The sequence below is a fragment of the Mesorhizobium sp. B2-1-3 genome (assembly GCF_006442495.1).
In the GTDB taxonomy this organism is placed as follows: Bacteria; Pseudomonadota; Alphaproteobacteria; order Rhizobiales; family Rhizobiaceae; genus Mesorhizobium.
In genome coordinates, this window is the sequence record NZ_VFWL01000023.1 from 1 (window position 1) to 56799 (window position 56799).

Below are 56799 nucleotides of genomic sequence, written 5' to 3' on the forward strand. Positions count from 1 at the left end.
ACTCCCCTACTCCCCTACTCCGTGAGCATCATGCCCTACCAATCCCCGATCTCCCCCGGCCGTTCCTGGTACGAGGACACGGCCGGCCCGCGACCCGAGTATCCGGCGCTGGACGGTGACCGGAGCTGCGACGTCGTTATCGTTGGGGGCGGTTTCACCGGCTTGTCGGCGGCGGTGCATCTGGCCAAGGCGGGCACCAATGTGGTTTTGATCGAGGCGTATCGCTTCGGAGACGGCGCTTCCGGGCGCAATGGCGGCCAGCTCGGCACCGGGCAGCGCGCCTGGGCCGAGGAATTGGAGGCCGAGTACGGGTTTTCCCGCGCCAAGGCACTGTTCGACCTCGCCGAGGAGGCGAAGGCACATCTGCTCGAATTCGCCGCCGCCAACCAGATCGATATCGACTACATGCCGGGCCAGCTCTCGGTTGCGCACAAGCCGCGCTATGTCGACGACTACAAGGCGCATGCCGAGATCATGGCCAGCCGCTTCTCCTATCCGCACATTTCGTTCATGGACGCGACGGAAACTGCGCAGCGGCTGGGCTCGACGGCCTATTTCGGCGGGACGCGCGACACCGGCACCGGCCATATCCATCCGATGAAACTGGTGATCGGCACGGCGCGGGCGGCGGCACAGGCCGGCGCACGATTGTTCGAAGCGACGCCGTCGACCGGCATTGTTTCGAGCGGCGGCACGGTGAAGGTTTCGACAGCTAGGGGGACGATCACAGCGCAGAAATGCCTGATCGCGGTCAATGCCTATGGCGGCACGCTCGAACCGGTGAGTGCCGCGCACATCATGCCGATCGGCTCGTTCATCGGCGCGACCGTGCCGCTTGGAGCGGATTCGAACGTGCTGCCGGGCGGCGAGGCCGTCGATGATTCCCGCTTCGTCGTGCGCTACTTCCGCAAGTCGAGGGATGGCCGGCTGCTGTTCGGCGGACGCGAGGTCTACGGCGTCAACGACCCCAAGGACATCCATATCCATATCCGCCGCCAGATCGCGGAACTCTATCCCGCACTGAGGGACGTCGAAATCACGCATGGCTGGGGCGGCTATGTCGGCATCACGGTGCCGAGAAAGCCGTTCGTGCGGGAAGTGATGCCGAATGTGATCTCGGCCGGCGGCTATTCCGGCCACGGCGTCATGCTGTCGAACTTCTTCGGCAAGCTCTATGCCGAAACGGTAGCCGGCAACCGCGACCGGCTAAAGCTGATCGAGGATTTGAAGATTCCGCCGTTCCCCGGTGGCCGGCGCTTGCGCGCGCCGCTGCTTTTCCTGGCGCTCAACTGGTTCGCGTTGCGCGACAGGATTTAACAATTGTTGAGTAATATCATGGGGGCCGCGACATCCAAGCGTTGCAGAATCTTCAGCAATGGCGCACTGATGCCACAATCGCGGGCAAAAAGTGCAATCTCTAGCGAATATAGACGGGGATTTTCTGCGGGCCCGCCCGCTGTTTGATTTGGGACCGGTGCGACCGACGCACGCATTGCGGTGTTTGATCGAAGAACATCGGCCCCTTATGGAGGTGGCAAGAGTGAGAGAGCCCTTCAGTTTCGGTGCTCCGGAACGTCGGCGCTTTGCCATGCAGTTCGGCTACGACATGCGCCCGTCATTCTGGCAGGAAGTCCGTTCGAACTCGCATCTGGTGATTGCCGCGGTCGGCACGGCCGCGCTGCTCGGCGTGGCCGCGGTGGCACTGTGGTTGGCGTTGCCGGCGAACGAGCGGCAAGCGGTTGCCAATCCAGGGCAAGCCATTCCGGCCGTTCCGGTGAAGACGACGAAGATCGCGCCAGCGAGGATCACGGCGGCCGCGGCGGCGGTGCCGCAAGCGGCGCGAAAGTCCGACCAGGTCTCGCCGACCGTGGCTGTCTCGGAAGCCGCCATTCCGGCGCTCGCGGCGAACGACCCGCGCTGGACCGCCTCCCAATCGAAGACCGCACCGGCTGCTTCCGGCCAGTCGGCGAGCAAGGCCGGGCAGAGGCCTGACAAGCCGGCGGCGGCGGCATTCGCGCAACCCGCTGCCGACACCGACGCCGCCACCGAGCTCGCCAAGGTCGCCGCACCGGCCCCGGCGGCGGGCAGCAGTCCCGATGGCGCGCAGACCGCCGCCATTCCGGCCGCGCAACCGCAAGTAGCGTCGCAGCAATCTGCCGCGCAGGATGACGACAGCAAGGCCGAACCGCGCAAAGCGGCCGCGGCTGGCACCGGGCGCATCCTCAGGGCCGTGACTATGCGTAGCGGCCCGAAGAAGAATGCGGCCGCCATCGTCACGGTGCCCGCCAAGACCTCGGTGCAAGTGATGAGCTGCAAGCGTTGGTGCCAGATCGTCTACAACGGCAAGACAGGCTGGGTCTACAAAACCTACATCAAGACCGGCGCCTGACGCACCAGCGCCACGATTAAGGCAGGCACGGCCGAGCCGATCTTTGGCGCAGCGATGACGGTGTGCGTCAGATGCAGCGCCCGCCGTCGACCTCCAGCGCAACGCCAGTAATGAAGACGGCCTCGTCGGATGCCAGCCACAGTGCCGCATTGGCGATGTCGAGCGGGGTCGAAAGCCGACCGAGGGGGATCGAGGCGCGGAATTTCTCGCGGATTTCAGGTGTATCGGCGCCCATGAATTTTTCCAGCATGCCGGTCTCGCCGGCCACCGGACACAGGCAGTTGACGCGGATGTTCTTCGGCGCGAGTTCCACCGCCATCGACTTGGTGGCGGTGATCGCCCAGCCCTTGGAGGCGTTGTACCAGGTGAGGCCGGGCCGAGGGCGCAGGCCAGCGGTGGAGGCCGTGGTCAGGATGACGCCCCCGCCTTGCCGCTCCATGATCGGCACGACGGCAAGGGCAGCATGATAGATGGCCTTCATGTTGACCGATGTGATCAGGTCGAACGTCGCCTCGTCGACTTCGAGCATGTCGCCATTGCGATGGGTGAACCCGGCATTGTTGACCATGATGTCGATACGTCCGAAGGCGCTTTTGGCGGCATGGACCATCTCGTCGAATTCGGAGCGCTGCGAAACGTCGGTCTGGGTCCAGATCGCCGCCTCGCCGATCTCGCCGGCTACGCGTTCGGCGCCCTTGGCATTGAGGTCGGCCACGACGATCCTGGCGCCCTCCTCGGCGAAGCGACGGGCAATGCCCTCGCCGAAACCCGAAGCGGCCCCGGTGACGATGGCGACCTTGTCCTTCAGACGCATGTTTTTCCGCTCCCTGGGTTCATCGCGTGGCTTTTACCGTGGGCTGCCGGCATCATGGCCTGTGCCACGACAGGCAAAGCGCTGATTCTCCCTTAGCTTTCGTCACATTCACGTCCTATGCTGCAACTGCGAAGGCTTGGCGGAGTTGTCGTTTGCCGACAAGCCTTCGCTTGGTGCCAGTGTCAAGCGCACATCTGGACCGACGCAAATATGTAGCGATCGGTCGTCGATGTGACACCATGGCACTGGAAAATTTAAATCGATTAGAATATATCAGCCGCGTACTCGCGACCGGCGTCAAAGCGGATAGACCATGACCAGCCAGATCATCCCCGTCGACCCTTTCGACTTCATCATTTTCGGTGGCACCGGCGACCTGTCGGAACGCAAACTTCTTCCGTCGCTCTACTATCGCCAGCGCGACCATCAATTTTCCGAGCCAACCCGCATCATCGGCACGTCGCGTTCGAAGATGAGTGATGACGAATTTCGGGCTTTCGCCAAGCAGGCTATTTCCGACCACGTCAAGGCGGCCGATATCGATCCCAAGGAGCTCAAAACCTTCCTGGCGCGGCTTTCCTATGTCCCGGCCGATGCCACGAGCGGCGCGGGGTTCGACAGGCTGAAGAAGGCGATCGGCGACAGCGACTGCATCCGCGCCTTCTATCTGGCGGTGGCGCCGGCGCTGTTCGGCGACATCTCGCACAAGCTGAAAGAACACGATCTGATCACGCCGAATTCGCGCATCGTGCTGGAGAAACCGATCGGCCGCGACCTCGCTTCGGCGCAAACGCTCAACGATCTGGTCGGCGACGATTTCCACGAAAGCCAGATCTTCCGCATCGACCATTATCTCGGCAAGGAAACGGTGCAGAACCTGATGGCGCTGCGTTTTGCCAATGCGCTCTACGAGCCGCTGTGGAATTCCGCCCATATCGACCACGTGCAGATCACCGTCGCCGAGACCGTCGGCCTGGAAGATCGTGTCACCTATTACGACAAGGCCGGCGCGCTGCGCGACATGGTGCAGAACCATATGCTGCAACTGCTCTGCCTGGTGGCCATGGAAGCGCCATCGTCGATGGACGCCGACGCCGTGCGTGACGAGAAGCTGAAGGTGCTGCGCGCGCTCAAGCGCATCAACGGCAACGAGGCGCCGAAGCACACGGTGCGTGGACAATACCGCGCCGGCGCTTCCGCAGGCGGGCCGGTGAAAGGCTATGTCGAGGAGCTCGGCAAGGACAGCAACACCGAAACCTTCGTCGCGATCAAGGCCGAGATCGGCAACTGGCGCTGGGCAGGCGTTCCGTTCTACCTCAGGACCGGCAAGCGGCTGGCAACCCGGGTCTCGGAGATCGTCATCGAGTTCAAGCCGATCCCGCATTCGATCTTCGGCGGCGACAGCGCCGGGCCGATCTTCGCCAACCAGCTGGTCATCCGGCTGCAGCCCGACGAAGGCGTCAAGCAATTCATCATGATCAAGGACCCGGGTCCGGGCGGCATGCGGCTGCGGCAGATTTCGCTCGACATGAGCTTCGCGCAGTCCTTCGACGGCCGCGCGCCGGACGCTTATGAACGGCTGATCATGGATGTCGTGCGCGGCAACCAGACGCTGTTCATGCGCCGCGACGAGGTCGAGGCCGCGTGGAGGTGGATCGACCCGATCCAGAACGCCTGGGAAAGCGCCAGGCAGGAGGCGCAGGGCTATACGGCGGGCACCTGGGGACCTTCGGCCTCGATAGCGCTGATCGAACGTGACGGGCGGACATGGCACGAGAGCAATTGAACAGCGCCAGCTACAACTGGAATGGCTTTTCCGACCGCGCGGAACTGGCGGCTGCGCTGGCCGGCCGCGTCGCCGACCGGCTGGCAAAGGCAATCGCGGCGCGCGGCACGGCGTTACTGGCCGTTTCCGGCGGCACGACGCCGGCAAAATTCTTTGCTGCCCTGTCGGGAATACCGATCGCCTGGGACAAGGTAACGGTGACGCTGATCGACGAGCGCTTCGTGCCGGCCTCCTCGCCGCGTTCCAATGCCGGACTGGTGGCCGCCAATCTGTTGCAGAACGCGGCTGCGGCGGCACGGTTCGTGCCGCTCTATCACGAAGCCGTCAGCATCGAGGATGCCGCGGCATCGGACAATGCGGCGCTCCAGTCCCTGCCCTGGCCGCTCGACGTCGCCGTGCTCGGCATGGGACCTGACGGCCATACCGCCTCATTCTTTCCCGACGCCGACGATCTGGCGAAATTGCTCGACCCGTCCTCGCACAGGATCGTGCTGCCGGTTCATGCGGCAAGCGCCGGCGAGCCGCGGCTGACCCTGTCGCTGGCGCGCATTGTCGATGCCGGCTTCCTGGCGCTGCACATAGAGGGCGAGGACAAACGCACCGCCTTCGACGGCGCGGTGGCACCCGGTCCGCGAAAGCCGATCCGCGCCGTGCTCGACGCCGCCCCCAGGCCTGTAGAGGTTTTCTGGGCACCCTAACTCTAGACTTATCTGGTCCCGGCAAACGGCGGGAGGAGTTTCCGGGACCTCGCTTGAAAGGACCGAACGCCATGACCGCAAGACGCGATATCGAAGCCATCACGGAGCGCATCCGCCAACGCTCCAAGCCGGGCCGCGAGCGCTATCTCGGCCGCATCGCCAGCGCATCGAACCAGACCGCCAACCGGGCGGTGCTGTCCTGCGGCAATCTTGCCCATGGCTTTGCCGTGTGCAGCCCCTCGGAGAAAGTGGCGCTGGGTGCCGACAAGGTGCCGAACCTCGGTATCATCACCTCCTACAACGACATGCTGTCGGCGCATCAGCCCTTCGAGACATTCCCGGCGCTGATCAAGGAAGCGGCGCGGGAGGCCGGCGGCATCGCCCAGGTTGCCGGCGGCGTGCCGGCGATGTGCGACGGTGTCACCCAGGGGCAGCCGGGCATGGAGCTTTCGCTGTTCTCGCGCGATGTCATCGCCATGGCGGCCGCGATCGGCCTGTCGCACAATATGTTCGACGCCGCCGTTTATCTGGGCGTGTGCGACAAGATCGTGCCCGGGCTGGTGATCGCGGCACTGACCTTCGGCCATCTGCCGGCGGTGTTCATTCCGGCCGGGCCGATGACGACAGGCCTGCCCAACGATGAAAAGGCCAGGGTTCGCCAGCTCTATGCCGAGGGCAAGGCAGGCCGCGCCGAACTGCTGGAGGCCGAGTCCAAATCCTACCATGGACCGGGGACATGCACCTTCTATGGCACGGCCAACTCCAACCAGATGTTGATGGAGATCATGGGCCTGCACACGCCAGGCGCTTCCTTCGTCAATCCGGGCACGCCGCTGCGAGATGCCTTGACCCGCGAGGCGACCAAGCGGGCGCTGGCGATCACCGCGCTTGGCAACGCCTATACGCCGGTCGGGCGGATGATCGACGAGCGTTCCATCGTCAACGGCGTGGTTGGCCTGCACGCGACCGGCGGCTCGACCAACCATACCATTCATCTGATCGCCATGGCCGCAGCCGCTGGGATCGCGCTGACCTGGCAGGATATTTCCGACCTCTCGGAAGCGGTGCCGCTCCTGGCGCGCGTCTATCCCAACGGGCTTGCGGATGTGAACCATTTCCATGCCGCCGGCGGGCTCGGCTTCCTCATTCGCGAGCTGCTCGACGAAGGCGTGCTGCATGAAGATGTGCAGACGGTATGGGGCGAAGGCCTGCGGCCCTACGCAGTCGAGGCAAAGCTCGGTGCCGACGGCAGCGTCGTGCGCGAAGCCGCCCCGCGCGCGAGTGGCGACGCGAAGGTCCTGGCGCCGTTCAAGAAAGCCTTTCAGCCGACGGGCGGCCTCAAAGTGCTGGCCGGCAATCTCGGCCATTCCGTCATCAAGACGTCCGCGGTGAAGCCGGAACGGCGCCTCATCGAAGCGCCGGCCAAAGTGTTCGACAGCCAGCAAGGGCTGAACGAAGCCTTCAAGGCCGGCACGCTTACCGGCGACTTCATCGCCGTCATCCGCTTCCAGGGACCGAAGGCCAACGGCATGCCGGAACTGCACAAGCTGACCACCGTGCTCGGCATCCTGCAGGATCGCGGCCAGCGCGTCGCACTGGTCACGGACGGGCGCATGTCCGGCGCCTCCGGCAAGGTGCCGGCGGCGATCCATGTCACGCCGGAAGCGGTCGAGGACGGCCCGATCGCCAGGATCCACGACGGCGACATCATCCGGCTGGATGCCGATGCCGGCACGCTTGAAGTGCTGGTACCGGCAGCGGAATTCGCGCTGCGTCGGACGGCGGAAGCCGATCTCATCGGCAATGAGTTCGGCTTTGGCCGTGAGCTCTTCGCCGGATTCCGGCAGCTGGTGGGTCGAGCCGACCATGGGGCCAGCGCGTTTGGAACCGACGCAGCGGAATTCGCGCTGCAATGAAAAGGGACGGCTCCTGGCCGCCGTAGCTGAAATGTGGATTACTTGGCCGTAGCTGAAATGTGGATTACTTGCTTGTCGCAGGGATCGTCGTCAAAGTCGGTTATTTTGTTGCGAAGATTAGGATTTCTGACAATCGGACGTGGCCGAAAGGGCAAAGCGCAAGGCTTTCCGTAGATAACTCGTCCCACTGTGCTTCTGGAATGCAACTGCTCTCCGCTGGCGGCGTACGCTCGCTGTTCATGATTCCTCCGAATCACCACAAAATCGCGATTTTTTGCCAGCTCGCCATATGGGCAAATTCGCGAAGCTGCCGAAACCTACGACATGCAAGCCGAAGCTCCTCGGCAACGCCAGCTATGCGACGACCTTCGCCACCATGTCCGGATGCTGACCGATCACGCGCACATAGGCGATAGCGAAATCCGGCGCGGTTGCCCGCGCCTGCTCCCAATCGCGTAGCGTGCCGACCGGAACCCGGAAGCGGCTGGCGAACTCGGACTGCGACAGGCCAAGCCCGGTCCTCGTCTTGCGGATCAGGCGGGCGCGCTGGCCCCGGTCCATCGCCCCAGCCGTCACGTCGAAGTCATCGGCGTCAGCCGGGTCAGCAGGTAGCGAGATATGCTCGTTCTTCACCCTTGTTGCTCCTTCTCACTGAGATGAAGCGGGGCTGTTCACCCCGCCAGACGAAGACGCCGGTGAACAGCTTCTCCCCGACGATGCCGACCACCTTGAACCGTTCCTCGCCGTCGATCTCTCGGATGGAGGGGATAATGAGATGGTTGTCGTCCTCAAAAATCCGATCGCCAAAGGCCAGCGGTAATTTGTGCTTTTCGCGATTCGCCGCATCCTTGGCAGAGTCGAACCTGTCCTGCGTCATGGGCTACAATCATACGGGATTTCCGTATAGATCGCAAATCCCTTTTCACTCGTGAAATGTCGAGGGTTTTAGGAGCGCGACAAACCCACAGAGGAAAGGCGCTTAAACCGCTCGGTATGGTAACTGGAGCCGCTGGGTAAACCTTCGCTCGGCCGGCTAAAGCGCCGGCGATTTCGGGCAGCACATTCATCGCATCTCGGCCATGGTCGAGCTTTCAGCACGGCCGGAATGTCGTAGGTGTCGTTGATTGACTTGACGGTTCGCCAATCGAGACCGGCCTGGTAGGCCGGCTCGTGGGCCGCCCCTTCTGTTGCTGACAACCAAACCCTACTGAACCGTGATCTCGGCCCGTTCGCCAGCCTTGACTGTCACCGGCATCTCCTTGTCATGACCCTCATCCGACATATGCCGGACGACGACATAATCGCCGGCGGGGATCGTCTGCTGCCAGTTGTCGCCGTAGTTGAAGCCGAGCGATTTGCGCTTGCCATCGATGTCCTTTTTCGACGAAAACACCTCAATCGAATAAGCGCCGGGCGCCGATATTGCGAGCACGCCCGCATCGAGCACGACCTTCACGTCCTGGCTGTCGCCGGGCTTGATGCTGAAAGGCTGCTCGACGACGGCGAGATCGAGCGTTGTCACCGCCACATAGTCGTCGGGCGGCAGCCAGAACTTGCTGTCGGCCCCATAGGAGTGCTCGACGCTGTCGCGGCTGCCGTCGATCTTCTTCTTCGCCTTGACGATCTCAAAGCCGATGGCCGAATTGTCGGCCTTCTCGCCGCCAGACGTATAGTAGGCATTGAGCATGGCCTGGCCGACGCCGACCACGACGTCCTTTTCTACGGTCTGCCCGGCGGCGAGCTGGATTGTTTCCGTCACCGTGCCGGCACCGATCTGCACCGTCACCTTCTGTTCGCCCGCCGGCACGATGGCCTGGGTGTCGCCGTAATGGGTGGTGCTGCCACCGGGATAGGCGAAATCGACGCGGGCTTCGCTGCTGATCTCGGCACCCTGGCTGGCATGCGGGTGAATGATCAATGTGCCGGCGTTCAGGATAAAGAGCGGTTTTTGGACCTGGCCGGCCTCGATCTTGACCTTCTGCTCGACCTTGGCTTCGTCGTCGCGCGCGACGACGATATAGTCGCCGGGATCGAGTTTGCCGCTATAGCTGCCATATTCGGTGGTGACGGACTCGCCGCGCGAGCCGTCGGGGTTGGCTTTGTAAATCTCCCAGGCATTGCCGTCGGTGATCGGCTCGCCGCCTTCGGCCATCACCACGGTCGGCTGGAAATTGAAAGCAGGCCTTGCAGGCTCCGGCGCAGGCGCTGGCGCTGGCGCCGGTTCGGTTGCCGGCGCCGGCGCGGGGGGCGGCGACGGCGCCGGTGCGGCGACGGTTTCGACCAAAGCTTGCCGCAGCGCCTTCTCGTCGGACGCCTGGATGTACTTGCCGCCGGTGTTGTCGGCGAGGCAAGCGATCTGCTTGCCTTCGTCGGCCGTAAGGCCAAAGCCGACAACGTCGGCTGTGAAATCGACGCCGGACGATTCGAGTTCCTTGCCAAGCGCGCAAGGATCGCCGCCACAGGTCTCGAGCCCGTCGGTGATGAGAATGACGGTCGCCTTGTCCTCGGTGTATTTCAGCGCTTCGGCCGCCTGCTTGACGGCTGATGTCAGCGGCGTCTTGCCGAGGAATTTCATGCTGTCGGCCGCGGCCGAAATCGCGCTCGCCGAGCCGGCCTGCGGCGGTACGATCAGCTGGATGTCCTCGCAACTGCCTTTCTTGCGATGGCCATAGGCCATGAAACCGAGTTCATCGTCGGCGGGAACCGATTGCAGCACGCTTCTCAGCGACTCACGGGCGATTTCCAGCTTGGGCCTGCCGTCGATCTGCGCCCACATCGACCCTGAAGCGTCGAGGATGATGATGAGCTTGTTTGCGGCAAAGCCGAATGTCGTCATCGACAAAAGGAGAAACGCCGCAGCGACGCTCCGTGCAAGTCCCGCCATCAAAATCTCCTGAGTAGCCGCCCCGTCCGCCGGCTGAAGCTATTTGAGCCCACCCTGGGACACAAGCCCGGACGCGGCTTGTCCGCGGCTTAGTAGGTGGTGCGGCGCTCTTCGGAAGGCGGGCGGCCAAACTGCAGCCGGTAGCTCTGGGCAAAATAGGAATGCGAGGTGAAGCCGGTGGCGATCGCCACATCGAGGATCGGCATGTTGGTCTGGCGCAACAATTCGCGCGCCCGCTCCAACCGCAGCCGCATGTAGTAGCGGCCGGGCGTGACGTTGAGGTGGCGCAGGAACAAACGCTCCACCTGACGCACCGAAAGGCCGGCCGATTTGGCGAGCTGCACCGCCGAGAGCGGCTCGTCGAGATGGTCGGCCATCAGCTCGACGATGCGCCTGAGCTTCTCCGACTTGCCGGTGAGATCGCGCTCCGGCCCGACGCGCTGGCGGTCGCCGGCCGAGCGGATGCGCTCGTGCTGGAACTGGTTGGCGACGCCATTGGCGAGGTTCGAGCCGAAGTCGCCGCGCACGATCTCCAGCATCAGGTCGATCGAGGTGGTGCCGCCGGCGCAGGTGTAGCGCTTGCGGTCGATCTCGAAGACGTTGCCAGTGCAGTTGATGTCGGGAAAGCGCTCGACGAAGCCGGCGCGGTTCTCCCAATGGATGGTGCAGCGATAGCCGTCGAGCTGGCCGGCCTCGGCCAGCAAATAGGATCCGACCGACAGCGCGCCGAGCGCATTGCCGCGCCGGCCCCAGCTGCGCAGCGCCGCCAGAACCTTGCTCTTGCCGGGAAACTCCGTGGTCAGCCCGACCGAGACGAAGAGGATGTCGACCGGCGGAAGGTCGGCAACCGCATAGTCGATCTTGAGCGGCAAGCCGTTGGACGCCATCACCGGATCGCCATCGGCCGATACCGTCGTCCAGCCGTAGAAATCGCGGCCGAGCAGCCGGTTCGCCGAACGGAACGTGTCGATCGCGGCGGCCAGCGAGAACATGGAGAACTTGTCGACCAGCAGGAATGCGAATTGCCGGCCGCCTTGAACGGGATCATTCATGACCGGCCGTTCCAAGGGAATAGTTGGGTTCGGCAAAGCTGCTGCTTTCTGGTGGTCAGAAGGAGGGCCGTTTCAACCCGGCCGCAAGGTAGGCGGAGGCTAACGTATTGGCCATCAGCATGGCAATGGTCATCGGCCCGACGCCGCCGGGCACGGGCGTGATGGCGCCGGCGGCCTTCGCCGCTTCGGCATAGGCGACGTCGCCGACGAGGCGGGATTTGCCCTCCCCCTTCTCCGGGGCCGGGATGCGATTGATGCCGACGTCGATGACGGTTGCGCCGGGCTTCACCCAATCGCCCCTGATCATCTCCGGCCGGCCAACGGCGGCGACGAGAATGTCGGCGGTGCGGGCCAGCCCCGGCAGATCCTTCGTGCGGCTGTGCGCGATGGTGACGGTGCAATTGGCGGCGAGCAGGAGATTGGCCATCGGCTTGCCGACGATGTTGGAACGGCCGACGACGACGGCATTGAGGCCCGACAGATCCTTGCCGCGCACGCGCTCGATCAGGAGCATCGAGCCGGCGGGCGTGCAGGGAACGAAAGCGGTGTCGAGTTCGCCGGTGCCGAGCTTGCCGACATTGATGAAATGGAAGCCGTCGACATCCTTCTGCGGCGCGATCGCCTGGATGACCTTGCCGGCGTCGATGTGGGCGGGAAGCGGAAGCTGCACCAGGATGCCGTTGATGGCGGGATCGGCGTTGAGGTCGGCGATGATCTTGAGCAGCGCCTCCTGGGAGGTGTCCGCCGGCAGCGTGTGCTGGACCGAATGAAAGCCGCATTCCTTGGCGGTGCGGGATTTGGAGGCGACGTAGACCTGGCTCGCCGGATCCTCGCCGACGATAACCACGGCGAGGCCGGGCTGGATCTTGCCCTTGGCGACAAGCTCCGCGGTCAAGGTCTTCACCGTCCGCACCACGTCTTCGGCAACGCTTTTGCCGTCAATCACTTCGGCCATATGAATCACCCCTCGATACGTTCCGCCAAACCGGCCGCGTCTGAAAATGCGGCGCTTTGGATCCTTTTCTCAATCGTGTGCCGAAGCCTGCATGACCCGGCCAGCCGGGCTGCGTCTCCGGCAAGACACCGCGCGGCATTTTGACGAAAATTCGAACACGCAATCCCGTCAAAGCGCCGTCCGATGCCGTTTACGCGAAACCGGCCCGCTTTTGTTCGACACAGGAGACTATCTTGTGGCTCAGAAATAGCGGCGGCCGGCGCGGCTCTCGGTAAGCTCGCGAACAGCCTCGCGAAATTCGCGCAGGCTGGCGCGAATTTCCTCGATCGACGCCTGCTCGGCGCCCTTCTCGGCGGCGGCGGGCTGCTCCAGCGGCGCGGCGGGATAGGCCGACGGCTGAGCCGGAGCGGGTGCGGCCGGGTAGGGCATGGGCGCGCCATAGGGCGCCGCGGCCTGGGGATGGCCTGCCGCCGACCGCGTCTGCCAAGGCTGCATGTGCGGATAGACCAAGGGCTGCGCATAGGGATGGGACGAGGCCGGATACATCGCCTGCTGCGGCACCAGGGGCGACCGCAATGGCGGTCCCATGGGCCGCGTATAGCCGGCGTCCGCGTCTGGCTGAAAAGATGGCCGCGGATAGTCTGGAGCTGGCGGGCGATGTCCAAAGGCGGAATCCGGAGCCGGATAGTCGGGAAATGCCGGAGTGCTCGCCGGCCGGCCCTCTTCGGCGACAGCGGCCGATGCAGATGCACCGGGAAACGCATCGTCCTGCGCCTCGGTGCCGGGCTTGCGGGACACGGCTTTGCGCAGCCTCGACATCAGCAAGCCGATCCGGCTTGGACCCTCGGTGGCAGCGGCTCCGGGCTGCGCGGCAAGCGGCGGCACTGATGCTGGTGGCGGCGGCGGTGATTGCGGCGGCGATGCTTGCGGTATCGGCGGCGCCGGCGGAGGCGGCGCCCGGAATGCCTGGTCATCGAGCGGCGCCCGGCGTTCGTCCATCTTGCGGTCACGGCGGGATCGTGACCCGGCGGTCTCACGCAGGCTTTCATAGGCGCCGCGCATGGCGCCGAGACCGACGCCGGAGGCAAAGCCCAGCAGCAGGCCGGCAAGCGCCACCACGGCGCGCGACGGCCCGTTCGGCTCCAGCGGAATGGAGGCGGGCGAGATGACGCTCATATTGGCGGTGTTGATATTCTTCTGCTCGCCGGTCTCCTTGGCGCGCAGGAGATATTGCTCATAGACCGAGCGCTTGGCCGAGGCCTCGCGTTCCAGTTCGCGCATCGAGACAAGGTCGCTGTTGACGTCGCCGCTGCGCACCTTCATCTGCGCCAGGCGGGAAGCAAGGTCCTGTTCGAGCTGGACCGAGCGTTTCAGGTCAACCTGCAGCGACGACGCGATGCGGCTGAGTTCGGCGACGATGCGTTCGCGCGCGCCGGTGAGCTGGGCCTCGAGCGCCTGGCGCTCGGGATGGCGCGGTCCGAGCCGGACCGCTGCCCGATCAGCCTCCTGTTTGAGCGTTGCGTATTGCGAGCGCAGATCGCTCATGGAGTTGGAGTTGATCTCTTCAGGCAAGGTGCCGCTGAGCACCGAATTCACGTTGACCTGACGTGCCGAGGCCGCGCGGGCGTTCAGCTCCAGCGTGCGGGCGCGGGCGACGGAAAGCTGCTCGTTGAGCTTGAGCATCTGGTCGTCGCTGATCAGATGGCCCTGCGCGTCGACAAGATCATGGGTGGCCCTGAAATCCTCGACCTTGCGCTCGGCGGCTTCGACGCCCTTGCGCATCTCGTCGAGTTTCGCCGTCAGTTCGTTGTTGGCCCGGCCGGCAGTGTCGGACTGGATTTCACCCGAAGTCTGCAGGAAAACCTTCGTCATCGTTTCCGCGATGAGCGCCGATTTCTGGGCGTCCTGCGTGGTGACGCCGATGGTGATCACGGAGGTCTTGCCGCCGCGCTCGACCGAAACGCTCTCGGCCAGGTTGACGATGGCAAGGGAAAGGCGGCGGGATTGGTCGACACCGCCCGGTCCGTCCTGGCGCAACAGGATCGAGCGGATCAGCGACATGACGCCCAGGCCGCCATTGCCTTGGCCGTTGAACTCGGGGTCGTCGACCAGGTCGAGCTCCTGGACAACCTTGTTCAACACGGTGCCGGAGGTCAGCAACTTGATCTGGTTCTCGACGTTGACGAGCGCAGCGTCGGGCATGACCACCGCCTGGGTGAGATCGCGATCCGTAAGCTTCAGGTCGCGCGGGTCGACGATCAGTTCGGTGGTGGACTCGTATTTCTTCGGCGTCGACAGGGCAATCGCAACGCCGAGCGCCGCGCCCAGTACCGTCGTGGTGATGATCAGCGCTTTGGACCTGGCGACGCCGCGAACCACCTGCATCGGATCGATCAGGGGCTTCCATTGCTGGCTGTCGGCATCCTCGCCAGGAGATGTTCCCGCTTCGCTCGCGCTCAGCGGTTCGGATGTGCTGCGCGGGGAATCAACGCTCGAGGCGATCTCAGGAACCGTCTCTTCATACGGCATCGCCGAGTCCGAACCGCCGATACCGGCCCCATCGTGCGAACGCGAAATGCCGGCGGACGCCGGAGCCGGCTCGCCGCCCGGCTGCAAGCGTTGCGTTGCGGTGGATGCGGAAGGCGCCGGATTCATCTTCGCCTCGCGCTGCGAACGCGCCAGGCGATGACGTGTGGCGGCATCCTCGCGCCATGACGGATTTGCCCGATCCCCTAGCGAGACCAGCGATGCCTCGTCCTCACCGCGCACGGCTTGGCCAAGCGCCAGCAAGGATCGCTCGCGCCTCCAGTCCTCACGATTTTCCCTGTCGCCCATTGTCGCGGAGCTTACTTTCAGCCGCCAGACAGCGGCAGTCGGCCATTTGTTAAGCCACGCTAAACAAGCATAGAAAACAAAAGGTTAATTTTAGGCGGCCGAAAGCATTGCTTGATGCCGGCTGCTTGGAATTTCAGCAGATGCAGGAAGATTTCAGAAGGGCACGTTAAACTTTGCCGCCTATGCCTTTCCCTGACCTATGACTGAGGCCAGCGACATACCGCAGAGGCGGCCCCTCGCCCGGATCGGCACCTTCGTGGCCGAAAGACGGGGGATGGTTCGCGACTATTTTTCAGCGATCAGCGGCGCCGGCGGGCGGCTGGTGTTTTCACTCGCCTACTTCATCGCCTTGGCCAATACGCTTTCCATCGCCGAGTTCGGCATGTTCGCCACCGCCTCGGCCGCCGGAGTGATGCTGTCGCGGCTTCTGGCCTTCGGCTTCATCTCGGCACTCTACCGCACCGCCACCATCCGCCCCAACCTGATTGGCACCTTCACCGCAGGCTTCCTGCTGCTGGGCATCGTCTCGTTGCCGCTGCTCGCCGCGGCCTCCTACATCGTCTACCTGATCTTCTTTGCCAGCACCGTGCCGCTGCCGGTGTTCGCGGCAATCGTCTTTGCCGAGGCGCTTCTGTGGCGGCCGGTGGAGGTGGCGCTGATCGTCAACAACGGTCTCGGCAAATTCGGCCGTGCCGCCGTGCTGGCGATCCTGGCGACGGCGTTGCGGGCAGCCGGCGCGGTGCTCTTCATGTTCTGGGCGCAACACAGCGTCTGGGTGTGGTCCTGGTTCTATATCGGCGCGAACGCGGCCTCGCTGCTGGTCGCGTTCGGCCTCTTCTATCCGCGCCAGCGGCTGCGGCTGCGCGGCGAGCTCTATCTCAGGCGGCTCGCCGATTCGATCTACGTCGCCGGCGCCGAGGTGTTGTTCTACCTGCAGATGGAGTTCGACAAGCTTCTGGTGCTGGCGATCGGCGGGCCGCACCTGGCCGGCATCTATGCCATCATCATGCGGCTGGTCGACCTGACGGCGATCCCGATCCGCACCTTCTCCATGATGCTGGTGCAGCGCATGATGCGCGCCCCGGAGCTCTTGTCACGGCTGGCGGTCAAGAGCGGCATCGAAGGCGGCGTATTCGCGGTCTCGACGCTGGCGCTGCTGGCGCTTGCCGTGGTGCTGCATTTCTTCCCCGGGGCGCTCGGCAAGAACGTCTCGGAGGCCGCTCCCCTGGTGGCGCTTGCGATCGGCGTTCCGGGACTGCGCAATCTGGTCGAATACCAGGCGGAACTTCTGTTCGCGCGCGGCCAGACGCTGGTGCGGGCGCTCAATCTCGGCCTGCTCGCCGCTCTCAAGGCGCTGCTGCTGACCTATGTGCTGACAACCATTGCCGACACATCGAAGCTGGTGCTGTCGCTCAACGTCGTCTTCCTGCTGCTCTATCTCGCGTCGATGCTGCTGACCTATTCGGCGCTGCGCAAGCCGGCGAAGGCGATCTGATCCTTCATCCGGGCAGTCTTTCCGAGAACCGGTTCGCTTTTCAGGATCAGGATCGGTCGAGTCCGATCAGCCGGCGGATGCGGCCGGTATCGGTGCCGATGAAGGACTGCATGCCGATCGCCACCTGTTCGGGCGCCATGGCGGCAACGAAGCGACGGAATTCATCATCCGACAGCGCCTCACCGGTCCAGTGGACGCGGCAGAATTCTTCCGAGCCATGGAAGTGGCCGGCGCCGTCCAGCAGATCGTCGACATAGCGGCCATAGATCATGCATTCGGAGAATTTGCGCGCCGAGCCGACGACCTCGACCCAGTTTCGGCCATGCACCTCCTCGATCCGACTGCACATGGCCAGCACGGTGTCGCGGCGCCACGCGATCAGCGTCGAAATGTAATCGTGAACCGAATTCCTCGACGGATCGATGCCGAGCGCGGAGCCGGCATTGCGCGACCATATGCGATGCTCGTCATGACCGTCCTGCGCAAGCACGCCGTCACGGCGGAACAGCCGCGCCTTGCCGTCGCGCCAGAACGCGCCGCAATCGAAAGGCTTCAGGAAGGCGACGTCGGAATCGCAGAAGACCAGGACGTCCTGGCATGCGTGCGCCGCAACGGCGATGCGGCGCAGTTGCTGCACGTGCCAGCCGCGGAGCGGCTGCGTCTTCAAGCTGAGCCAGACGCGCCGCCGGAACAGGCTGAGCGGATCGTCGAAGACATGCAGCCAGCGCGGCAGCAGCTCACGTTCGTCGACGACGGAACGGTTGGCGCTCTCCAACCGTCGAAACAATTTGACGTCGCGGCCTTCGACCAGAATGTAGTGATGCGCGACGCCCGTGACGTGCCGGTCGAGGGTTTCGCAGAGCAAGCGGCAACGCTCGAAATCCGGCGCATAGCTTGCCGTCACCATGGCTGCCGTCGGCGTTGCCCGAAGCAGTCCGGGTTCGGCGATCGCGCCCGGAACGAACCTCTCGTTCAACGGACGTCTCCGGCTTGGGGCCGGAACAATTTCTGTTTGAGGACCCGCCACAGGAACAAGGGGTTGCCGACCACATAGCGGCGCCAGAGACGTCCCGGCTCGACCGCCAGGCGAAACAGCCACTCCAGCCTGAGGCGCCGTATCCACAAGGGCGCGCGCGGCACGGCGCCGCTGAGAAAATCCAGCAGCGCGCCGACCGCGACCGGCAGCGTGCAGTGGCGCTCGTCGATGTGCCGTTCGATCCACAATTCCTGGCGCGGCACGCCCATGGCGACCAGCAGCATATCAGGCCGCAGCGCCGCGATGCGTTCGATGATTTCCGGCTCCTGCGCAGCGGAGAAGTAGCCGTCATGGATGACCACGAATCTGTGCTGGACGGCAATCGCCGCGAGCTTCTTCGACGCGGCCTCGGCATTGACGCGCGTCGCGCCGAGCAGCCCCACGGTCAGCGGCCGGGTCACCGACCGCAGAAAGGCCGGCACGAAGTCGGTGCCGTTGAGATTGTCCGGGAACGGCGCGCCATAGAGAAGCTGCGCTGCGAGATCGACGCCGATGCCGTCCGGCAGGATGAGAAAATCGTCGAGCGCCTGGGCGAACACCGGATCGGTGTAGGCGAGATTGGCGTTATGGGCGTTGAGGAAGCTGACCTTGGTGAAGCGTCGTTCCACGATCAGCCGCGTCAGCAGGGCGATCGCGTCGTCCCAGCGAATGGCGAGCACGGAGATGCCGAAGATCGTCTTCAATGTGTCGGGCCCGAACGAGGCGCGGGCGGCGTGCATGTTCATGCAAACGCCTCCTGCATGACCGGACCGAGCTTCTCCAGGCCAAACCGAATGGCGGCGTCCAGCGCCTTGAGCTGCCGGCGGTGGAACGCGCTGCCGTCAACGTCGCTTATGTCGGCCGCCGCGGTCTCCAGCGCCTTGGCAAAGGCGACCGGATCGTCGGTGACCGCGCAATTGACCGGGCGATGGTCGATGCCGCGCAGCGCGTGGCTGGTGGCAACGGCGGGCAGGCCGAGCTCGAACGTTTCGATCGTCTTCAATTGCACGCCGCTGCCGGCGGTGCTGATGAGCGGGATGACGGCGCCGCCGCGTATGAAAGCCTGGGCGTCCGGCACGCGTCCGACGAAAGCGACGCCGGGATGCGTCGAGGCGATGTCAGACGGCATGCTGCCGGCGATCCTGATGCGGAAGTCCGGGCGCAGATGCGGTACCACCTTGTCCAGGAACCAGCCGAGCCCGATGCGGTTCGGCTGCCAGGTCCAGGTGCCGATCAGCGCGGCGTCGCATTCAATCTTGCGCCGGCCGTTACGCGCCGGTGGCGTGGCGCCCGTCACCAGCGGCAGCACCGCCGAGCGGTCGTCGGAGGCCACGCCAAGTGCCGAACGGTCTTCCTCGGCCAGCGTGAAGACGAAACGCGCGCGGCGGCACAGACGCTCTTCCACGCTCTCGAGCAGCCTTGCCTCGCGGCGGAACAACAGGCGCTGGAAGATGCCCGGGGCGGCAGCGGCATTTTCCCGCGCCGAAAGATGCTCGACATTGTGGGCGACGAAGATCGAAGGCCGCTCGTCGAAGAGTTTTTCGAAGGCGCCGGCGAACTGCACGGAATTGAGCACATAGCCGTCGAAGGGGCCGGCGCGCTCGATGGCGGCGAGGGCTTCGGCATCGGAGACCGCACGCAACTTGGCCGACGCGAAGGTGAGGCCCGAAAGCATCGCCTTGCCGACCCAGGCAAGCTTTTGCAGCGCTGAAGCATCTTCGGTGCGCACGTCGACGGCACCCAGAACGATGGTGCTTTCAGGATCGGCGGCGGCTTTCCCCGGCCAGATGAAGCCGATGACGGTGACGCGCGCGCCGGCGCGCCGCAAGGCAGCGATGATTGCAGCATTGGCGATCTCGTAGCCCGATGCGAGAGCGCCATCGGGCACGATCGATGTGGCGAACAGCAGATGCATCTCACCTATCCTGTGGTGCAGCCGGTAGCAAAGCGCGGTGAACCCTTGATTAAACGCGCGCGCATCGACGGCCCAAAACCTCGGCTTGAAGAGCCACTCCGTGAAAGGTGATTAACGAAACGTTATCGTCATGGTGCTAACAGAACTCGACCCACCATGCGGCTGACACGGATGATCCCTTTGCCATCGGACGGTTCGGTATCGATCGCGGGACGATCCCCCCGGCTTGACACGGAGGGCGTCGAAGCCGTCGTCACCTTGCCGACCTTCAAGCGGCCGGACCAGGTCCTGCAAACGCTGGCGTCGCTGCGGGCACAGCAGACCGGCAGGCGCTTTGCCGTCATCGTCATGGAGAACGAGGCCGAGGCACGTGCCGGCGCCCAGGCGTCGCTGCCGCTGTTCAAGCGCGGCGAGATACCGGGCATGGTGATCATCGCGCATCAGCGCGGCAATTGCAGCGCCTACAATGCCGGCTGGCAGGCGGCGATCCTGCACTTTCCGAATTTCAGGCACCTGCTGGTCATCGACGATGACGAGATAGCCGACCCGCACTGGCTGGAACGGATGTGCGGGGCGGCCGAGAGCCTTGGCGCCGATATTGTCGGTGGCCCGCAAGTGCCCGACTTCGCCGATCCCGCCCATGCGCGCTGGGCCAAGCATCCGGTCTTCGCGCCGCCCTACCGCAAGACGGGCCTCGTGCCGGCGCTCTATTCGTCCGGCAATCTCCTGGTGGGGCGCAACGTGCTTACCGCCATGGGGCCGCCGTTCCTCGACCTGAGATTCAATTTCATGGGCGGCGGCGATTCCGACTTCCTGAGCCGGGCGGCGCAGCGCGGCTTCGCGCTTGGCTGGTGCGCCGAGGCCAGCGTGACCGAGACCGTCCCGGCCCGGCGGGTCGAGGCCGACTGGATCCGCGCCCGCAGCCTGCGCAACGGCGTGATCTCGACGCTGGTCGAAAAGAAGAAACGCGCCGGCACCCCGCTGGCCGGCGTCAAGGTGTTGCTGAAGAGCCTGGCCCTGCTTGCCGCCTCGCCATTTCGCGGGGCCGCCAGGCTGGCACGGACAGGATCGCCCGCGGCCGCAATCTACCCTGTCCATGTGGCGCTGGGCCGCGTGCTGGCCGAATTCGGATATGCCAATGAGCAATACCGCCAGCCTGAAAAGAACTGAGCGCGCGCCGCTCGGCGCCGCGTTCACGCGCGACGGCGTGGCAACCGCGATCGCGGCGTTGCTGTTCACCGTCGTCATGGTGTCCTTCCGCCCGTTCCAGCCCGCGGGCGCGGAACTCACCGGCGAAGGCGGCGACATCGTCAACCAGCTCGGCTTCGGCTCGCTCGGCGCCGTTTCCGTCTTTTCGCTGATGGCTTTCGCCGATCCGCGCATCGTGCGCTCGCTGCTCAGCCCTTCCTGGGTGCTGATGCTGGGCTTCTTCTTTCTGTCGGTGGTGCTGGCGACAGACCCGCCCTCGGCGATGCGCGCCGCCTCCTTCACCATGATCGGCATCCTGACGATGGCGACGATCCTCGTGCTGCCGCGCGACGCGGACGCCTTCTCGAAGGTCATCATCTTCACCGCGGTGGCGGTCATGGGCCTTTCCTATCTCGGCCTCATCGCCTTTCCGCACGAGGCGATGCACACGGCCGATTCGCAAGAACCGGAACATGCCGGCCTGTGGCGCGGCGTCTTCACCCACAAGAACATCGCCGGCCCGGTCATGGCCTGCTTCAGTTTCGCCGGCCTCTATCTCTTCCGGCGCGGGCAGCGGTTCTGGGGCGCCGGAATTTTCTTCGCGGCGATGGTGTTCATGCTGCACACCGGATCCAAGACCACGGCCGGCCTGGTGCCGTTCTCGATCCTGATCGTCATGTTTCCAAGCATCGTCGGCATGCGGCTCGGCACGCCGATCCTGTTCGCGCTGGCGATCGTCGCTACCGCGGTCGGCACGCTGGGCATCGTTTTCCTGCCGCCGGTGAAACAGCTGGCGGCGATCTATTTCCCCGGCCTGACCTATACCGGGCGCACCACGCTCTGGGAGTTCGCCGGCGAGATGCTGGCGAAGAAACCGTGGACCGGCTACGGCTATGAGAGCTTCTGGGGAACGCCGCTGCTGCTCAACCAGGATCAGCCCTTCGACCGGCCGTGGGATATCAGGACTATCGTGCATGGCCATGACGGTTATCTCGATATCGCGGTGCTGATGGGCATTCCGGCCCTTTGCGTGGCGGTCTACACTTTCCTGATCGCCCCTTTGCGCGACTACGTGCGCATTCCCTTGCGCAAGGAAAACATCTATCTCGGCGACTTCTTCATGATGGTGGTGCTGTTCGCCGCGCTCAACGCCTTCCTCGAAAGCTTCTTCTTTCATCGCGGCGATCCGGTGTGGCTGTTCTTCGTGCTCGGTGTGCTTGGGCTCAGACAAGTTTCGCTGCGCCCGGTCACGCTGCGCAACGCCGGTCGTGGCGCGCGATTGGGCCACTCCACCTGACAGGGCTTCCCCGTTGATCCGCGAGCGTTTATGTGAAGCCTTTCCTCGGAGGGCTTTCGATGACGATCAGGCTTGTTCTCGCCGGCTGCGGCAATATGGGTTACGCCATGCTCTCGGGCTGGCTGAAATCCGGCAAGCTTGCACCGTCGTCCGTTTTCGTGGTCGAGCCCAATGCCGACCTGCGCCAGCGCGCGGCCGCACTCGGATGCGGAACGGCTGCCGACCCCACCGATATTCCGGCCGGTGCCGTGCCTGATCTCATCGTTATCGCCGTGAAGCCGCAGGTGATCCGCGACGTCACCGCCGCCTACAAACGTTTCGGCGATGGGCGCACCATTTTCGTCAGCATTGCCGCGGGCACGCCGGTCGCCACCTTCGAGGAAATCCTGGGCGACCGCGCGCCTGTTGTGCGCTGCATGCCCAACACGCCTGCTTCCGTCGGCAAGGGCATGATGGTGGTGTTTTCCAATCCGCTGGTTTCCGACGACACCAAGCGTTTCGTCGCCGACCTCTTGGCGGCCAGCGGCGAAGTGGCCACAATCGACGACGAGGGCCTGATGGATGCCGTGACCGCCGTCTCGGGATCTGGCCCGGCCTATATCTTCCATTTCATCGAAGCGTTGACCGTCGCCGCCGAGAAGGCGGGCCTGCCGGCGGCGACCGCCAAGCTGCTCGCCATGCAGACCGTCTATGGCGCTGCCTCGCTCGCCGCCGAAAGCGGCGAGGAGCCGGGCCTGCTACGCCAGCAGGTCACCAGCCCCAACGGCACGACGGCGGCCGCGCTGGCAGTGCTGATGGGCGAGGACCGGTTGACCAATCTCCTCACGCAAGCGGTGGAAGCGGCGCGGCTGCGGTCGATCGAACTGGGGAAATAAGGCCGTCTGGTCGCTTCAGCTTTTCGCGGCGCCGATGCGCCGCAACAAGGCTGTGAGTGTCGCGCACTGCGCCGACGTCGATAAACTGGTCGTTTCAGGTGCCCCACAGCATCTCATCCTGCAGCCGGCGCAGAGCGAACAGTCTCGTCGCCCGGTCGGGTGCGGCGTTGTCGGCCGTCAACAGCTCGCCTTTCCTCACCGGTTTCAGCACCTTGCCGCCCTCGAGCAGGCCGACCGGCACGGCACGCCGGGCGCGAGCGTCTTCGACGGTCATCGTCCAGGAGCGATAGCAGGTCTCGCCGATCGCATCGAAGCTTTCGCCGGCGGCCAGATCCCGCTTGGCGACGGCGCATACCTCGGCGACCGGCCTTGGCAGCGGCACCATGTCGGGCTTGCCGAAGAGCACGATGCGGGCCGCCGTCAGCGGCACTTCCAGCGAGGTCAAATGGTAGGGTCGGAACAGGCTGTAATAGGGACCGTGGCCGATATGCAGGTCGTCCATGCGCTCGACGATGCGCGGGTGGGTCGCCTCGACGATGACGAAGACACCGGGTGCGACACCCTTGCCGATGGTGTAGTCGACAACGCCCTTTTTCGTGAGCAGCCCGCCATGCTCGCGCGGAATGAGCACCTTGACGAGGTCGTCGCGGTCGGCCTTCGGGCCGTGCATGCCGGGCACGTCGGGCACCAGCCCGGTGGCGTTGGCGATGGCGCACATCTCGACCATGGTTTTCGAACCGTCGACGAACTCGACCAGCATGCGCGGGTTCATGTTGCGGCGGATCGCTTCCTCGCGATAGTCGTCGGGCACGGCATCGTGGTTAAGCGGGTTGTTCTTGCCCTTGCCGGCCGAGACGATGGTCAAGTCCAGTGCGGAGGCGAACTCGATCAGCTCCATGCAGCTCGAGGGCTCGTCTCCGGCGCCGACCGAATAGACGACGCCGAGGCGATCTGCCTGCTGCTTGAGATAGCAGCCGATAGTGACGTCGGCCTCGACATTCATCATCACCAGATGCTTGCCATGCTGCATCGCCATCAGGTCGAAGTCGGCGGCGACGCCGGGCTTGCCGGTGGCGTCGATGACGACGTCGATCAGCGGATTGGTGACCAGCATCTCGTTGGAGGTGATGGCGATCTTTCCCGACTCGATCGCCGCGGTGACTTTCGAAGCGGTATCGGCTTCGACGGCCATCGCTTCGTCACCATAGGCGATGCGGACCGCTTCGCGCGCCGTATGCGGACGTCTTGTCGAGACCGCGCAGACCGAAATGCCGGGCATCAGCATGCCTTGCGTGACCAGATCGGTGCCCATTTCGCCCGAACCGATGACGCCGATGCGTACCGGGCGGCCCTCGGCGGCACGGCTGGCGAGATCGCGGGCGAGCCCGGTCAAGGCGACATTGGTCATGCGGGGATGTCCACAGCTTCCTGGTTCGCGTCGGATTAGCAGGGAATAGCTCCTCCTTGCCAACGAAACTGGCCTCGGCCCGTCAATTTCCCATGAAATCGCGCAGGACAGAGGCGCTCGCCACGGTTCGGTTGGCCCAAAGACTGGGCTCCGAACTCGGCGACAAAGACCTGACGACTGCCAGTCCGCTGTGCCGGCAGCTTCTCATGATAGGAATTTTTTCTTGACTGGGTGAGGGCAACTATGCTACATATTTGCCCATGGTGCTGAGTTGCGCCAAGGGCCCGCCGCACAGGCGGGTTTTTCCGTTCAATGCTCCGTCAAGAGCGCACAGGCGAAGGCTCCGTCAGCCCGGATGCCTTGGGTTCAAAGACTTGCCAATTGACATTGCCTTGAACTGCCTCAATAAAACATTCGTTCGCCAGCGAAGGCAAATGTTCATCCCGCATCACCGAGCGGGACGCATTCCGCCTCGCGGGCAGAACGGGGAGTGCCTTTGCGCCGAGGTTGGCGGCAAAGGCGTTGGAGGTCAACGGAGCATCATTTCGAACCCGGGGGTCGGGCTCGGTGCTCCAGGGGAGGACAAATGGATACTATTCTTGCGGGCCTCAAAGGGGCCATCGACACGCTCGGCGCAACAGTGCTGCTGCCGATCGTCATTTTCATCATAGCCGTCGTTCTGGGCGCAAAGGTCAGCAAGGCTTTTCGCGCCGCGGTCACCATCGGCGTCGCCTTCATCGGCATCAACCTCGTGCTTGGCCTGATGTTCACGTCGATCGGCGACGTCGCCAAGGCCATCGTCACCAACACCGGCATTCATCGCGACATCATCGATGTCGGCTGGCCGTCGGCGGCCGCCATCGCCTTCGGCTCGTCGGTCGGCCTGTGGGTCATCCCCGTCGGCATCCTAGTCAACATCGTGCTGTTGCTGACGCGCATGACGCGCACGCTCAATGTCGACGTCTGGAACTTCTGGCACTTCGCCTTTGTCGGCTCGCTGGTCGTGGCGGCGACCGACAATCTGGCCTACGGCATCGCCATCGCGGCATTGGTCGCGGCACTGTCGCTGCTGTTCGCCGACTGGTCGGCGCGCGCAGTGCAGCAGTTCTACGGCGTGCCCGGCATTTCGGTGCCGCACCTGGCTTCCGCGCAGATCCTGCCGATCGCCATCATCCTGAACTGGATCATGGACCGCATTCCCGGCATCAACCGCATCAACATCAACACCGAGACGATCGAGCGCCGGTTCGGCGTGTTCGGCGAACCTGTCGTGCTCGGCTTGATCATCGGCCTCGTGCTCGGCGCCATCGCCTTCTACAATGCCGGCGATCTCGGCACGGTGCTCGCCAAGGTGCTGGGCACCGGCATGACCCTGGCAGCCGTCATGCTGCTTTTGCCGCGCATGGTGAAGATCCTGATGGAGGGCCTGATCCCGGTCTCCGACGCGGCGCAGGAATTCGTGCGCAAGCGCACCGGCGACCGCGAGCTTCTGGTCGGCCTGGACTCCGCCATCCTGATCGGTCATCCCGCCGCGATCTCGTCATCGCTGATCCTTGTGCCGATCGCGATCATCCTGTCGGTGATCCTGCCGGGCAACCGCGTCATCCTGTTCGCCGACTTGGCGGTCATTCCCTTCATCGTCGCCATGACCGCGCCATTGGTCAAAGGCAATGTGTTCCGCATGGTGGTGATCGGCACGGTGACGCTGGCGATCGGCTTCTACGTCGCCAACGCGCTGGCGCCGCTGTTCACAAGTGCTGCCGTCGCCTCGGGCTTCAAGCTGCCGGCAGACGCGCTGCAGATCACCTCCGTCGTCGACGGCTTCCTGTGGGTGCCCTATGTGATCATCGAGGCGATCCAGGGACTTGGCCTTACCGGCATCGTCGTGATCGCCGTGGTCATCGCGGCACTGTTCGTCCTCTATCGCCGCAACACGCTCGGCTGGGAACGGGCAGCGGGCGCCGAGGACGAGCCGGCCGAAGGCACGGCCTGAGCCTCATCACGCCTGACGTTTGAAATGATCGTGCGCCCTCCCCGGGCGCACGATTTTATCGACGGAGCAAAAACATGTCTGACGGACTCATGCAGCTTCTGGACCCCGAAGCGATCGTGCTCGGATCCGATGCCTCGACCAATGAGCAGATCATCCGCATCCTGGCCGGCCGGCTCGAGACGCTCGGCTATGTCAAGAACTCCTATGCCGACGCGGTCGTGCGTCGCGAGTTGACCATCCCGACAGGACTGCCGCTGGAGCGCCCCGACAATGTCGCGGTGCCGCACACCGATCCCGAACATGTCCTGAAGCCCGGGATCGCTTTGGGCACATTGAAGCACCCCGTCGTCTTCGCCAACATGGAAGACCCTGACGAGAAGCTGCCGGTCGGCTTCGTCTTCCTGCTTGCCATCAATGACAAGGACAAGCAGATTGAAGCGCTGCAGGCCGTCATGGCCACCATCCAGAATCCAGATGCATTGGACGGCCTGAGGTCGGCCACGACGCTAGACGACGTTCGGGCCGTGCTCGGCTGAACAAGGAGAAGCAAGAGATGTCCAGACAGAAAACAATTCTCTTTGCCTGCGGCACGGGCATAGCCACCTCGACCGCGGTCAACGTCGCCGTCACCGAGGCGATGAAGCAGCGCGGCCTGACCTTCAACGCCCAGCAGGCCAAGGCGACCGAAGTGCCGGGGCTGGCCGACAGCGTCGACTTCATCGTCGCCACGACGCCGATCTCGGCTTCGGTGACCAAGCCGGTCATCAAGGGCCTCGCCTTCCTCACCGGCATCGGCAAGGACAAGGTGCTCGACGAGATCGAGGCGCAACTGCGCAAGTAGGCCGCGGCGCGCTCGGTTTCAGGTCACCCTGACGTAGCTCGTCATGCCCGACTTCTGATGCTCGATGATGTGGCAGTGCAGCAGCCAGTCGCCGGGGTTGTCGGCGACGAAGGCGAGGCTCACCTTCTCGTTGGGCTGGATGAGATAGGTGTCGGAAACCAGCGGCTGCACGGGCCGAGTCGAGGATGACAGCACTTTGAAGCTCATGCCGTGCAAATGCATCGGATGCGATTGCGGCGTCAGGTTCTCCATGTCGATGACATAGCTCCTGCCAAGCTTCAATTCGGCCAGCGGCGCGGTCGGATCCGGCGTGTCACCCGGCCACGGCACCTTGTTGATGGCCCAGAAACTGTAGCCGAGCGAACCGCATATGCCGTCGCTCGGAATGTTCTCGGCCGTGGCGCTGAGCGCCAGCGAAATATGCTGGGCAGCGGAGAGATCGACCTCGGCCACCGGATTGGCCTCCAGCGGCGCGACATCACGAATGTCGCGCTTCAGCGAGTTGCCAGCCGCACGCAAGGTAGCCAGCACCTTGGGCTTGGTGCCCCTGACGTCCCGCAGGCTCACGACCGCGCCCTCCGCGTCCGGCATGCGGATGGCGAGTTCCATGCGCTGTCCCGGGCCAAGCAGCAAGGCATCGGGCGAAAAACGCTGCGGCACCGGATTGCCATCCTGCGCGATCACCGTCGCCTCCGCGCCGTCGACGCGAAAGGCATGGATGCGCGTCACGTCGGTGATGGCGACGCGCAGCCGCACCAGCCCGCCGGCTGGCGCGTCATAGTGCGGCTGGTCGAGCCAGTTGGCCGTGCGCACCGTGCCATAGGTGCCGGTTCTCGCGGCATCCCGCGGCCGGAACTGATCGATGAACTGGCCATCGTCGCCGAGGCGCCAGTCGCGCAGATTGAGGACGATTTCGGCATCGAATTTCGGATCACCGGGATTTTCGACCACGATGACGCCGGTCAGGCCGTGCCCCATTTGCTCCAGCGTATTGCAATGCGGGTGATACCAGAAGGTGCCGGCATCGGGCGGCGTGAAGGCGTAGTCGAAATGATCGCCGGTATAGACGTAGGGCTGGACCAGGAACGGAACGCCGTCCATCTTGTTGGGGACCCGAACGCCGTGCCAGTGGATCGTCGTCGGGTCGTCGATCGCGTTGACGAGCCGGGCGGCGAAGGGCTCGCCCTTTTTCATCCTCAGCACCGGCGGCATTCCGGCGCTGCCATAGGTCAGCACTTCCCGGGTCGGGCCGATCTCCATCAGCCTGGCCTGGATTTTGGCCGTCTGCAGCACCACCGGCTCGGGGCCGGCGGCGGCCCAGCCGCCAAGCCTCCCCATCGCGGCGAGCCCGCCCGCACCGGCAAACGCTGCCGATTTCAGAAGTCGACGGCGTGTGATCAAGGTCATGCTGCGCTCCAGCGGGAAAGCCCTCGGAATCGCCGACTTGAATCATGATCGGGCGGCCAGCGCAAATCCCGATATCGGCATTTGCGTCCCGATGAAGCCGCAACCAGCGCCGTCTGCGCGGACGGCGCTTCGCCCTGCGACTCTGATCGGGACGACGGCCGCGCCAGATCATGCTTCAAGGCACTGACCGGAGCGGACTCGCCCGGGTCGCCAATGCCGATGTTTTCAACCGTCCGATCGGGCGGGTGGGGGGCGGAAGGGCGCCAAGCGGTCGCCCGCTATGGGCCGGCGCTCGTCGCGGAGGAAAGCAAGCAGGCCGATTTGCTCCCGCCATGAAAGCACGACGGGAACCAACCTTGCGCGAAATCCTCAAATTCAGGTGCCGGGATGCGCCTTGTGTTGCCCGCCCGTGCCGGAAAGACACAAGAACGGGATGCATGGCGCTGAAATGTCCGACAGACTGGTGCTGCGAGAGAGGATTGAACTCTCGACCTCTCCCTTACCAAGGGAGTGCTCTACCACTGAGCTACCGCAGCCGCTGATGGCGGGGCTTCTGCCATATCGAACCGGCGAGCGCAAGGCCAAGTGCAAAGCATCTGTGAAAGCCTTTGCCGGATAGGTTCTGATGACATGGCCGCGCCACAATGTTGGTTATGCCTGAATAGCGGGCTGGCCGGCCGCCGGCTAGGACGGGACAATGAACGACACGACAACTCCACCGAAAAGGGGCGGCACCGGCCGCAAGGACCGCCTGGCCGAGCAGCTGCGCGCGAATCTGCTGAAACGCAAGGCGCAGTCGCGCTCGCGGCGCGCGGGAGACGCGGACAAACAGCGCACCGGCGAGGCTGACAAACATCGCGCGGGCCACATTGGCAGGCAGCACGCCGACGACGCCGACAAGCGGCGCGCCGGCGAGCCCGACGAGCCCGACAAGCGGCCGGACGGGCTCGGCGCGGCGAAGGAAATACAAAAAGATTAACTCAAATCAGCGACTCTTGGGTCGGGTACCAGGAAATCCTATTTCTTGAACCAGGCTGGCCGATGGTCTAGACGGGCCGATACTCAAACGATTGAAACCGGCTTTCGGGGCCGAGGGGATAGTCTTCATGGATCGCATCAGAATTGTCGGCGGCAACAAGCTCGCCGGAAGCATTCCGATCTCGGGCGCGAAAAACGCCGCCCTGCCGTTGATGATCGCGTCGCTTCTGACGGACGACACGCTGACGCTCGAAAACGTGCCGCATCTGGCCGATGTCGAGCAGCTGATCCGCATCCTGGGCAATCACGGCGTCGATTATTCGGTCAACGGACGCCGCGAAAAGCAGAATGAAGGCTATTCGCGTACCATCAACTTCTCCGCCCGCAACATCGTCGACACGACGGCACCCTACGAGCTGGTGTCGAAGATGCGCGCTTCGTTCTGGGTCATCGGCCCGCTGCTGGCCCGCATGGGCGAGGCCAAGGTGTCGTTGCCGGGCGGTTGCGCCATCGGCACGCGGCCGGTCGACCTGTTCCTGGAAGGCCTGCAGGCGCTGGGCGCCGACATCGACGTCGACACCGGCTATGTCATCGCCAAGACCAGGAATGGCCGCCTCGTCGGCAACCGTTATGTCTTTCCGAAAGTGTCGGTCGGCGCCACCCATGTGCTCATGATGGCGGCGTCGCTCGCCAAGGGCGAGACGGTGCTTGAAAACGCCGCCTGCGAGCCCGAGATCGTCAACCTCGCCGAATGCCTCAATGCCATGGGCGCCAAGATTTCCGGCGCCGGCACGCCAACCATCACCATCGACGGCGTCGAGGCGCTGTCGGGCGCGCGCGTGCGCGTCATCCCGGACCGCATCGAGACCGGCACCTATGCCATGGCCGTCGCCATGACCGGCGGCGACGTCGTGCTCGAAGGCGCGCGTCCCGATTTGCTGCAGACCGCGCTGGACGTGATCTCGCAGACGGGCGCCGAGATCACGCCGACCAATTCCGGCATCCGCGTCAAGCGCAACGGCAACGGCATTTCACCGGTCGACGTGACGACGGCGCCCTTCCCGGCCTTCCCCACCGATCTGCAGGCGCAGTTCATGGGCCTGATGACCATGGCCAAGGGCAAGTCGCGCATCACCGAGACGATCTTCGAAAACCGCTTCATGCATGTGCAGGAACTCGCGCGCCTGGGCGCCCACATCACACTTTCGGGCCAGACGGCGATCGTCGACGGCGTGCCGAAATTGAAGGGCGCGCCTGTCATGGCGACCGACCTTCGCGCTTCCGTTTCGCTGGTCATCGCCGGCCTTGCGGCCGAAGGCGAAACCACGGTCAACCGCGTTTATCATCTCGACCGCGGCTTCGAGCGGCTGGAGGAAAAGCTGTCCAATTGCGGCGCCGTGATCGAACGGATCTCGGCTTAGACCGATCCCCGCCCGCCTCACGGCTGCGCGGACCGGAACGACCTCCGGATTCCTGCTTGAGCATGATCTTTTCCGAAAAGCGGTTTCCACTTTTCGGGATCATGCTCTAACAGAAGGCTGAACAGTCAATTTTCAGGTGCGAAATCCGCATGAACGGCCTTAAGCTTATCGCCCTCGACGACCAGGACCTGAGCATCGTCTCCGCCCATGTCCAGGACGCCGTGATGAAAGTCTCGGACCTTGAATACCTTCCCGCGGCCAAGCGTTTCGTGCTGACCATGAACCGTTTCGTCTGGGAGGCCAAATCGGGCTTCTTTCGCCAGCACAACGAACGGCGCCAGGCCGTGCTGCATTTCGATCGGGTTCTGGGCGCCAAGACCAGCGGCATAGCCCGCGACAAGCCGGCCGAAGTGCTGTCGCTGCTGGCGATCAGCTTCATCGAGATCAGCAAGCCGGCCGGCATAGTCGAGCTGATCTTTTCGGGAGGCGGCGCAATCATGCTCGATGTCGAATGCATCGAGGCCCGCCTTGCGGATGTCGGCGGCGCGTGGGAAGCCACGTCGCGTCCCGTGCACAGGGCCTGAGCGATGGCCATCACGCTTCGCCAGTCCGACGCCGATTTCGAACAGCGTTTCGCCGCTTTCCTCACCACCAAGAGAGAAGTGTCGGCCGATGTCGACGCGGCCGTGCGCCAGATCATCGCGCGCGTGCGCGCCGACGGCGACGCCGCCCTCGTCGACTTTACCAGACGCTTCGACAGGGCCGACCTCAGGGAACTCGGCATTGCCGTGTCGAAGGACGAGATCGCCCGCGCCTATGCCGCTTGCGACCACCAGACGATCGAGGCGCTCGAATTCGCGCGCGACCGCATCCGCGCCTACCACGAGCGGCAGCGGCCGAAGGACGACCGCTTTACCGATGCCGCGGGCGTCGAGCTCGGCTGGCGCTGGACCGCGGTCGAGGCGGTCGGGCTCTACGTGCCGGGCGGCACTGCGAGCTATCCGAGTTCGGTGCTGATGAACGCCATACCGGCCAAGGTCGCCGGCGTGGAGCGCATCGTCATGGTGGTGCCGGCACCCAGTGGCGTCATCAATCCGCTTGTGCTGGTGGCGGCCGATCTTGCCGGCGTGCCGGAAATCTATCGCGTCGGCGGCGCCCAGGCGATCGCTGCCCTGGCTTATGGCACCGAGACGATCAAGCCGGTCGCCAAGATCGTCGGCCCTGGCAATGCCTATGTCGCGGCGGCCAAGCGCCAGGTGTTCGGCACCGTCGGCATCGACATGATCGCCGGCCCCTCGGAAGTGCTGGTCGTGGCCGACGGCGACAATGATCCCGACTGGATCGCCGCCGATCTCCTGGCCCAGGCCGAACATGACGCGTCGGCGCAGTCGATCCTGATCACCGACGATCCGGCCTTTGGCAAGGCGGTGGAGGAGGCGGTCGAACGGCAGCTGCCAAACCTGCCACGGGCGGAGACGGCGGCGGCGAGTTGGCGCGATTTCGGCGCGGTGATCGAGGTTGCGGCGATCGAGGCGGCGCTGCCGCTGGTCGACCGTATCGCGGCCGAGCATGTCGAACTGGCAATCGACGATGCCGAGGGTTTCCTGTCGCGGATGCACAATGCCGGTGCCGTGTTTCTCGGCCGCCATACGCCGGAAGCCATCGGCGACTATGTCGGCGGTTCCAACCACGTGCTGCCGACGGCACGCTCGGCGCGTTTCTCGTCAGGCCTTTCGGTACTCGATTTCGTCAAGCGCACCTCGATCCTGAAGCTCGGGCCCGAGCAATTGCGCGCGCTGGCGCCTGCCGCGATCGCGCTGGCCAAGGCCGAAGGGCTCGACGCGCATGGACGCTCCGTCGCCATACGGCTGAACATGTAGGCGCCATGTCGGGCTCCGATCAAACCCGGGCGAGGCTGATCGATGTCGAACTCGATGAATCGATCGGCCGTTCGACGCCCGACGTCGAGCACGAACGCGCGGTGGCGATCTTCGACCTGATCGAGGAGAACAGTTTTCAACCGGTCAACGACAGCGGCGCGGGCCCCTACCGGCTGAAGCTGTCGCTGGCCGAGTCCCGCCTGGTTTTCGCCGTGACGCGCGACGACGGTTCCGCCGTGGTGACCCATATCCTGTCGCTGACGCCGCTCAGGCGCATCGTCAAGGACTACTACATGATCTGCGAAAGCTATTACGACGCCATTCGCTCCTCGACGCCGAGCCATATCGAGGCGATCGACATGGGTCGCCGCGGCCTGCACAATGAGGGTTCGCAGACGTTGATGGACCGGCTCGCCGGCAAGATCGACATCGATTTCGACACGGCGCGCCGGCTGTTCACGCTGGTCTGCGTGCTCCATTGGCGGGGTTAACCCCTGACCGCCGGCGCACCGCCCCGTTCGATCCTGTTCCTGTGCGGCATGAATGCCGTGCGCTCGCCGATGGCCGAGCTGTTGGCGCGGCGCATGCTGCCGGCCAGCACCTTCGTCGCCTCCGCGGGCGTGCGCAGCGGCGAGCGTGACCCGTTCGTCGATGCCGTACTTGCCGAGGAAGGCCTGTCGCTGGGCGAGCGCCATCCAAGGACGATGGACGAGCTGGAAGACGACTATTTCGATCTCATCGTCACGCTCGCGCCGGAGGCGCACCATGCCGCGCTGGAGCTCACCCGCTCGCTCGCCGTTGAGGTCGAATACTGGCCGACGCCGGATCCTACCGGCGCCAGCGGCACGCGCGAGCAGATCATCGCGGCCTATCGCGATGTGCGCGAACGGCTGAAGTTGCGCATAGGCCGACGTTTTTTGCTTCCAGAAGCAAAAAACGCGACGGATTAAGCGTGTTCACAAGCCGACGATTATCATATAGGTTCCGCCGAATTTCCGGCTAGAGTCGGATGCGGTTGGGTCTCTTCGACCTGACAGCTTCCGACTCTAGATCAAAGAAGTAGAGCATGATGTCGTCCGAAAACCGCTTCATACTTTTCGGCATCATGCTCTAAACGCCGGGAAACCATCCAAGCAAAGGTATCGAATGCCGAAGGAAGAAGTCCTCGAGTTTCCGGGTGTCGTCACGGAACTGCTGCCCAACGCCATGTTCCGGGTGAAACTCGAAAACGAACACGAAATCATAGCCCATACGGCCGGCCGCATGCGCAAGAACCGCATCCGCGTGCTGACCGGCGACAAGGTCCTGGTCGAGATGACGCCCTACGACCTGACCAAGGGCCGCATCACCTATCGTTTCAAGTAAGATCAAGGCCGACTGGTCCGCGATGAGCATTTTGCTGAAGCTGGTGCTTGCCTCGGGTTCGCCGCGCCGCATCGAACTCCTGCAGCAGGCCGGCATCGAACCGGACCGCATATTGCCTGCCGACATAGACGAGACGCCGCTGCGTGCCGAGCATCCGCGCTCGCTGGCCAAAAGGCTGTCGAAGGAAAAGGCCGAAAAGGCATTTGCCTCGCTGAAGTCGGAAACCGACTACGCGCCGGCCTTGGTGCTGGCCGCCGACACGGTGGTCGCTGTCGGGCGGCGCATCCTGCCCAAGGCCGAGACGCTCGACGATGCCGCCAACTGCCTCGGATTGCTGTCGGGGCGTTCGCACCGGGTCTATTCCGGCATCTGCCTGATCACGCCCGGCGGCAAACTGCGCCAGCGGCTGGTCGAGACGCGCGTGCGGTTCAAGCGGCTGCCGCGCGAGGAGATCGACGCCTATGTCGCGTCGGGAGAATGGCGCGGCAAGGCCGGCGGCTATGCCGTGCAGGGGCTTGCGGGCGCTTTCGTCGTCAAGCTGGTCGGCTCCTACACCAATGTCGTCGGCTTGCCGCTTTACGAGACCGTAGCCTTGCTTTCGGGCGAAGGCTTCAAGGTCCATCAAAACTGGTCCTCGGCGCGGCCATGAGCGCGGACGACAAGGTGACGCCGCTGCGGCCAAGGCGCCCCTGCCCCGAATGCGGCAAGCCTTCGGCGCGCGAGACCTACCCGTTCTGCTCCAAGCGCTGCAAGGACATCGACCTCAACCGCTGGCTGAAGGGCGCCTATGTCATCAAAGCCCGCGACGACGAGGAAGAACCCGACGCCGACGAGCCGAAATAAGCTAAGAGCGACGCTTGGTCAGGCGGCTTCAGTCTTGCGGCTCACGCGTGCCCAGGCCGGCAGCCAGTCGCCGTGGGCGGCAAGAAGCTCGTCCACCAGTGACCATATCTGGTCGAGATCGAGCTCGGCTGCCGTGTGCGGATCCATCATCGCCGCATGGTAGACGTGTTCCCGGTTCTCGCTCGTCAGCGCCCGCACCGTCAGTTCCTGCACGTTGATGTTGGTGCGGATCAGCGCCGTCAATTGCGGCGGCAGGTCGCCGATGTAAGTCGGCTGGATGCCGGAGGCGTCGACCAGGCACGGCACCTCGGCGGCGCACTCGCGGGGCAGCGAGGTGATGCAGCCATTGTTGCGAACATTGCCGTAGATCACCGACGGCTCGCCGGTCCAGACCGAATTCATGATCAAGGAGGCATATTCCTTCGACTGCTCGACCTCGATGCGCTCGGCCGAACGATAGGCTTCCGCCTGTCCCTGCCAACGCTCGATCTGCTCGATGCAGCGCTTGGGATATTCATCCAGCGGGATACCGTATTTCTCGATCAGGTCGGGACGGCCGCTCTTGATGAAATAGGGCGTGTATTCGGCGAAATGTTCGGAGCTTTCGGTGACGAAATAGCCGAGCCGGGTCAGCATCTCGTAACGCACCTTGTTGGGGCAGCGCGGATTCCAGCCGGGCTTGGGCGCGCGGCCATCGCGATAGGCGCGCAGGAGATCCGGGTAGAGGTCGCGGTAGGAGCCGTCGGCCTGGCGGTGCTCGAACTTCAGGTAGAAGGCCATGTGGTTGATGCCGGCGGAGCGATAGCGGATGTCCTCGTAGGGAAGATCGAGATCGTGCGCCAGTTCCATCGCGGTGCCCTGCACCGAGTGGCAGAGGCCGACCTGCCTGATCTCTGGATATTTCTCCGATATCGCCCAGGTGTTGATCGCCATCGGGTTGACGTATTGCAGCATGATCGCCTCGGGGCAGACGGCGAGCATGTCCTCGCAGATCTTCCACAGATGCGGCACGGTCCTCAGGCCTCGCATGATGCCGCCGACGCCGAGCGTGTCGGCTATGGTCTGGCGCAGGCCATATTTCTTCGGCACTTCAAAGTCGGTGACGGTGCAGGGCTCGTAGCCGCCGATCTGGAAGGCGACGACGACGAAATCGGCACCGGCCAGCGCCTTGCGCTGGTCGGAATAGGTCTCCGCTTTCGCCTTCACGCCGAGCGTCGCGATCAGCTTGTTGACGACGACGGCACTCTCTTCCAGCCGCTGCGGATCGATGTCCATCAGCGCGATCGTCGCGCCCGAAAGCGCCGGCCGCTGCAGCACGTCGCCGACGATGTTCTTCATGAACACGGTCGAGCCGGCGCCGATGAAAGTGATCCTGGGATTTCTTGCCACGCTAACCTCCGGCATGTGTTCAGGCCACGTCGAAAGCGGCCCGGACGAGCCGTTCGGTGTAGGCGGTCTTGGGATTGGTGAGGACCTCGTCGACAGGTCCCTGTTCGACGATCTTGCCGTGCTGCATGACGATGACGCGGTGACACAGAGCGCGCACCACCTTGAGATCGTGCGAGATGAAAAGATAACTCAGGCCGCGCTCGTCCTGCAGCCTGCGCAAGAGATCGATGATCTGCGCCTGGACGGAGAGGTCCAGCGCCGATGTCGGCTCATCGAGCAGGATGAATTCCGGTTCCAATGCAATGGCGCGCGCAATCGCGATGCGCTGCCGCTGTCCGCCGGAGAACTCGTGCGGAAATCGCGAAAGGATGTCGCCCGGCATGCCGGCGCTGACCAGCGCCTCGCGCACCCGCTCGACCCGCTCGCGCCGCGTCGCCCCGATGCCGTTGACGATCAGCCCTTCCTCGATGATCTGCCCGATCGTCATGCGCGGGTTGAGCGAGGAGAACGGATCCTGGAAGACGACCTGCATGCGCGATCGCAGCGGCCGCATCTCGGCCCGTGACAGCCCATGGATCGGCTGGCCGTCGAAACGGATCTCGCCGCGCTTGGCATCGATCAACCTGAGCAGGCACTGGCCGAATGTGGTCTTGCCGGAGCCGGATTCGCCGACCAGTCCCAGTGTTTCGTGGCGGCAAAGCTTGAGACCGAGATCGTCGACGGCGACCAGCTCGCGCCAGTCGGGTTTGAGGAAGGTGCCGTGACGCAGCATGAAGCAGACGCGCACCCCGTTCGCTTCGAGGATGGTGCCGGAGCCCTCCGGCAGCGGTTGTGGCCGCCCGCGCGGTTCGGAGGCGAGCAGTCGTTGCGTATAGGGATGCTGGGGATCGGAGAACAGACGTTCGGTGACGTTATGCTCCCGCATCTCGCCATGCTGCATGACATAGACGTAGTCGGAGAATTTGCGCACGACCGTGAGGTCATGGGTGATCAGGATCACCGCCATGCGCAGCTCTTTCTGCAGATTGCGGATCAGGTTCAGGATCTGTGCCTGGACGGTGACGTCGAGCGCCGTCGTCGGTTCGTCGGCGATCAGCACGTCGGGATCGTTGGCCAGCGCCATGGCGATCATCACGCGCTGGCGCTGGCCGCCCGAGAGCTGATGCGGATATTGCTTGAGCCGCGCGACGGGATCCGGGATCTGGACATGCTGCAGGAGTTCGAGCGCCCGTGCCCAGGCTTGCCGCCGGCCGACCTTGCGATGAACCCTGATCGCCTCGACGATCTGGCTGCCGATCGTATAGATCGGATTGAGCGAGCTCATCGGCTCCTGGAAGATCATCGAGATGCGGTTGCCGCGCAGCTTGCGCCGGGCGCTTTCGGGGAACTTCAGGATGTTCTGCCCATCATAACAGACGGTCGATCTCGGCGACACGGTGGCGCGCCGGGACAGCAATCCCATGACGGTGCGCGCCGTCACCGATTTGCCGGAACCGGATTCGCCGACGATGGCGATCGTCTCGCCGCGATAGAGCTGGAACGAGACGTCCTTGACCGCCTCGACCGTGCCGTGCTCGACCTTGAAGACGACCTCGATGTTGCGGGCATCGATGACGGGTTCTCCCTGGCGTCCGTCATGGTCGTGCCGGACGGAAGGTGCGAAAGGTTCGGCGAGCGCGAGCGTCATCCCAACCACCTCAATAAGGATCGACGGCGTCGCGCAGCCCGTCGCCCAGCGCGTTGAAGGCAAAGACGGTGACCAGCACGAAACCGACCGGCGACAGGATCCACGGATAGGTGCCGATGACGGAGTAGGTCGCGGTGTCCTGCAGCATCAGCCCCCACGAGATCAGCGGCGGCTTCACCGCGAAGCCGAGGAACCCGAGGAAGGATTCGAGCAGCACCACGGTGGGGATCGCCAGCGTCACCGCGACGATCACATGGCTCATCACATTGGGGAAGATGTGCTGCATGATGATGCGCCGGTCGGTGGCACCGACCGCCATGGCGGCGCGTACGTATTCAATGCGCGCAAGCGCCAGCGTCTTGCCGCGCACCTCGCGCGACATCTGCGCCCAGCCCAGCGCCGACATCACGATGATGACGAAGGCGAGGAAGACGTTGGTGGGCGCGGTGACCGGGATCAGCGTCGTCAGCGCCAGATAGAGCGGCAGCTGCGGGAAGGCCAGCACGAGTTCGACGAAGCGCTGCATCCAGACATCGAACCGACCGCCGAAATAGCCGGAAGCCATGCCGACCGTAGTGCCGATGACGGTGATGATGAAGACCACCGTCAGCGCGATCATCAGCGAGACTCGCGAGCCGTGGATGGCGCGCGAGAGCACGTCGCGTCCAAACTTGTCGGTGCCGAGGAAATGCACCGGCTGGCCGTCCATCGAGCCGAAGAAATGCCGGTTCGCCGCAATGAGCCCGAAGAGCCTGTAGGGCGCACCCTCGACGAAGAAGCCGAGCAGTCTTGGATGATCATAGTCGGGGCCGACGATGGGCTGGAAGGTGACCGGATCGAGATCCGCCGAATCCGCCAGCGCATAGACCCTGGGCCGGGCGACGAAATCGCCGTCCCGGTCGTGGAAAGCAGGCAGTTGCGGCGGCGCGAAGGCGACATCGGTCACCTTCGGGTCCATCGGCGCCAGGACCTCGGCGAACACCGCCATGAGGATCAGCAGCACGACGAGCCAGAACCCCGCCATGCCGGTCCAGGAGCGCTTCAGCCGGCGCCAGACGAGCGCGGTGTAGCTCTCGTTGCCGCGCGCGGGTCTCTCGACGGGTCCTTCGGCCGGCAGCGGCGGTGGCGATGTATCGCGGGCTAGCATCTAGCTCTCCCCGAACTGGCGCACGCGCGGATCGAGCAGGACCAGCAACATGTCGGCGATGATGTTGCCGACGATCAGCGTCGCCGACAGCACCATCATGAAAGTGGCGGTGACATAGACGTCGCCGACCGCCATCGAGCCGACGATCGCCGGGCCGACGGTCGGCAGCGCGAAGATGATCGCCGTCTCGATTTCGCCGGTCAGCATGTAAGGCAGCACCACGCCCTGATACATGACCAGCGGATGCAGTGCATTGGGCACGGCGTGGCGCATGACGACGGCGCTGCCGGTCAGCCCCTTGGCTCTGGCCGTCTCGACATATTGCGCATTCAGCGTGTCGAGCAGATTGCCGCGCATGACGCGCATGTTGTAGGCGAGCCCGCCGAAGGTGGCGATCGCGACCACCGGCCAGACATGCTTGACCAGATCGACGAACTTGGCCCACGACCATGGCGCACCGCCATATTGCGGCGAGAAGAAGCTGCCTATCTCCGAGACGTTGAACTGGAAGACCAGGAGATAGACGATGATCAGCGCCATCAGGAAGCGCGGCACCGTCATGCCGAGGAAGGAGATGGCCGAAAGTGTCGAGTCGATCCAGGTGTATTGCCGGGTCGCCGCCCATATGCCGAAGGTGATGCCGAGCACCGAGGCGAGCAGATGGCACACAAGCGCCAGGATGAGGGTGCGCGGCAGGCGCTCGCCCACAACGTCGGCCACCGGCTTGTTGTAGTAGAGACTGTAGCCGAAATCGCCGCGGGTGACGATGCCGCCGATCCAGTTGAGATACTGGACGGGCAGCGGCTTATCGAGGCCATGTTCGACCCGGTAGGCGTTGGCCTGCGCGTCGGCTTCGGCGAAGGAGGCGCCGCCCTGGTTGATCAGCTGCGAGCGGATGTAGTCGGCATAGTCGCCGGGCGGCGCCTGGATGATGGCGAAGGTGACGAGGCTCAGTATGGCAAGGACCGGGATTGCCGACGCTATGCGCATGAGCAGAAATCGCAGCATGGACGGTCCGCTTCCTCGTCTTGCCGATCGCGTCCTTTTGGTGCGTTCGGAGGTTGCCTTTGTCCGGCCGCGCCAGCGGCGCGGCCGGAGGTCTCAGTCAGGGGAGGTAAACTTACATCGGGCCCTTGTCTCCAGGCTTGCCGGGCAGCTCTTCCGGGAACAATTCGTATTTCGCCTGCTTGTCGGCCGCCACGAAGACCCGTTCTCGAATGATCGAATCCTCTGCCCAGTTGAACATGTAGATCGGCGTGCCCTTTGGAACGTTGGAGAAGCGCTTATTGACGATCAGCGCACCGGGATATTCCGTCAGGCCGACATTGTAGACGTGCTCCGTCGAAATCTTCTGGAAGTCTCTCATCAGGGCGGCGCGCTGGTCATTGTCCTCAGACGTGACAAATTTGTTGACGATGTCGACGAGGTCCTTCTCGAAAGGCATCAGGTCGACCTCGCCGCTTTCAGGTGCGCGGTGATCCCAGCTGGTCTTGGGGCCGACGGGAGCGAGCTGCACGGTGTTCTGTACGACGGAGGTCAGCTCCTGGTCGTTGCGCCGGATCAGCCAGTCGAAACGCCCGGAATATTGCGAGGCATCGCGCTGGGTGCCGTTGAGACCGTTGAGCACGATCCGCAGCCCGAGTTTCTCCATCTGCGCGACGACGCCTTCGGCGAGGCTCTTGTCGGTGCCGTAGTCATTGTTGACCAGCATGACGATCTCGACATTCTTGCCGCCGGCCGTGCCGGCCGGGAAGTTCACGAAACCGTCGCCATCGATATCCTTGAGTCCGGCCTTGGCGAGTTCGGCCTTGGCGCCCTCGAGGTCGAAGGGATAGTAGACCGTCGACTTGCGGTCATAGAAGCTGGTGCCGGAGGACAAGCCACCGGGGTAGATGGCGGTGAACGGCCCCTTGACCAGGGAGTTGCCCAGCGCCTTGCGGTCGAGCGCCATGGTAACCGCCTTGCGGAAATCCTCATTGCGGTTTAGCTCGCGAATCGCCTGACCGCGCTCGTCCGGGTTGCCCCAGCCATTAGCGGAAAAATTGAGGCGCAGATTATAGCCGATCAGCCGTGGACCGAACGCCAGGCGTGCAGGCGCATTCGCCTCCGCGGCCCGCTTCAGCGAGGCGACGAAGTTCTCCGGCTGCTCCAGATTGGAGAAATCGCCCGAGCCGGCCACCGCCTGGACATCGCGGTCGGCCCAGGTGGACAGCTTGTAATGTAATTCGTTGAGGTAGGGCAGCTGATTGCCCTTCTCATCGACCTTCCAATAATAGGGATTGCGGCGCATGACGATGATGTCGTCTGGCCGGTATTCAACCGGCACCCAGGCGCCCATGACCGGCATGTTCATATATTCCGGCGGGAAGGCGTTCTTGAACTGGTCGTAGGTGTTCTTCGAATATTTCGGATGCTGCGGCTTCAATAGGTGCGCGGGGCCAGGACAGAAAGTGCCGTAGGCCATCGCGTAGAGATACTGTTTCGGGAAGGCTTCCTTGAAGGTCCACTCGACGGTGTAGTCGTCGATCTTCTTCAGCGTGGTGCCGACGCCGAAGGTTTCCTCGGTGGCGCCGTTGAGCGGCGAGACGTTCGGGTCGACGACCTCGTCCTCCCAGTAGAACATGACGTCGTCTGAGTTGAAGGGCGCGCCGTCGGACCATTTGGCACCCTCGACGAGGTGCATGGTGAGCTTGTGGCCATCCGCCGACCAGTCCCAGCTTTTGGCGAGGTTGGGCAGCGGTTCGGTGTCCTTGGCCTCGACCTGGAACAGCGGCGCGGTGCGCGTCAGGCATTCGGACAGGCCGATATCGATGCCGCCCCATCCCTGCGTCTGACCGGCGCCGTAGTTCCAGCCTTCCGGCCGCCCGCCGATAACGTGGCGCATTGTATCGCCGTAGACGCCGATGCCATCAGGCATGTTGCCCGTCTTGAAAACCAAGGGCTCCTTCGGCAGCCTGTCTTTCACCGGCGGCAGCTTGCCGGCCTTGACGTATTTCTCGGTCACCCAGTCCGGCTCGTGATAGTCGGGCAGCGCCTTGAACTCCAGGATGGAGTCGCGCGGCACATAAGTGATCTTGCCTTCGGCCGGAAACGCCGCCGGTACCGGCGGGACCGTCGGCTCGGAGGCGAAAGCGTTAAGCGCCGGGACGGAGACGCCCAGCGCCAGTCCCGCGACCATGCCAATGCTGCGTAGGTTCCTCATTGTCTCCTCCCTCGTGTTCTGACGTTTGTTTTGCTGCTGCTCGTCTTCTGCCCGGACGGCGACCGCGGCGGACCTGTCTCCCGCAGGCCCGTCGCCGCCACCTGGGTTTTCAGCCGGCCTGCTTCAGCGCGGCCTTTTCGGCGCGCAACTCCTCGATCGAGCGGACGCTGCGCCAAGCGGCGCCCGCCCATTCGCGGGTCTTGACCCTGGATTTCGACAACCTCTCTTTTGCCGCCGGAACGGCGTGCGCATATTGCGGCAGCCAGGCGGCTTCAGCGACGACCATTTCGTCGACCATCTGCCAGACCTCCTCCGGTGTCGATACCGCACCAACCAGCGGGTCATGCAGCACGGCAAGCTTGAGCAGGTCGATGTCGCCGGATATGGCGGCATGCACCGACATGCGCTGGACATTGATCGAGGATATGCAGGTCGCGGCACATGCTTCCGGCAAGGTGATGCCGGCCGCCATGTTGATGCCGAAGCGGTCGACGAAGCCGGGCGATTCGACGATGGCGTCCTGCGGCAAATTGGTGATGACACCGTCATTCTTGACGTTGAAGTGGCCGCGATAGACGCGGTTGGTCTCCAGCGCCTCCAAGATGTGGCTGGCATGCTCGTTGGAGCGTTTTGACGGATCGATCGGCTTCGACGCCGCTTCGAGGAATTGCGGATATTCCGTCTCGAACCAGTTGCGGGTCTCGGTGGAATAACGGAGATAGCCGCCCGTCTCGCCATGGATCCAGTCGGACATGTCGATCCAGCGGGTGATCTCGTCCGGGCGCTTGCGGTACCAGGGAAGATACTCGGACAAATGGCCGTTGCTTTCGGTCGAATAGACGCCGAAGCGCTTCAACACGTCTATGCGCAGCTTTTCCTGCCTGGAATAGACCGGGTGAGCCTCGAAGGCGGCGACCAGCTCGTCCTTGCCGATTTCGCGCCCGTTCAGGCGCAACTCGATGAACCAGGTCTGGTGGTTTATGCCGGAACAGACATAGTCGAGCTCCCGAGGTGACTTCGCGCCCAGTACCTCGGCGATCTGCTCGGCGCCGTGCTGGACCCCGTGGCACAGCCCGACCGTGTCGACCTTGCCGTACTCGATCGCCGCCCAGGTGTTCATCGCCATCGGGTTGGCATAGTTGAGGAATTTCGCATCGGTCTCGGCGACATCGCGTATATCCTTGCAGAAATCGAGGATCACCGGGATGTTGCGCTGGCCATAGAGGATGCCGCCGGCGCAGATCGTGTCACCGACGCATTGGTCGATGCCGTATTTCAGGGGGATCCTGATATCGTCGGCATAGGCTTCGAGGCCACCGACCCGCACACAGCTGATGACATAACGTGCGCCCTCGAGCGCCTTGCGGCGGTCCGTCGTCGCCGTCACCGTGGTCGGCAATTTGTTGGCCTCGACGATCCGGTCGAGGATCGCTTTGATCATCTGGAGATTGTGTTCGCTGACATCGGTCAGCGCGAATTCGATGCCCTTGAATTCCGGCACGCACAATATGTCGGTGAACAGTTTTTTGGTGAAGCCGACGCTGCCGGCGCCGATAATAGCGATTTTGAAACTCATCACCTTCACCTCGATCCGATCGAATGCTAGGCAAGGAGCAGTAAGGGAGGATATGGCCACACGCCAAGGTGCGCGTGCCAATCGAGCCGAATTCCGGCTTTTTTCCTCCCGCCCGCTCCTCGACCGCGGGTTCTTCACGTTCTTCGAGGATGGATTATGCGCTTATTCGCGAGCACGGCCAGAGAAGGATTATGCTTTCAAGGGTAATTTTGTGCTGCGGGATCTGATCGCCAACGGACAGTCGATGCGTACGATCTCGCTGCCGCGCGGTCGCCAGCGCCTGCATGCCATGCCGACGAGCACCGGCTACGAAGTGCGCGAAGGCGAAATCTATGATTGGGACGGGCGCAAGCGCGGCCAGACGCCATTCACCGTGCTCCAGCACACGATCAACGGAAGCGGCCGGCTTCGCTATGAGAACCGCGACTATCGCCTGCAGCAGAACGACACGCTGCTGGTGCTGGTGCCGCACAACCATCGTTACTGGCTGGCCAAGGACGAGCGCTGGGAATATTTCTGGATCTCGATGAATGGCGAGGAGGCGCTGCGCATCCACAAATCCATCCTCGACGTCTCGGGTCCCGTGTTCCGGCTGCAGCCGGAGACGATCGATCACCTCGCCCATTGCAGCCTGCGTCTCATCAACGGGGCCGCTGCGCCGGGGGCGGCTTCTGCGATCGCCTACGAGGCGGCGATGGCGCTCTACGACGATGTCTTCGGCTCACATGCCTTTGCCGAGAAGCAGAGCGCCATGCAGCCGGTCATCGACCACATCAACGCCAATCTCGACAGGCCGCTGCCGGTAGCGGACCTCGTGGCGATCAGCGGCCTCAGCCGGGCGCACTTCTCGCGCTGCTTCGCCGAGAGCGAAGGCATCCCGCCCGCGGAGTTCGTGCTGCAGCAGCGGCTGCAACGCGCCGCCAAGCTTTTGACCAAGGCTGACTTCCTGCCGGTGAAGGAAGTCGCCATCCTGTGCGGCTTCGAGGACGCGAACTATTTCTCGAAGGTCTTCCGCCGCTGTTACGGCATTAGCCCGGGCCAGTTCCGCACCACCGGCATGTATGCCAGCATGAGGGTTCCGGCCAGGCGCGACATCAGGGTGTCCGACGACGAGACCTGACCCCGTAGCCGTCCAGCGCAGCCTTGCATGACATGCACTACGCCGCTTGCCGGCTGCCGCCGTCCAGCCATTGGAGATCGGCAGGTGAAAGCGCGATGTCCAGGGCGCGCAAGCTGTCGTCCAGTTCGCCCAGCGTGCGCGGGCCGATCAACGGCACCGATGGGAAAGGCTGGTTGAGCACATAGGCGAGCGCAACATGGATCGGGCTCTTGCCCAGCCGCGCGGCAAGTTCGATCGCCCGGTCGCGGCGGCCGAAATTGCGCTCCGAGTACCAGACCCGCACCAGTTCTTCATTGTCGCGCCGGTCGCGCCCGGCGCGTTCGGTGAAGAAGCCGCGCCCTTGGCTCGACCAGGCGAAATTCGGCATCTGCCGGGCGGTCAGCCAGGCCTTCCAGTCATCGGTGGAGGAGGTCACGCAACCGGCCCAGATCGGCTCCAGCATTTCAGCCAGCGAGAAGTTGTTGGAGAGCGCGCCGGGCTTTTGCTTGCCGGTGCGCTCGGCATAGGCGATCGCCTCGTCCATGCGCTGCATCGTCCAGTTCGAGCCGCCGAACGGGCCACGGATGCGGCCTGCCTTGACCTCGCGGTCCATCGCATCGACGAATTCTCCGACGGGCACGTCCGGATTGTCGCGATGCATGAAATAGATATCGACATGGTCGGTCTGCAGACGGTCGAGCGACTGGACGAGCTGCTTGCCGATCACGTCGGGATAGCAAAGCGGCGAATGTGCCCCCTTGGCGATGACCACCGACTGCTCGCGAACGCCACGGTTCTTCAGCCATTGCCCAAGCAGCGTCTCGGTGTAGCCGCCGCCATAGACATAGCCGGTGTCGAACAAATTGCCGCCAGCCTCGAAGAAGGCATCGAGCAGGATCGAACCCGAGGAGAAAGTGCGGAAATCCTCGAAACCGAGCGCCACGATCGAGGCCGGCTTCGACAGGCCCGGAATGGCGCGTTTGGCGATCGCCGTGCCGCCGGGGCGCAAGGGCCGGCCGGAGATGGTGTTGGTGCGCAGCGGGGCCTTTTCGATCTCGTATTCCAGCCCCACGGCCGCGCGCCATCTGTCGAGCACGCGCAGTGTGCCGAGGCTGTCGGCCCAGGCCATGCCCGGCCAGGCGAATTCCTGCCGCCCGGAGAGGATGGCGTCGCCGGCGGCGTCGACCTCGAAGGAATAGACGTGACGCTTTTCGTTCACGCTGATGGTTTCGCGCACGCCGTCCGCGCCGATCACATCGATCCGGCCGAGGCCGACATCGCGGTCGCCGCCGGCGAACCAGAAATCCGGCACTTCGATGCGGCCCCTGGTGCCGAAAATCCTGAGCACATTGTCCTGGTTGAGGGAGATGCTGCAGGAGACCTCGGCGACGATGCCGCCCGGGAAATGCAGCAGCGCGGAGGCCCATTCGTCGACGCCGGACTGGCCAAGATGGGCAACGCCGGTCACCTTGTCCGGCTCGAGGAACGGCTTGCCGGCCGCGGCGCCGGCAATCAGCCGCGCCATCGAGACGGGATAGCCGCCGACGTCCAGGATGCCGCCGCCGGCGAGGTCGTTGGCATAAAGCCGGTGCTGCGGCATGAAATCAGGCATGGCAAAACCGAAGCTCGACTTGATCATCCTGATCTCGCCGATGACGCTGGATTTGATCAGTTCCACCAGCTTCAGCGTCTGCGGGTGCAGCCGGTACATGAAGGCCTCGCCGAGAAAGGTGCCGGCCTTGCGCGCCGCATGCATCATGGCGTCGGCCTCGAAGGCGGTCAGCGCCAGCGGCTTTTCGCACAGCACATGCTTTCCCGCGTCCGCCGCCCGGATCGCCCATTGCGCGTGGCCCGGGTGCGGGACCGAAATGTAGATCGCGTCGATTTCCGCGTCAGTGAGCAATGCTTCGTAGCCCTCGAGAATGCGCGCGCCGGGAAAGCTCTGCGCCAAACTCGGCTTGCCCGGATCGCGCGCACCGATGGCGACCAGCTTTCCGTTGCGGGAGCCGGCGACGCCGCCGGCGAAGGCCTTGGCGATGCTGCCCGGGCCGAGAATGCCCCAGCGGATGGGCGTGGTTGCAGTCATTGTCATTCTCCTTGCGGGATGGGAAAGGGCAGCCGATCAGCGCAGCCGCAGCCCTTTTTCGTCGAACAGGTAGGATTTGCGGATGGATACGATGATCTCTGATGTCTCGGGGACCTTGGCCGCGTCGCGCTGGATCACCACGTCCTCGCCATTGGCCGTTCTGGCGTAGAGAAAGCTCGTACCGCCCAGGTGCTCGACCACATCGATGGTGACGGCAAGATCGGCGTCGCCTTCTCCGGCGCTGCCAAAATGTTCGGGTCGCACGCCAACGATGACCTTGCTGCCGATTGCGGACGCGGCGCCCTTCAACGGCTGCGTGATGCGGGTCTTCTCCTGGCCAGCGAGTTCCACCACGACGCCGCGCGCATCGCAGCCGACGACGCGGCCCTTGATGAAATTCATCTTCGGCGAGCCGACGAAACCGGCCACGAACTGATTGTCGGGATTGTCATAAAGATCGAGCGGGCGGCCGATCTGCTCGACATGGCCGCCGCGCAGCACGACGATCCGGTCGGCGAGCGTCATCGCCTCGGTCTGGTCGTGCGTGACATAGACCATGGTGGTGCCGAGCTCCTTGTGCAGGCGCGAGATCTCGACCCGCATCTGGACGCGCAGTTCGGCGTCGAGGTTGGACAGCGGCTCGTCGAACAGGAACACCTGCGGCTCGCGCACGATGGCGCGGCCGATGGCAACGCGCTGGCGCTGGCCGCCGGAGAGTTTCTTCGGACGGCGCTCCATCAATTCGCTGATGCGCAGGATCTCGGCCGCCCGTTTCACCCTGCGGTCGGTGTCGGCCTTCGGATTGCCGGTCATACGCAGGCCGAAGGAAAGGTTCTGTTCGACGCTCATATGCGGATAGAGCGCGTAGGACTGGAAGACCATGGCGATGCCGCGGTCGGCCGGCTCGACGTCGTTCACCACCTTGCCGCCAATGGCGATCTCGCCATCGCTGATATCCTCCAGTCCGGCGATCATCCTGAGCAGCGTGGACTTGCCGCAGCCAGACGGGCCGACGAACACGACGAACTCGCCATCCCTGATGTCGATGTTGGCGCCATGGACGACCTCGAAAACGCCGAAGCGCTTGACGACATTCGTGAGCGTGACGGTTGCCATGCCTACCCTTACTTGACCGCGCCGGCGGCGATGCCGGCAATGAAATGGCGTTGCAGCAGCACGAACACGATCAGCATCGGCACCGTCAGCATTACCGCGCCCGCCATGATGCCGCCCCACGACACTTTGGTGAGGCCGATCAGCGTGCCGAGCGCCACCGGTGCGGTCATCGCGCCGGGCTGGCTGTTGATCAAAAGCGGCCAGAGATAATTGTTCCAGGACGCCAGGAACAGGATGATGCAAAGGGCGGCCAGCATCGGCCGCGCCAGCGGCAGCGCGATGAAGACGAAGATGCGCCACTCCTTCACGCCTTCGACGCGGGCGGCATCGAACAGGTCATCGGGCATCATGGAAAAGCTCTGGCGCATGAACAGCACGCCCAGCGAATTGAACAGCGGCGGCACGATCAACGCCACCCAGGTATTGGCGAGCTTGAAATCGCGCGCCACCATGATGAATTGCGGGATCAGCACCACCGCATAGGGAAGCGTGATGGTGCCCAGGATGATGGCGACGACCAAGCCCTTGCCGACGAACCGGTAACGCGCCAGCGCCCAGCCGGCCATCGACGTCAGCAGCACCGACAGAAAAGTGTAGGTGACCGCCACCGAGACGGAGATGAAAATCGCGCCGACAAAGTCGGTGTCGCGCTGCAGGTTGTTGAAATTGTCCCCGAAATTGCCATGCGGCAGCAACTCGATGCCGGGGCTGAAGATGCCGTTGTCCGGCATGGTCGAGAACACGACCATCATCCACAGCGGAAACAGCCAGATCAGCGCCAGTGGCGTGAGAAAGAGATGCAGCAAAAGGCTGCGCTTCAGCCTGGCCGAGGCGAGCGAGCTCATTTCGGTTCCCTCGTCAGCCACAGTTGCACCAGCGTGATGGCGATCGCCAGCCCCGCCATGGTGTAGGCGACGGCCGAGGCGTAGCCGAAATTGAGCGACCGGAAGCCCTGGCGATAGAGCAGCAGGCCGAGCGTCTCGGTGCCGCCGCCAGGTCCGCCGCGTTCGGTGATCAGGAACGGCTCGGTGAACAGCTGCATGGTGCCGATGATCGACAGCACGGTGCAGAACACGATGACCGGCTTCAACAGCGGCAAGGTGATGAAGAAGAACTGCTTGAGCTTGCTGACCCGGTCGAGCGTCGCCGCCTCGTAGACGTCCTCGGGGATGGACTGCATGCCGGCCAGAAGGATGATGGCGTTGTAGCCGGCCCAGCGCCAGGTGACCGCGATCATGATCAGCGCCATGGCCGGCGTGACATTGGAGAACCAGTCGATCTTGGGCAGCCCAACGCTGTTCAGGAGCTTGTTGATGATGCCGAAATCGAGGTTGAACATCAGCCGGAACACCGCGGAATAGGCGACCTCGCCGACCACCACGGGAGCGAAGAAGGCGAAGCGGTAAAGTCCTCTCGCCTTCAGGAGCGGCGAATTCAAAAGCACGGCCATCACCATCGCCAGCGCGATCATCACCGGCACCTGGATGACGAGGATGAGCAGCGTGTTCTTCAAGGCATTGAAGAAGGCCGGATCGCCGATCAGCCGGCCCCAGTTGAAGCCGGGCGCAAAGCGCCAGGGCACGGTGCGCGTCGCCTGGAACGAGATCAGGAACGAAGAGATGATCGGCCATACCCAGAAGACGGAGAAGATCAGCAAATAGGGCGCGAGGAAACGATAGGCCGTGGCGTTGCGGTTGCGCATCGTGCTCCTCCTTCTCTCGTCGGCGTTTCAAGCTGTGGTCCCGCGCGCAGCGGCAACCGGTTGGTCGGGACATGCGACATTTCACACGTCCCGCGAGGAAGCCCCGCGGGCCGCGGTCGGGTCCGGGCGGCGCATGCCTGCCCGGACCCCGTCTGGGAGGTTATGACTTGACCGGCAGCCCGGTCGCCGCCGCGATCTGGCCGGCGGCATCGTCGAGTGCCGCCTTGGCATCGGGATAGCCGCCGGCGAGATATTTGGTCTGCACCGCGCGCATGATGATTTCGGCATCGCTCTGGAACTGCGTGCCGCGGCTGGGGACGATCTTGGGCAGGGTGGCGAGGATGTCCTTCCACACCGCCTGGCCGCCCCAATAGGGCAGGCCTTCAGACACGTAGGGGTCGTTCAGCGCCGACACCAGCGAGGGAACGAGGCCGAACTCCTTCAGCATGGTGATCTGGCCCTCATTGGTTTCGAGCGTGTATTTCAGGTACTCGTAAGCCGCTTCCTTGTTCTTCGACCCGGAAGTGATGGCCAGCGACGACCCGCCGAGATTGGCGGCGCGTGGCCCGTCGGCGGTAAGGCTCGGCATCAGGTAGACGCCCCATTTGCCGTTTTCGCCGGCCGATTCGGTGCGGATTGTGCCTTCATACCAACCGCCATAGATCTGGGTGGCGACGGTGCCGGCGGTGTTGTTGGTGATCTTTGTGCCCCAGTCGGCCGACGAGATGACGCCGGCGTCCTTCATCTCCTTGATCTTGGCCAGCGTATCGATGCATTTCGGCTGGTTCACCGTGATCGACTGGCCATCCTCGGAGAAATAGCCGCAGCCCTGTTCATTGGAGATCATGCGGAAGAATTCGGTGTCGCCGTTGAAGTCGGCGTTGGTCATGGTGACGCCGGGATTGGCGGCCTGGATCTTCTTGCCGGCGGCAATGAAATCGTCCCAGGTCTTGATCGACGCCGGATCGACGCCGGCCTTTTCGTAGAAGTCGCGGCGGTAGAAGGCGGCGACCGGGCCGGAATCCCACGGCATTGCATAGGCTTTGTCGCCGACTTCGAGCTCGGTGCGCTTGAAATCGGGGAATTTCGCCTGGTCCTCGGCGCTGTAGCCCAGCGTGTGCAGGTCGACAAAGCAATCGGGAAACTGGCTCCAGTAATTCTCGGCCTCGCCGTTCTCGATGGTGACGACGTCAGGCAGGCCGACGCCGCCGGCGGCACATCCGGCGATCGACTTGTCATAGGTCGGCTGGTTGCCGAGATCCTGGACGGTGACCTTGATGTCAGGATGCAGCTTGTTGAAGCCGGCAATCGTCGCCTTCAGCGACGAGGCGGCGATGTTCCAGCTCCAGATGGTGATTTCGCCCGATTGCGCGAAGGCCGGGGCTGAACCCAAGGCAAGCGCGAGCGCGGCGCAGGACAGTGTGATGCGCATTGAAATCCTCCCATTTCATTTGCTCTCTCTGCGAGCCGGGCTAGACTATGCGGCGCGGAAGGCTTGTCCCCGACAAAGGGAATACGAAATTGGCGGAAAGTAAGATGCCGGACCGGCCGTTTTACCAGCCTGGCGCCAGCAGCGTGGAAGGAATGCCGCTGCTGTTGCAGATGTTCCACACCGCTCCCCTGGTGATGCTCAAGCCGCATTGGCATGCGCAGGTCGAGGTGAACTTCATCGTGCGCGGCAGCGTGCATTACCGCATGAACGACCACGAAATCTCGCTTTCGGCCGGTGAGATGTGTCTGTTCTGGGGCGGACTGCCGCACCAGATGGACGATTTGAGCGACGACGCCATCTATGCCGGCGCGCATCTGCCGCTGGTGCATTTCTTCCGGCTGCATCTGCCGGCTGACATACGTCACCGGCTGATGACGGGTGCCACGCTGGTGACCAGCGCCACCGATCAGTCCGACAACGATAATTTCCACCGCTGGAACCGCTACGCCCGCTCCGGCGACCCGGCCAAGGCGGAGCACGCCGTCAACGAACTGTTGCTGCGGCTGGAGCGGGTGCGGTTCGAGCCGTATAGGCTGGTGCCGGAAAATGCGGCCGGACAGGAAGCGGGCAGTCCGTTCGACCAGCAGTCGTCGCGCAATGTCGGGCGCATGTGCGATTTCATCGCCGAGAATTTCCTCTACGACATCGATTGCATGAACATAGCGGCGGCCGCCGACCTCCATCCCAAATACGCCATGAGCATCTTCAAGAAATCGACCGGCATGACACTCAACGAATATGTCAACCTGTTGCGGCTGAGCTATGCGCAGGCGCTGCTCATGCACCAGGATGCCAATGTGCTCAGGGTCGCGATGGATTCGGGCTTCGGTTCGCTCAGCGCCTTCAACAAGTCGTTCCGGAAGCTCGCCGGCATGACACCTACGGATTTTCGCAAGGGATTGGCGGGCGCCAGATAGCGGCGGCGTGGCGCGGAAACCAGCGCATCGGGCGGCACTTCTTTTCCTGCCGGAAATCCACATCTGGGCGCTGGACAGGCCGGATTCCCATGCTATAACCCACGCGCTTTCAAGGGACGCCCACGGCGCTTCCATGAAATCCGGAGCGCGAGTTTTCGTTAGCCGGAACAGGCCCAGATAGCTCAGTTGGTAGAGCAGCGGACTGAAAATCCGCGTGTCGGTGGTTCGAATCCGCCTCTGGGCACCATTTCCCCCTAAGCCGCTGATTTTCCTGAAGCGTTATTTTCCAAGGGTTTGACCCACCTCGACTGTCATACACGCTGTGATACAGTCGAGGAATGGACGACATGCGCAAGATACCAAACACAATCATCCGAAATGGCATCTACTATGTTCATGTCCGCGTGCCGAAAGACCTCATAGAGAGTTAGCCGCCCTGCTTGGGGCAAGAGTTGTCGAAGGTGACGATGGCCCAGCGGTTCTGGCGCAAGGCCAACTTCCGCATCCATCCGGTCCTCTCCCCGAACTTGGCGCGGCACCAGGCGCCGTCGGTCGCCGTCATGCACAGTTCGGTCGTGACGCAGGTTTGCGACGGAACCACGCCGACCACCTCAGCGTCGTCGCGCGCCTCGGCGCGGACGTTCAGGTTAACCAGGACCTGGACGCTGGCGCCTTCCGGCGCGGGAGGCGCGGCCTGTGCCGCATCCGCGCACTTGCTGGTGAAGCCCGAATAGAAGCAGCCCCCGGCCCGCTTGGCAGTCTTGAGCATGGCCGCCGTTCCGGCAACACCGACCTTCTCGAAGATCAGGGGAGCGCCCGATACGCTGGTGCCGCTGATCCGCCGCTGGTTGCCGCCAAGACGGGCGATCACCGCTCCGGCCGCATCGAACAGGGCCATCTGACCCTCGCTCACGCCCCAGGAACTGACCAGAGCGGCATCGCCGCGGCAACCCAGCCCCTTAATGGCGAAGCGGCCGTTCGCATCGGCTGTCGACCCCAGCGCCATGTGGCAAGTTGAGGGAAGGTTGGAATAGCGCGCATCAACGAGCTGCCAGGTGCCGCTGAATGCCTGAACGAACTGGTCCACGGACTGCGCCCGTACCACCGTGGCCGGGAACGACATGCCCGCCACGACCAGAACGACGGTCAAAAATCTCGCAACCTTCATGATGCCCTCTCCGCTGCGCGAAAGTCGAAAATTAGGGAGCTAGCGACTTCCTCAGGGCTCGCCCGCCGAAACCTCGGCCTGGCCGACGACCCTGCCGTCCTGCCGGAGAACAACCCTGATGGAGATGTGGTCGCCCTTGGCGAGAGACAGCGCAGTCCTGGCTATGTCCTGGGATTGGCCGGCGGAGAGCCTCAGTGTGCGGTTCTGGCGCGTGGTCATCGTGCCCGAGCCGCCCGTCCGGTCGATCTCAACCGAGCCCTCGATCTCCACAACGCCAAGGCCGACGGCCGATGCAGTGATCTGGACCCCGGCGCCCGTGGGCACGATGGCGATGGAGGGGACCGCGACGGCGCCTCCGTGCTGCGCCACCGCGCCGCCTGCACCGCAGGCGGCGGCAAGACCCACGACGAGTGCAGCCGCGCCGCGCATCGCTAGAAACCGGTCTGGGTGATCGAAACTGTTCCCGGCGCCGTCGAGAACACCTGCATGCCTGTCACGCCTACCGGGCTAAGATTGTTGCCGTTCTGCGTGATGGTCACGGCGGTGTTGGCCGCCACGGACGTGGAGAAGGTGTTGCCGTTGCCGTTCTGAACTATCTCGCCGCTGCCACCAGAACCCACGGTGAGTGAGTTGGCATTGCCGCTGCCGTTCTGCACGATCAGACCGGTTGCGCCACCGCCTACGGTCAGCGATGCATCGTTGCCATCGCCGAGCTGCAGGACGGCGCCAAGGGAATCGGCTCCAAATGCGCTCAACTGAGCCGAATTGCCCAACGTCCCGCCAGCCGAATTGTCCTGGAGAAGAAACAACTGACCACCATCGCCTTCGATGGTCAGCGTTGCGGTGTTGCCCTGGCCTGTCTGAAGCGCGGACGGCGCAGTCGCCTGGTCCATCCGGTACAGGTCGCCGACAGCAAGCGTGCCGCCGAGCGCGTTATCGATCATCTGCTGCGTCGGGCCGGCGACAAGCGAACCGGTGGCGCGCGACTGGTCTGACGACAGGACGTTTCCCTCGAGCGCGCCAGGAGGGCTGGTCTGGATGATCTTCAGGACGTTATTGTCGCCAGCAAAGGCCGGAGAGGAACATAAGACGAGAGCGCTCGCCAGAACAGCCGTAGATTTGCGCATGATGCGAACAAGCTCCCTGTGTTGCGTCACCAGGATGTCTGCGAGACGCTGACCGTATTGCCGTTTCCGGACTGTGAAAATCCCACGACGTTATTTCTTCCGGATTGGGTGACGGCTGCCTGATTTGCCATGCCCGAGATCGAGGCTGTAAGCCGGTCGCCGCTGCCCTCCTGCGCGAAAGCGAAGAGATTGTAGCTGCCGGTTACGCTGGCGATGATGTGGTCGTCGAATCCGCTCTGTGTGATCGAACCGGGCGTGAGGCCAGCCGAGAGGATCGCTCCGATGAAGGACGGGCCAAGCGGGCCGCCGTTGAAATCGCTCTCGATGTTGACGTCGATCACGTTCGCCGCGCCGAGACCGTGGTGGGCCTGAAGAACGGACACCGCATTGAGGCTGCCGCTCACGTCGAGCATGAGCGAATTGGACAACCCGTGCTGGGCCAGGATAACCAGTTCGTTGCCGGCCTGGGCAGGCGCCGACGCCAAGACGACGCCCGCAACAAAGACAGAATGCAGATTCATTGTTACAGTCCCCTCGTAATGTGGGGAGATCATCGCAAGTGCTGCCTAATATTCGGGCCTCGGGATCGATCAAAGTTGAAGCAACGTCGCTTTCTCCGGTCCGACCGAAGACAAGGTCATTGCTGGAGCACGACGGCGCTCTGCCAGAACCAGCCTGAGGCGCCACGCCACCGAACTGGTTGCTGTCGCCGTGCACCGACGCCAGGAGGGTAAGCGCCGCGCCGCCCTTTGCGTTGGAGAACGGATTGAGAGGGTCCATGAGCATCGTCAACGCACCGGCGCTATCGAGGCCACATAGTCACGTTGCCGGGCCGCCTTCGGAGTCGCGGCAGGGTTTGGCGCCGTCGCCGCGCCGGCGACCGCAGGCGAAGCCTCGGGAACGGCCACGCCCGGCTCAAGCGAGCCGACGGTTTCGTCCGGCGCTGCGGGAGGCGGAGCCACGGGGACGGGCGCGCCCGGCGGCGGAGCCGCCAGGGCCGGAGTCGTGCGTCGCGGCGCAGCCGCCGCGCGCGGCCATGCGGCTGTCGTCTCGACGACGTCCGCGGCGTTGCGTGTCTTGGGCGGCGGCACGATTTCAGCGGCCGCGGTCAGCTTGGTGCCATACTTCTCGTTGCGGTAGTCGGCTATCAGCTCGCGTCCTGCATCCCGGTCCTCGAACGACCAGACACCGAGTTCGGCGCCCTCGATGATCATACCCATCACCGCCTTCTCGATGGCCTGCTGCACGGCGATCTGCTTGGGCTCGTTCTGGGTGACGCCCGCCTCAGCCTCGAGGATCTTGTCCAGGGCGACATAGCGGAATGCACCGCCCTGCAGCGCGTAGGAGGCGATCATCTTGTGAACCGCCACGCTGGACAGCACCTCTCCCGTGTTCGTCGAAACGGCCCGCAAAGTGACGGTCACAGTGTCCTGCTGCCACTTCACATCGCCGCCGATGCCCAGGTAGCGCGCGCCGATGCCGCCCGTCATGGTGTTGGTGTCGTAACCGGTGATTCCGCCCTGGAGGATGATGCCCGCGTGATCGAGCGGCGGCAGGATCCGCGCGTCGATACGCTGCTCGTTGCGGTAGAGCCGCCGCATCTCGGTGACGATCTGCCGTTCCTTGAGCAGGTCGTCAAGGCGGGCACGGTCGAGCACGGTGAACCAGCGCTTCTCGCCAGCATCCTGCAAGGCCTTGATCAGCATGGGCGCACCGCCCTGGGTGACAGCCCGCGACAGGGTCTGGACGTTCTCGCGTTCCTTGTACTGGCCGGTGAGATCGGGGAAATCGTAGACGGCGACGGTAATTCGCTTCGAGGGGGCCGGGATGGTGCGCAGGCT

At 63.9% G+C, this 56799-nt stretch carries 50 protein-coding genes, 2 tRNA genes and 2 pseudogenes (1 of these 54 only partly in view); 24 read left to right on the forward strand and 30 right to left on the reverse strand.

Annotated features, from left to right (window positions below; translation table 11 throughout):
- The first annotated feature begins 30 nt into the window (after positions 1-30).
- Both FJ973_RS27595 and FJ973_RS27600 read left to right on the forward strand, forming a co-directional pair.
- Positions 31-1317 (forward strand): FAD-binding oxidoreductase, encoded by a 1287-nt coding sequence (locus FJ973_RS27595; protein ID WP_140558566.1) that lies wholly within the window; start codon positions 31-33, stop codon positions 1315-1317.
- A gap of 223 nt (positions 1318-1540) precedes the next feature.
- Positions 1541-2389: an SH3 domain-containing protein gene (locus FJ973_RS27600; protein ID WP_246675960.1), complete on the forward strand. Its 849-nt coding sequence runs from the start codon at positions 1541-1543 to the stop codon at positions 2387-2389.
- A gap of 67 nt (positions 2390-2456) precedes the next feature.
- On the opposite strand, the gene FJ973_RS27605 is transcribed toward FJ973_RS27600, so the two are convergent.
- On the reverse strand, positions 2457-3203 hold the full coding sequence (locus FJ973_RS27605) for an SDR family oxidoreductase (protein WP_140513390.1): 747 nt from the start codon (positions 3201-3203) through the stop codon (positions 2457-2459).
- A 313-nt stretch (positions 3204-3516) separates the two neighbouring features.
- Here FJ973_RS27605 and zwf point away from each other — a divergent pair, with 313 nt between their 5' ends.
- From zwf to edd, 3 genes are all read left to right on the forward strand, one after another.
- On the forward strand, positions 3517-4989 hold the full coding sequence (gene zwf, locus FJ973_RS27610; RefSeq protein ID WP_140501096.1) for a glucose-6-phosphate dehydrogenase: 1473 nt from the start codon (positions 3517-3519) through the stop codon (positions 4987-4989).
- Entirely contained in the window at positions 4971-5687 is a 717-nt protein-coding gene (gene pgl, locus FJ973_RS27615) for a 6-phosphogluconolactonase (protein WP_140501094.1), read from the forward strand. Before zwf ends, pgl begins: the two co-directional genes overlap by 19 nt.
- Before the next feature lie 71 nt (positions 5688-5758).
- Positions 5759-7603 (forward strand): phosphogluconate dehydratase, encoded by a 1845-nt coding sequence (edd, locus tag FJ973_RS27620; protein ID WP_140558568.1) that lies wholly within the window; start codon positions 5759-5761, stop codon positions 7601-7603.
- A 354-nt stretch (positions 7604-7957) separates the two neighbouring features.
- Here the strand turns inward: edd and FJ973_RS27625 are convergent, their stop codons facing one another.
- The 7 genes and pseudogenes from FJ973_RS27625 to FJ973_RS27655 all read right to left on the reverse strand — a co-directional run bounded on the left by FJ973_RS27625 (position 7958) and on the right by FJ973_RS27655 (position 15329).
- Positions 7958-8236, reverse strand: a complete 279-nt coding sequence (locus tag FJ973_RS27625; RefSeq protein ID WP_140558570.1) for a helix-turn-helix domain-containing protein — start codon at positions 8234-8236, stop codon at positions 7958-7960.
- Complete coding sequence (locus FJ973_RS27630) at positions 8205-8480, reverse strand: BrnT family toxin (protein WP_140501088.1); 276 nt, start codon at positions 8478-8480, stop codon at positions 8205-8207. Before FJ973_RS27630 ends, FJ973_RS27625 begins: the two co-directional genes overlap by 32 nt.
- Positions 8392-8767 (reverse strand): annotated as a pseudogene (locus FJ973_RS31500) (hypothetical protein); the annotation flags it as partial. The gene FJ973_RS27630 and the pseudogene FJ973_RS31500, both read right to left, overlap by 89 nt.
- A gap of 40 nt (positions 8768-8807) precedes the next feature.
- On the reverse strand, positions 8808-10487 hold the full coding sequence (locus FJ973_RS27640) for a VWA domain-containing protein (RefSeq protein ID WP_140513380.1): 1680 nt from the start codon (positions 10485-10487) through the stop codon (positions 8808-8810).
- 89 nt (positions 10488-10576) lie between these two features.
- Positions 10577-11539, reverse strand: coding sequence for a GlxA family transcriptional regulator (locus FJ973_RS27645; protein ID WP_140501084.1), 963 nt, complete (start codon positions 11537-11539; stop codon positions 10577-10579).
- 55 nt (positions 11540-11594) lie between these two features.
- The gene (folD, locus tag FJ973_RS27650) at positions 11595-12494 is read right to left on the reverse strand and encodes a bifunctional methylenetetrahydrofolate dehydrogenase/methenyltetrahydrofolate cyclohydrolase FolD (protein ID WP_140501082.1); all 900 of its coding nucleotides are present in this window, start codon (positions 12492-12494) and stop codon (positions 11595-11597) included.
- A 240-nt stretch (positions 12495-12734) separates the two neighbouring features.
- A complete protein-coding gene (locus FJ973_RS27655; RefSeq protein ID WP_140558572.1) occupies positions 12735-15329 on the reverse strand; it encodes a GumC family protein in 2595 nt (864 codons plus the stop codon).
- 199 nt (positions 15330-15528) lie between these two features.
- Between FJ973_RS27655 and FJ973_RS27660 the strand changes: the two genes are divergently transcribed.
- A complete protein-coding gene (locus FJ973_RS27660) occupies positions 15529-16824 on the forward strand; it encodes a lipopolysaccharide biosynthesis protein (protein ID WP_140501079.1) in 1296 nt (431 codons plus the stop codon).
- Positions 16825-16870: 46 nt separating this feature from the next.
- On the opposite strand, the gene FJ973_RS27665 is transcribed toward FJ973_RS27660, so the two are convergent.
- Genes FJ973_RS27665 through FJ973_RS27675 form a run of 3 tightly spaced genes read right to left on the reverse strand, consistent with a single transcriptional unit; the run spans position 16871 to position 19754 of the window.
- Positions 16871-17800, reverse strand: a complete 930-nt coding sequence (locus tag FJ973_RS27665) for a DUF6492 family protein (protein WP_140558574.1) — start codon at positions 17798-17800, stop codon at positions 16871-16873.
- Positions 17797-18585: a WecB/TagA/CpsF family glycosyltransferase gene (locus tag FJ973_RS27670; protein ID WP_140558576.1), complete on the reverse strand. Its 789-nt coding sequence runs from the start codon at positions 18583-18585 to the stop codon at positions 17797-17799. Before FJ973_RS27670 ends, FJ973_RS27665 begins: the two co-directional genes overlap by 4 nt.
- Positions 18582-19754, reverse strand: a complete 1173-nt coding sequence (locus tag FJ973_RS27675) for a glycosyltransferase family 4 protein (protein WP_140558577.1) — start codon at positions 19752-19754, stop codon at positions 18582-18584. Before FJ973_RS27675 ends, FJ973_RS27670 begins: the two co-directional genes overlap by 4 nt.
- 171 nt (positions 19755-19925) lie before the next feature.
- Between FJ973_RS27675 and FJ973_RS27680 the strand changes: the two genes are divergently transcribed.
- From FJ973_RS27680 to proC, 3 genes are read left to right on the forward strand one after another with little or no spacing between them, the layout of a single operon-like run.
- Positions 19926-20924, forward strand: a complete 999-nt coding sequence (locus FJ973_RS27680) for a glycosyltransferase (protein ID WP_140558579.1) — start codon at positions 19926-19928, stop codon at positions 20922-20924.
- The gene (locus FJ973_RS27685) at positions 20893-22239 is read left to right on the forward strand and encodes an O-antigen ligase (protein WP_140558580.1); all 1347 of its coding nucleotides are present in this window, start codon (positions 20893-20895) and stop codon (positions 22237-22239) included. The genes FJ973_RS27680 and FJ973_RS27685 overlap by 32 nt, the downstream gene beginning before the upstream one ends.
- 59 nt (positions 22240-22298) lie before the next feature.
- Complete coding sequence (proC, locus tag FJ973_RS27690; RefSeq protein WP_140558582.1) at positions 22299-23114, forward strand: pyrroline-5-carboxylate reductase; 816 nt, start codon at positions 22299-22301, stop codon at positions 23112-23114.
- Positions 23115-23208: 94 nt separating this feature from the next.
- Here the strand turns inward: proC and FJ973_RS27695 are convergent, their stop codons facing one another.
- Entirely contained in the window at positions 23209-24522 is a 1314-nt protein-coding gene (locus tag FJ973_RS27695) for an NAD(P)H-dependent oxidoreductase (protein ID WP_140558583.1), read from the reverse strand.
- Positions 24523-25108: 586 nt separating this feature from the next.
- On the opposite strand from FJ973_RS27695, the gene FJ973_RS27700 reads away from it, so the two are divergent.
- From FJ973_RS27700 to FJ973_RS27710, 3 genes are all read left to right on the forward strand, one after another.
- Positions 25109-26515: a PTS transporter subunit IIC gene (locus tag FJ973_RS27700; protein WP_140501059.1), complete on the forward strand. Its 1407-nt coding sequence runs from the start codon at positions 25109-25111 to the stop codon at positions 26513-26515.
- Between the two features lie 74 nt (positions 26516-26589).
- Positions 26590-27051 carry a PTS sugar transporter subunit IIA gene (locus FJ973_RS27705; RefSeq protein ID WP_140525565.1) on the forward strand — a complete coding sequence of 154 codons (462 nt, stop codon included), beginning with the start codon at positions 26590-26592 and terminating at the stop codon, positions 27049-27051.
- A 17-nt stretch (positions 27052-27068) separates the two neighbouring features.
- Positions 27069-27356: a PTS sugar transporter subunit IIB gene (locus FJ973_RS27710; RefSeq protein ID WP_140513359.1), complete on the forward strand. Its 288-nt coding sequence runs from the start codon at positions 27069-27071 to the stop codon at positions 27354-27356.
- A gap of 18 nt (positions 27357-27374) precedes the next feature.
- Here FJ973_RS27710 and FJ973_RS27715 read toward each other — a convergent pair whose 3' ends face one another.
- A complete protein-coding gene (locus FJ973_RS27715) occupies positions 27375-28763 on the reverse strand; it encodes a multicopper oxidase family protein (protein WP_140558585.1) in 1389 nt (462 codons plus the stop codon).
- A gap of 461 nt (positions 28764-29224) precedes the next feature.
- Positions 29225-29299: transfer RNA gene (locus tag FJ973_RS27720), tRNA-Thr, on the reverse strand.
- 94 nt (positions 29300-29393) lie between these two features.
- On the opposite strand from FJ973_RS27720, the pseudogene FJ973_RS31790 reads away from it, so the two are divergent.
- The 9 genes and pseudogenes from FJ973_RS31790 to yacG all read left to right on the forward strand — a co-directional run.
- A pseudogene (locus tag FJ973_RS31790) lies at positions 29394-29595 on the forward strand (hypothetical protein); the annotation flags it as partial.
- 274 nt (positions 29596-29869) lie between these two features.
- Complete coding sequence (gene murA, locus FJ973_RS27730) at positions 29870-31162, forward strand: UDP-N-acetylglucosamine 1-carboxyvinyltransferase (protein ID WP_140558588.1); 1293 nt, start codon at positions 29870-29872, stop codon at positions 31160-31162.
- A 149-nt stretch (positions 31163-31311) separates the two neighbouring features.
- Entirely contained in the window at positions 31312-31746 is a 435-nt protein-coding gene (locus FJ973_RS27735) for a DUF2948 family protein (protein ID WP_140501047.1), read from the forward strand.
- 3 nt (positions 31747-31749) lie between these two features.
- Positions 31750-33042, forward strand: a complete 1293-nt coding sequence (gene hisD / locus FJ973_RS27740) for a histidinol dehydrogenase (RefSeq protein WP_140558590.1) — start codon at positions 31750-31752, stop codon at positions 33040-33042.
- Positions 33043-33047: 5 nt separating this feature from the next.
- A complete protein-coding gene (locus FJ973_RS27745; RefSeq protein WP_140501043.1) occupies positions 33048-33533 on the forward strand; it encodes a UPF0262 family protein in 486 nt (161 codons plus the stop codon).
- 48 nt (positions 33534-33581) lie between these two features.
- Positions 33582-33992 (forward strand): low molecular weight phosphatase family protein, encoded by a 411-nt coding sequence (locus tag FJ973_RS27750; RefSeq protein ID WP_140501041.1) that lies wholly within the window; start codon positions 33582-33584, stop codon positions 33990-33992.
- 196 nt (positions 33993-34188) lie between these two features.
- A complete protein-coding gene (gene infA / locus FJ973_RS27755) occupies positions 34189-34407 on the forward strand; it encodes a translation initiation factor IF-1 (RefSeq protein WP_006200926.1) in 219 nt (72 codons plus the stop codon).
- A gap of 22 nt (positions 34408-34429) precedes the next feature.
- Complete coding sequence (locus FJ973_RS27760) at positions 34430-35056, forward strand: Maf-like protein (RefSeq protein WP_140501039.1); 627 nt, start codon at positions 34430-34432, stop codon at positions 35054-35056.
- Positions 35053-35250, forward strand: coding sequence for a DNA gyrase inhibitor YacG (gene yacG / locus FJ973_RS27765; protein ID WP_140501037.1), 198 nt, complete (start codon positions 35053-35055; stop codon positions 35248-35250). Before FJ973_RS27760 ends, yacG begins: the two co-directional genes overlap by 4 nt.
- Before the next feature lie 18 nt (positions 35251-35268).
- On the opposite strand, the gene FJ973_RS27770 is transcribed toward yacG, so the two are convergent.
- From FJ973_RS27770 to FJ973_RS27795, 6 genes are all read right to left on the reverse strand, one after another.
- Positions 35269-36639, reverse strand: a complete 1371-nt coding sequence (locus tag FJ973_RS27770) for an alpha-glucosidase/alpha-galactosidase (protein WP_140558592.1) — start codon at positions 36637-36639, stop codon at positions 35269-35271.
- A 19-nt stretch (positions 36640-36658) separates the two neighbouring features.
- The gene (locus FJ973_RS27775) at positions 36659-38326 is read right to left on the reverse strand and encodes an ABC transporter ATP-binding protein (RefSeq protein WP_140558593.1); all 1668 of its coding nucleotides are present in this window, start codon (positions 38324-38326) and stop codon (positions 36659-36661) included.
- Between the two features lie 10 nt (positions 38327-38336).
- On the reverse strand, positions 38337-39473 hold the full coding sequence (locus FJ973_RS27780) for an ABC transporter permease (RefSeq protein WP_140558595.1): 1137 nt from the start codon (positions 39471-39473) through the stop codon (positions 38337-38339).
- Positions 39474-40481: an ABC transporter permease gene (locus tag FJ973_RS27785; protein WP_140558596.1), complete on the reverse strand. Its 1008-nt coding sequence runs from the start codon at positions 40479-40481 to the stop codon at positions 39474-39476.
- 112 nt (positions 40482-40593) lie between these two features.
- A complete protein-coding gene (locus tag FJ973_RS27790; protein ID WP_140558598.1) occupies positions 40594-42675 on the reverse strand; it encodes an ABC transporter substrate-binding protein in 2082 nt (693 codons plus the stop codon).
- A gap of 109 nt (positions 42676-42784) precedes the next feature.
- On the reverse strand, positions 42785-44251 hold the full coding sequence (locus FJ973_RS27795; RefSeq protein WP_140558599.1) for an alpha-glucosidase/alpha-galactosidase: 1467 nt from the start codon (positions 44249-44251) through the stop codon (positions 42785-42787).
- Positions 44252-44495: 244 nt separating this feature from the next.
- Here FJ973_RS27795 and FJ973_RS27800 point away from each other — a divergent pair, with 244 nt between their 5' ends.
- Positions 44496-45371 (forward strand): AraC family transcriptional regulator, encoded by an 876-nt coding sequence (locus FJ973_RS27800; RefSeq protein ID WP_140558629.1) that lies wholly within the window; start codon positions 44496-44498, stop codon positions 45369-45371.
- 37 nt (positions 45372-45408) lie between these two features.
- On the opposite strand, the gene FJ973_RS27805 is transcribed toward FJ973_RS27800, so the two are convergent.
- From FJ973_RS27805 to FJ973_RS27825, 5 genes are all read right to left on the reverse strand, one after another.
- Complete coding sequence (locus FJ973_RS27805) at positions 45409-47436, reverse strand: aldo/keto reductase (protein ID WP_140558601.1); 2028 nt, start codon at positions 47434-47436, stop codon at positions 45409-45411.
- Positions 47437-47472: 36 nt separating this feature from the next.
- Positions 47473-48552: a sn-glycerol-3-phosphate ABC transporter ATP-binding protein UgpC gene (gene ugpC, locus FJ973_RS27810; protein WP_140525553.1), complete on the reverse strand. Its 1080-nt coding sequence runs from the start codon at positions 48550-48552 to the stop codon at positions 47473-47475.
- Between the two features lie 8 nt (positions 48553-48560).
- Positions 48561-49397, reverse strand: a complete 837-nt coding sequence (locus FJ973_RS27815; protein ID WP_140558602.1) for a carbohydrate ABC transporter permease — start codon at positions 49395-49397, stop codon at positions 48561-48563.
- Complete coding sequence (locus FJ973_RS27820) at positions 49394-50254, reverse strand: sugar ABC transporter permease (RefSeq protein ID WP_140501017.1); 861 nt, start codon at positions 50252-50254, stop codon at positions 49394-49396. Before FJ973_RS27820 ends, FJ973_RS27815 begins: the two co-directional genes overlap by 4 nt.
- A 160-nt stretch (positions 50255-50414) precedes the next feature.
- Positions 50415-51686, reverse strand: a complete 1272-nt coding sequence (locus FJ973_RS27825; protein WP_140558604.1) for an extracellular solute-binding protein — start codon at positions 51684-51686, stop codon at positions 50415-50417.
- A gap of 104 nt (positions 51687-51790) precedes the next feature.
- Here FJ973_RS27825 and FJ973_RS27830 point away from each other — a divergent pair, with 104 nt between their 5' ends.
- Both FJ973_RS27830 and FJ973_RS27835 read left to right on the forward strand, forming a co-directional pair.
- Entirely contained in the window at positions 51791-52663 is an 873-nt protein-coding gene (locus tag FJ973_RS27830; RefSeq protein WP_140525550.1) for a helix-turn-helix domain-containing protein, read from the forward strand.
- 171 nt (positions 52664-52834) lie between these two features.
- Positions 52835-52910: transfer RNA gene (locus FJ973_RS27835), tRNA-Phe, on the forward strand.
- Between the two features lie 180 nt (positions 52911-53090).
- On the opposite strand, the gene FJ973_RS27840 is transcribed toward FJ973_RS27835, so the two are convergent.
- The 5 genes from FJ973_RS27840 to FJ973_RS27860 all read right to left on the reverse strand — a co-directional run.
- Complete coding sequence (locus FJ973_RS27840; protein WP_140558605.1) at positions 53091-53831, reverse strand: AprI/Inh family metalloprotease inhibitor; 741 nt, start codon at positions 53829-53831, stop codon at positions 53091-53093.
- Positions 53832-53882: 51 nt separating this feature from the next.
- A complete protein-coding gene (csgH, locus tag FJ973_RS27845) occupies positions 53883-54260 on the reverse strand; it encodes a curli-like amyloid fiber formation chaperone CsgH (RefSeq protein WP_140501008.1) in 378 nt (125 codons plus the stop codon).
- A 2-nt stretch (positions 54261-54262) separates the two neighbouring features.
- Entirely contained in the window at positions 54263-54958 is a 696-nt protein-coding gene (locus FJ973_RS27850) for a hypothetical protein (protein ID WP_140525781.1), read from the reverse strand.
- Between the two features lie 26 nt (positions 54959-54984).
- Complete coding sequence (locus tag FJ973_RS27855; protein WP_181170964.1) at positions 54985-55479, reverse strand: hypothetical protein; 495 nt, start codon at positions 55477-55479, stop codon at positions 54985-54987.
- A gap of 267 nt (positions 55480-55746) precedes the next feature.
- Positions 55747-56799, reverse strand: the 3' portion of a protein-coding gene (locus FJ973_RS27860; protein ID WP_181170965.1) for a CsgG/HfaB family protein. The gene runs 144 nt beyond the window's last position; 1053 of the gene's 1197 nt are visible here — the last part of the coding sequence; the start codon falls outside the window, past its right edge; its stop codon occupies positions 55747-55749.

Excerpts from the sequence above, each read along its gene's own strand:
- FJ973_RS27595 (WP_140558566.1), top strand. The coding sequence starts at position 31 with ATGCCCTACCAATCCCCGATCTCCCCCGGCCGTTCCTGGTACGAGGAC.
- FJ973_RS27605 (WP_140513390.1), bottom strand. The coding sequence starts at position 3,203 with ATGCGTCTGAAGGACAAGGTCGCCATCGTCACCGGGGCCGCTTCGGGT.
- zwf (WP_140501096.1), top strand. The coding sequence starts at position 3,517 with ATGACCAGCCAGATCATCCCCGTCGACCCTTTCGACTTCATCATTTTC.
- pgl (WP_140501094.1), top strand. The coding sequence starts at position 4,971 with ATGGCACGAGAGCAATTGAACAGCGCCAGCTACAACTGGAATGGCTTT.
- edd (WP_140558568.1), top strand. The coding sequence starts at position 5,759 with ATGACCGCAAGACGCGATATCGAAGCCATCACGGAGCGCATCCGCCAA.
- FJ973_RS27630 (WP_140501088.1), bottom strand. The coding sequence starts at position 8,480 with ATGACGCAGGACAGGTTCGACTCTGCCAAGGATGCGGCGAATCGCGAA.
- FJ973_RS27640 (WP_140513380.1), bottom strand. The coding sequence starts at position 10,487 with ATGGCGGGACTTGCACGGAGCGTCGCTGCGGCGTTTCTCCTTTTGTCG.
- FJ973_RS27645 (WP_140501084.1), bottom strand. The coding sequence starts at position 11,539 with ATGAATGATCCCGTTCAAGGCGGCCGGCAATTCGCATTCCTGCTGGTC.
- folD (WP_140501082.1), bottom strand. The coding sequence starts at position 12,494 with ATGGCCGAAGTGATTGACGGCAAAAGCGTTGCCGAAGACGTGGTGCGG.
- FJ973_RS27655 (WP_140558572.1), bottom strand. The coding sequence starts at position 15,329 with ATGGGCGACAGGGAAAATCGTGAGGACTGGAGGCGCGAGCGATCCTTG.
- FJ973_RS27660 (WP_140501079.1), top strand. The coding sequence starts at position 15,529 with ATGACTGAGGCCAGCGACATACCGCAGAGGCGGCCCCTCGCCCGGATC.
- FJ973_RS27670 (WP_140558576.1), bottom strand. The coding sequence starts at position 18,585 with ATGAACATGCACGCCGCCCGCGCCTCGTTCGGGCCCGACACATTGAAG.
- FJ973_RS27675 (WP_140558577.1), bottom strand. The coding sequence starts at position 19,754 with ATGCATCTGCTGTTCGCCACATCGATCGTGCCCGATGGCGCTCTCGCA.
- FJ973_RS27680 (WP_140558579.1), top strand. The coding sequence starts at position 19,926 with ATGATCCCTTTGCCATCGGACGGTTCGGTATCGATCGCGGGACGATCC.
- FJ973_RS27685 (WP_140558580.1), top strand. The coding sequence starts at position 20,893 with ATGAGCAATACCGCCAGCCTGAAAAGAACTGAGCGCGCGCCGCTCGGC.
- proC (WP_140558582.1), top strand. The coding sequence starts at position 22,299 with ATGACGATCAGGCTTGTTCTCGCCGGCTGCGGCAATATGGGTTACGCC.
- FJ973_RS27695 (WP_140558583.1), bottom strand. The coding sequence starts at position 24,522 with ATGACCAATGTCGCCTTGACCGGGCTCGCCCGCGATCTCGCCAGCCGT.
- FJ973_RS27700 (WP_140501059.1), top strand. The coding sequence starts at position 25,109 with ATGGATACTATTCTTGCGGGCCTCAAAGGGGCCATCGACACGCTCGGC.
- FJ973_RS27705 (WP_140525565.1), top strand. The coding sequence starts at position 26,590 with ATGTCTGACGGACTCATGCAGCTTCTGGACCCCGAAGCGATCGTGCTC.
- FJ973_RS27710 (WP_140513359.1), top strand. The coding sequence starts at position 27,069 with ATGTCCAGACAGAAAACAATTCTCTTTGCCTGCGGCACGGGCATAGCC.
- FJ973_RS27715 (WP_140558585.1), bottom strand. The coding sequence starts at position 28,763 with ATGACCTTGATCACACGCCGTCGACTTCTGAAATCGGCAGCGTTTGCC.
- murA (WP_140558588.1), top strand. The coding sequence starts at position 29,870 with ATGGATCGCATCAGAATTGTCGGCGGCAACAAGCTCGCCGGAAGCATT.
- FJ973_RS27735 (WP_140501047.1), top strand. The coding sequence starts at position 31,312 with ATGAACGGCCTTAAGCTTATCGCCCTCGACGACCAGGACCTGAGCATC.
- hisD (WP_140558590.1), top strand. The coding sequence starts at position 31,750 with ATGGCCATCACGCTTCGCCAGTCCGACGCCGATTTCGAACAGCGTTTC.
- FJ973_RS27745 (WP_140501043.1), top strand. The coding sequence starts at position 33,048 with ATGTCGGGCTCCGATCAAACCCGGGCGAGGCTGATCGATGTCGAACTC.
- FJ973_RS27750 (WP_140501041.1), top strand. The coding sequence starts at position 33,582 with ATGAATGCCGTGCGCTCGCCGATGGCCGAGCTGTTGGCGCGGCGCATG.
- infA (WP_006200926.1), top strand. The coding sequence starts at position 34,189 with ATGCCGAAGGAAGAAGTCCTCGAGTTTCCGGGTGTCGTCACGGAACTG.
- FJ973_RS27760 (WP_140501039.1), top strand. The coding sequence starts at position 34,430 with ATGAGCATTTTGCTGAAGCTGGTGCTTGCCTCGGGTTCGCCGCGCCGC.
- yacG (WP_140501037.1), top strand. The coding sequence starts at position 35,053 with ATGAGCGCGGACGACAAGGTGACGCCGCTGCGGCCAAGGCGCCCCTGC.
- FJ973_RS27775 (WP_140558593.1), bottom strand. The coding sequence starts at position 38,326 with ATGACGCTCGCGCTCGCCGAACCTTTCGCACCTTCCGTCCGGCACGAC.
- FJ973_RS27780 (WP_140558595.1), bottom strand. The coding sequence starts at position 39,473 with ATGCTAGCCCGCGATACATCGCCACCGCCGCTGCCGGCCGAAGGACCC.
- FJ973_RS27785 (WP_140558596.1), bottom strand. The coding sequence starts at position 40,481 with ATGCTGCGATTTCTGCTCATGCGCATAGCGTCGGCAATCCCGGTCCTT.
- FJ973_RS27790 (WP_140558598.1), bottom strand. The coding sequence starts at position 42,675 with ATGAGGAACCTACGCAGCATTGGCATGGTCGCGGGACTGGCGCTGGGC.
- FJ973_RS27795 (WP_140558599.1), bottom strand. The coding sequence starts at position 44,251 with ATGAGTTTCAAAATCGCTATTATCGGCGCCGGCAGCGTCGGCTTCACC.
- FJ973_RS27800 (WP_140558629.1), top strand. The coding sequence starts at position 44,496 with ATGCGTACGATCTCGCTGCCGCGCGGTCGCCAGCGCCTGCATGCCATG.
- FJ973_RS27805 (WP_140558601.1), bottom strand. The coding sequence starts at position 47,436 with ATGACTGCAACCACGCCCATCCGCTGGGGCATTCTCGGCCCGGGCAGC.
- ugpC (WP_140525553.1), bottom strand. The coding sequence starts at position 48,552 with ATGGCAACCGTCACGCTCACGAATGTCGTCAAGCGCTTCGGCGTTTTC.
- FJ973_RS27815 (WP_140558602.1), bottom strand. The coding sequence starts at position 49,397 with ATGAGCTCGCTCGCCTCGGCCAGGCTGAAGCGCAGCCTTTTGCTGCAT.
- FJ973_RS27820 (WP_140501017.1), bottom strand. The coding sequence starts at position 50,254 with ATGCGCAACCGCAACGCCACGGCCTATCGTTTCCTCGCGCCCTATTTG.
- FJ973_RS27825 (WP_140558604.1), bottom strand. The coding sequence starts at position 51,686 with ATGCGCATCACACTGTCCTGCGCCGCGCTCGCGCTTGCCTTGGGTTCA.
- FJ973_RS27830 (WP_140525550.1), top strand. The coding sequence starts at position 51,791 with ATGCCGGACCGGCCGTTTTACCAGCCTGGCGCCAGCAGCGTGGAAGGA.
- FJ973_RS27840 (WP_140558605.1), bottom strand. The coding sequence starts at position 53,831 with ATGAAGGTTGCGAGATTTTTGACCGTCGTTCTGGTCGTGGCGGGCATG.
- csgH (WP_140501008.1), bottom strand. The coding sequence starts at position 54,260 with ATGCGCGGCGCGGCTGCACTCGTCGTGGGTCTTGCCGCCGCCTGCGGT.
- FJ973_RS27850 (WP_140525781.1), bottom strand. The coding sequence starts at position 54,958 with ATGCGCAAATCTACGGCTGTTCTGGCGAGCGCTCTCGTCTTATGTTCC.
- FJ973_RS27855 (WP_181170964.1), bottom strand. The coding sequence starts at position 55,479 with ATGAATCTGCATTCTGTCTTTGTTGCGGGCGTCGTCTTGGCGTCGGCG.